We start from the raw sequence: 56,908 nt of genomic DNA on the forward strand, positions 1-56,908 counted from the left end.
GCGTCGCTCGCAGAGCCGCGCTGACGCGTCGCCCCCATCCTTCGACAGCCATGCTCACCGGACTCGAGGCGAGAAGATCTCCTCGAGCGTGCGCGCGACGCCATCCTCCACGTTCGTCCAGCGGGTCACGTGAGTGGCGGCCCGCCTCACCTCGTCGATGCCGTTGCGCATGGCGTAGCTCTGCCCCACGGCCTCAAGCATGTCAAGGTCGTTGGCGCCGTCCCCAAACGCCAGGGCGTCCTTGGGATCGACGCCGACATGGGAGCACAGCAGCCGCACAGCATCCGACTTGCTCACGTCGCCCCGCATGATCTCGCACAGCTCGGGACGCGAGAGCACGGCGTTGAGTTTTGGAAAGCGCGCATGGACGATGTCCTGCGCCTCGGCGATGTCCGCAGGCTCCCCCATGAGCAGGAACTTGTGCACGCCCCGCTCGTCGAATGCCTCACGCAGGCTGCGGCACTCGCGCGCCTGGGCCAGCACGTAGTACTCCTCCTCGGCAACCCGCGGGTCGCTGCGGTCGTTGACGATCCAGGTGTGGAAGCCATACGTGAACACGCACACCTTGGGCAGCCGCTCGTCGAGATAGTCCTTGATGCGCAGGGCCTCGTCCAGGGCAATGGGCTTGCTCAGCAGCTCGGTACCATCCCCATCCAGCACGTAGGCACCCGAGTAGCTCACCGTGGGGCCCGAGAACCCCAGGGCCTCCTGGATGGGGTACAGCCCCTCCGGAGAGCGGGCGGACACCAGGCAGAAGGGCACGCCCCGCTCGGCGAGCAGCCTGAACGCCGGGGCGCTCGATGCCATGGGGTGGTGGTCGGCGTCCACCAGGGTGCCGTCGACGTCGCTGAAGACGATCTTGGGAAGCCCCCTCTCACGCATCATGCCCATGACCGCCCCTCCTTTGCCTCGACGTGTCCGGCGTGGGGGCCTTGCCTGGCCTCCTGACGGGAGCCGTGATGTCCACGCCGATGGACCTCATCATGGCCCTCACGTTTGCCTTGGCACGCTCCACCACCAGATACAGCATGAGTCCCGTGAGCACCGAGACCACCATGACGATGATGCCCACCACGAGCGACCAGGAGGGTCCGCCCTGGTAGGTGTTCCAGTAGGCCAACAGGGCCCCCACCGCTATGAGGGAGTAGGCGATGCGCTTCCACACCTCCATGCGCATGATGGCGCGCGTCTGCAGGTCCGCCTCGGCGATGAGCTCGCTGCGCTTCGCGGACGTGACCTCCCTGTCCGTCGTGTCCGTCTTGTCTGTCATGCGTTCCTCACCCGTCTCGAACGGAGGGGCGGGACCGGATGGTCCGGCCCCGCCCCAACGGTACCACGCGTCCCTCCCAACCTTGCGAGAGGAACCGCGGCTAGTACTGCAGGCCAGGATTGAAGAAGCCGATCAGCACGCCCACGAAGGCGATGACCACCAGGATGAGCATCACGGGGATGACGCCGATCTTCTTCTTGGTCATAAGCCACCAGCAGAGGTACACGAACAGGAAGTTGAGCAGCTTGGGGTAGATGCCCGAGCCGAACACGTTGAGCGAGACGCCCGCCTCGCCCGCGGCATCGAGCGCCGACTGGGTGACGGTGTTGGAGCTGCTCCACAGCACGCTGTCGAGCGAGCCGAGACCAGGGAGCTGCAGGGCCGTGCTGATGGAGATCCAGGTGGCGGCCACGGCACCGATGACCATGGTGCCCACCTCGACGATGGCGCTACGCAGCGCCTGCGACTCGGGACCGACGAGCGCCTGCACGGCGTTGCCGCCCATCTCGTAGCCGCGGTTGTAGGCGAACTTCATGCCAAAGTACATGAGCAGGTTCCAGGCCACGATATAGAACAGCGGGCCAAGGACCGAGCCGCCCTGGGCGAGGCCGAGGGCGATGCCCAGCAGGATGGGGATGAAGGTGCCCACGACGATGGAGTCGCCCAGACCGGCGAGCGGGCCCATCAGGCCGGCACGGATGCCGTTGATGGTCTCGTCGTCCAGGGGCTCGCCATTGGCGCGCGCCTCCTCCAGGCCGGCGGTGAGGCCCACGACGATGGTGCCGATCTGCGGCTCGGTGTTGAAGAACGTGGTGTAGGTCTCGAGGGCCGTGACCTTGTCCTCCTCCTTCTCGTAGAGGTCGTCCACGATGGGCAGCATGGCGGCAAGATAGCCGAACGTCTGCATGTGGGCCTCGGAGAAGCAGGTGAGGTTGCCATACGACCAGTTGCGGAACGACTTGTTGCGCGCCTGGGCGGAAAGTTTCTTAGGCTCAGCCATGATTAGATGTCCTCCTCTTCCTCGTCGTCACCGGCACTTGCCCCAGCGATGGCGGGACGGGCCGCCTTGGCCTCCTCGATCTGGTACTTGATGAGGGCGAAGAACGCCGCGATGATGGCGCAGGCGATCAGGTTGAGGTGCAGGCACGCCGCGAGCGTGAAGCCAAAGGCAAAGGTCAGCCAATCGATGGGCTTGGTGATGACCTGCTTGCACAGGATGGCGACACCGACGGCGGGCAGCAGCGAGCCCACGGTGAAGAGCGTCTTCATGGCGATGCCGTCCATGGGCATGTAGTCCTTCATGAGGCTCACCATGCCCTCACCTGCCAGGCAGATGGCGACGGTGGGAACGAAGGAGAACAGGATGTGGGAGATCCAGGGGAGCACGAAGTCGACGAGCGGAATGGTACGCCTGATCCTGTGCCAGTCGCGCGTCTCCATGGCGCTCCAGCCGACGGACTGCCACACGAGGTTGAGCGTGGCGGTGCCGTAGAAGAGCACGGTGCCGAGGGTGCCCACGGCCGCACCGAGGGCGGCGGCGAGCGACGAGGCCTCGGCCGATGCCGGGTCAAGGTTTTGACCGTGGATGGCCAGGATGGAGAGCGGGATGCCGATGTAGGTGACGGCACGTACGTCAGCCGAGACGGTCCCGCCCGGGGTCACGAGGGCGATGTAGACCACCTGGATGGCCGCGCCGACGACGATGCCCGTTTGGACGTCGCCCATGATGAGGCCGACGACCAGGCCACCGACGAGCGGACGACCGAGCGTGTAGTTACCAATGGTCGTGCCGCCCATGCCCGGAAGCGATGCCAGGCAGGCGAACAGGCCGAGCAGCACAGCTTGGAAGATACTGATGCCCATACCTACGAACCACCTTTCTCATTGTCACTCCCACACGGGACGTGCGGGAACACGCCTGCTTAGCGAAGGTCGAAGCGATCGCGGAACTTGGGCCACTCGCCGATGGAGTTGTCGGTGAGCAGGGAGAAGTCCACCGTGTAGCCCGCCTTGGAGATGTCCTCGAGCGCCTGGGCCTCCTCGGGGGTTATGGACTGGTTGTTACCCAGCTTGACGGCGCCGGGACGGTCGTTGCACGGCCCGATGACGACACGTTTGACGTCGGAGGGCACGAAGCCGAAATCGATGAGGATCTTCCTCATATCAAGCGGGTTCTTGGTGATCAGGAAGTAGCGGGTCTTGCTGGAGAGGACCTTCTCCATGCTCTCCTTGAAGTGCGCGAGCGTCCAGATGAAGGTCTTCTTGTCGGGAGCCGCACCCTTGTAGGCCGCCTTGAGCACCGGGTTGGTCGCCGCAGCGTCATTGACGGCGATGATGCCGTCGCAGGGGTACTCGAGAGCCCAGCGCGTCACCGTCTGGCCGTGGATCATGCGATCGTCCACGCGTACGAAAGAGATCATGTCATTCCTTTCTCCTGTTGCCTATGATGTGCCTGATACGGTGAATGCACCAGACAGCCGTGCCAAGGTGCGCCTAGAGGTCGTCCTCGTCATCATCGAGGTCGAGCACGAACTCGCGGATGGCAGTCCGCCCCTCGTTGATGATGCTCTCCTTGAGGGTGGCGTCGTCCTCGTCCGACTCGAGGGCCGCCGTGATGAGCATGGGTACGTTGGCCCCGCCAAACACCGTGGTGTTGGCGATATGGCCCGTCTCGGTGAGGACGTTCATCGCATTGGTAAGCGGCGAGCCGCCAATGAGGTCGCCAAACAGGAAGATGGTGTCATCCGTATCGATCCTGGAGATGGTCTCCTTGAGCTTTGCCGTATAGGCATCCGCGCCCATCCCATCCTCCATGCCGCAGCCGAGGACGTCATCCCGACTGCCTACCAGCATGCTCACCACGCTCTGAAGGCCTGAGGCAAACGTACCATGACTCACGATCAGAAGATACCGCATGCAAAACCTCCCAAGACGATGTCTGCGGCGATACCGCACGCGCACACCTGCACCATGGGGCAAGCCGATGCTGCGACACGCCAACGCTCGCACAATATGGCTAAATTATGGACGATTTGCTAAGGTTGTGTGTGCACGCCGCTGAGTGAGCCGTGAACGGTCATCACTCGCACCTCAAGGGAACCCTCGGACAGAGACATGAGACGTATGATACCATTGCTTTTTCCACACATCGCTACACCTCTGTCACGGCTCGCACGATCCGTCCGCAGGCACGCCCTGCCACCATACTAGAATCATAGGCAGCGAGCGGATTCGACAGCGGAGGACGAGCATGGCCATCACCCCCGAAGAGATAGCCGAGACCCACTCGATGGTCTCCCAGCGCAACCTTGACCTGCGCACCATCACCATGGGTATCTCACTGTGTGGCTGTGCGGACGAGGATATGGGCCGCATGTGCACGAAGGTGTACGACCGCATCACGCACACGGCGGAGCATCTGGTGGAGGTGGCGGGTACCCTCGAGCGCGAGTACGGCATCCCCATCGCCAACAGGCGCGTTTCCGTGACGCCCATCGCCCAAATTGCAGCCACCTGTTCCGACGAAGACCTCACGCCACTTGCCCATGCCATGGACCGTGCGGCCGAGACCCTGGGCGTCGACTTCATGGGTGGCTTCTCGGCCCTCGTGCAGAAGGGCATGGGCAGTGCCGACCGCCGGCTCATCGACGCCATCCCCGAGGCCGTGGCCTCAACCGACCGCGTGTGCGCCAGCGTCAACGTAGCCAGTCTGCGCGCTGGCATCAACATGGATGCCGTGCTGCTCATGGCCCAGAGGATGATCGATGCCGCCAGGCTCACCACCGACGTCGACTGCTATGGAGCCGCCAAGCTCGTGGTGTTCGCCAACATGGTCGAGGATTCCCCCTTCATGGCGGGTGCCACCCACGGCTCCGGCGAGGCGGATGCCGTCATCAATGTGGGCGTCTCAGGTCCCGGTGTCATGGCCGCAGCGCTCGAGCAGCTGCCGCGGACGGCCAGCCTCATGGAGGTCGCCGAGAGGATCAAGGAGACCGCCTTCAAGATCACCCGCGCGGGCGAGCTCATGAGCCGCGAGGCGGCCCGCCGCCTGGGCGTGGAGAAGGGCATCGTGGACCTCTCGCTGGCACCCACCCCCGCTGCTGGTGACTCCGTGGCCAGGATCCTGGAGATCATCGGCGTGGGCGAGTGCGGCGGTCCCGGCACCACCTGCGCCCTCGCCCTGCTCAACGACTGCGTCAAGAAGGGCGGTGTCATGGCCAGCTCCAGCGTGGGAGGCCTCTCGGGCGCGTTCATCCCCGTCTCGGAGGATGCGGGCATGATCCACGCGGCCGAGGACGGTGCGCTCTCCCTGGAGAAGCTCGAGGCCATGACCTGCGTGTGCTCCGTGGGCCTGGACATGATCGCCGTCCCCGGCGACACCCCCGTAGAGGCCATCGCCGGCATCATCGCCGACGAGATGGCCATCGGCGTCATCAACGCCAAGACCACGGCCGTGCGCCTCATTCCCGCCATCGGCAAGCAGGAGGGCGAAACCCTGGAGTTTGGTGGCCTCTTCGGCTCCGCCCCCGTGATGCCCGTCAACCGATTTGCCGGCAGCGTGCTCGCCCACCGCGGCGGGCACTTCCCCGCTCCGCTCAACTCGCTCAAAAACTAGCGGACAGCTCTTGGGGAGGGCACCGTCACAGCAGCATCACGGGAACCGTCGCTCGGGGCGGAGGTTGGCCCAGAACGCGCAGCTGCGCCAGCGCGAGCGGCGTCGTCCCCCAGGGTGGCAACGCCCCCGCGGAAGCGCCTCTCGCGCACCGCGCCCGAACCGGCACCCCACGCGCCCGCAGCACGCTGGCCACACCCCGCGACAACGCGGCCGCGCCCCTCTGCCCCGGACCCTACGGTATGGCCAGCGCGTCCTGCGCCATGGCATGCGCATGCCATGGCCGGAAAGGGCCCTGGTCTTCCTGGTTACCCTCGTCCTGGCGCTCGGCGTGGGCGCCGGCGTCAGGCGCTGCTTGGCACAACCTACGGACTATGGTCCGGATGTCATAACTCCCACGGACAGCGTGACAGATGGCACGGCCCCAGACGATCAGGGCGCTGCGACCGATGCGGCATCAAACGCCCCCACCTCCCTCACCGCCGAGGCGGATGGCGGCGCCCTCGTGCTCTCTGGGGATGTCGGCAGCCGCACGGTCGACGACCTCTCTGCCGTCGTGCAGGAACTGGACGCCCTGCAGGATGGGGGCATCCAGGCAGGCGTGGCGGTGACGTCACTCGACGGCAGCATCACCCTCACCTACCAACAGGATCAGAGCTTCTATGCGGCCAGCACCATCAAGGCGCCCTATGTCTGTGCCGTGCTCGAGGAGGACCTTCCCGCCGGAACGACAAGCATGGCATCGCTGCGCGATGCCATGAGCTCCATGCTCCTCTACTCGGACAACGACTCCTATAGGCAGCTGCGTGACAGCTATGGCGATGACGTGTTCCTCACCTGGCTGCAACGGCACGACGTCACAGCGGGAACCTATGGCTCGCTGTCGGACTACGCCCGCGACCACTACCCCTTCAGCACGCCCGAACAGCTCACGCAGATGTGGCAGGCCGTCTGGGCCTTCGTGTCAGGCGACGCACAGGGCGCCTCGTACCTGAAGGACCTCCTCGCACGCAGGGAGGAGAGTCCCATCGCCAACGCATTGGGACCCCAGACCGAGACCTACTCCAAGGCGGGCTGGTATCCCGAGACCGACGGCAGCGACGCCGCCCCCGCCTCAAACGACGCGGGCGTCGTGATCCATGGCAGTGCCTCGACGTCCTACGTCATCTCCGTCATGTCCACCGCACCCTCCGAGCTCGATAGGCTCGAAGGGCTCATCTCGGCAATCGATCACCTCATGGACGCAGATGGCGCCTAGACACCGCCATCATCATCGAAGGGGGCATGGGCATGACGGATCAGGCTGACCGCGCGCACTACAAGGGCGGCAGGCGCACCGCTCCTGGACAGACCGGCCACGGGTGTCCCCGTGCCATCGCAGTGGCCCTGATGGCGACCCTCGTCATTGCCTCCACCTGGTGGGGCGTCTCGCACATACCGAGCCAAGGGGGACCAGCCCAGCCTGCCGCACAGGAGACGCAGGTGGATGCCGGCGCCCCGGCTGCCACCGAGGAGGCACCCGAGGGGGAGACGTCCTCCGTACCGGCCGTACCAGAGGAGCCACCCGTGGAGGCCCGAGGCCTGAGGGACGCCATCCAGATGGAGGGAACACCCGACTCGCTGCCCTCGTCCCAGGGGTACGCCAAGCTCACACGGGCCATTGGCGCCCTGGAGGACCAGGGCCACGGCGTGGGCGTCTACCTCTGCGACCTCTCGAGTGGGGCCACCGTCACCTACCGCAAGGACGTGCGTTTCTATCCCGCGAGCTCCTTCAAGGGTCCCTTTGCCGTCGCCCTCCACGAGATGCTCGTGGACACGGGCCAGGTGAGCTCGGGCGACATCGACGACCTCGTAAGCTCCATGATCGTCAACTCCGACAACAACGCCTACACGACCCTGCGCAAGCGTTACGGCATGCAGATGTTTGGCTCGTGGCTCAAGAGCTTTGGCTTTGACCCCTCAGACTACGGCGGACAGCACACCTACCGCGTCTACAACTACCCCTACACCACGCCGGACGAGTTCGCACGCATGTGGGCGCACATGTATGCCTACCTCTCCTCGGAAAGCCCCTCGGCCAGCTACCTCTCATCCCTCTTCGAGCAGCGCAGCGTCTCGGCCATTTCCAACGCCGTGGGCGACAACTACAGAAGCTGGGGCAAGGCCGGCTGGTATCCGCATGCCGAGAGGGATGGGGCGACGGCCGCAACCGTCGATGCCGGCATCGTCTTCTCCGATACGGGTACCTACCTGGTGGTTGCCATGTGCGACGCCCCTGAGGACTTCGACGCCCTCACGCAGGTGTGCTCGGCGCTTGACGCAACGCACGACGCCATGGTGGCATAGCGAGGCGCCCACCCAGGGGGGTTCCCAGCACACGGATCCAGGACGCCTGCGGGGACTCGTGCCGAACCCGTTTTTGCCCAAGCGTTGGGCGCTGATGCGCGTTTGGGCCCCAAGTGCGCGATGGCATACGCCAAAGTCGGTCCTCTGAGAGGCCATATCCCAGGACAAATGACACATTGCAAGGATAAGGGGTGCCATATGGGGGCACGACGAGCCCAAACGGGCGTATGCCATCGCGCACTTGGGGCCCAAACGCGCATCGGGCGCACGAAGTCAGCCTCACCCACGCCGGGTGTCAGCCCAAAAAGCGCACCTCAGGTTCCAGACGCACGCCAAACTGGCGCTCGACCTCGTCCTGCACGTGCTCGATGACCGCATGGACGTCGGCCGCCGTGGCGCCACCATTGTTGACCACGAAACCCGCATGCTTGGTGGACACGCCCGCGCCGCCCACGGTGTAGCCCCTGAGCCCCGCATCGGTGACGAGCTTGCCGACAAAGTGCCCCTTGGGCCGCTTGAAGGTGGAGCCGGCACTGGGGAGCTCGAGCGGCTGCCTCTCCTCGCGACGCTGTGTGAGCTCATCCATCCGCGCACGAATCGCCCCACGCTCCCCCTCACGCAGCTTGAAGGTGGCCGAGAGCGTCACCAGTCCATCCGTGCGGACGCGGCTCGTGCGGTAGCCCAGGGCAAGCTCGTCGGCCACAAGGGTCTGCTGGGTGCCGTCCGACATGAGGCAGCGCACCGACTCCAGCACGTCGGCTATGCAGCCATCGTAGGCCCCCGCGTTCATGAAGCAGGCACCACCCACCGAGCCAGGAATACCGCAGGCAAACTCCAGTCCCGTGAGACCCAGCTCGCAGGCCATCTCGGAGGCCTCGCACAGCTGCACACCCGCCTGACAGGTAAGGCGATCACCGTCGGAGGTGACATTTACCAGCCCCTCCACACACGACACGATCACGCCATGGTACCCCTCATCCGCCACGAGCAGGTCGCTGCCACAGCCCAGCACGAAGTGGGGAACGTCCGCAGCGACGCAGGCAGCGATGACATCCCTGACCTCGTCCGCGTCATCCGGCATCACGAAGAGGTCCGCGGGGCCACCGATCCTGAACGTGGTGTGCTCGCTCATGGGCTCCCGCTCGCGAACGTTCTCCTCGCCCACGATGCTCCGTAGCCTCCAGGTGAGATCCTGCATGACGCTTGACGCAAGCGTGCTCTCGAGCATGCCCTGGTCACTCTCCCTTGTCCGACATAGGCGCAGCCACAGTGACAAGTCGCTACACGGCTGCCAAGTATACCAGCTAGGGTGCTGGGATTCTCAGAGGGACGCACGAGGCGACCAAGACCCCGTTGCCTGTGGCCCATGCCTATGATGCGAGCTCATGCGCGGGTTATATCCAACGGTTATGGCCACATATAGCATTTGGGTAACGCCCCGCGAGGGGAAGCACCCCTATACTCTTCAATCAGCAGCTGTGACACACGCGACTATGGCAGGACGAAGAGCGGGAGGTTTGGCATGGCGGGTCTACACGCGCCCTTCAGGTTTGACTATGTGGGAAGCTTCCTGAGGCCGGAGGCCCTCAAGAGGGCCCGCGCCGACTTCACGGCAGGCTCCATCACGGCCGAGGAACTCACGGCTGTCGAGGACGATGCGATACGCGACCTTGTCGCCAAGCAGAAGGCAGCCGGCTATCACGTGATAACGGACGGCGAGTTCCGGCGCAGCTACTGGCACCTCGACTTCATGTGGGGGCTCGAGGGCATCGAGCACATCGAACTCGACCATGGCTATCGGTTCCATGGCGAGGAGACGACACACGGATCCGCTCGCGTGACGGGCAGAATCGGTGGTGCGGACCATCCGTTCGTCAGGCACTACCAGTTCATGCGCCAGTTCGAGGAGGAGGGGGTCATAGCCAAGCAGACCCTGCCCGCACCGGCCCAGACGCTGGCGGAGCTGTTCCGCGAGGACAACGGGACGCAGACCACGCGAGTCTACCCCGACCTTGACGAGCTGATCCGTGACGTCGCCATCGCGTACCGCATGGTCATCCGCGACCTCTATGACGCGGGATGCCGCACCGTCCAACTTGACGACTGCACCTGGGGCATGATTGTGGACGCCTCGTACTGGAAGCATAGGGAGGGAGCCGGCCTCACCGTGGAGAACGAGGCCGAAAGGTATCTGCGCATCAACAACCTTGCCCTTGAGGGCCTGCCTGACGACCTGACCGTCACCACCCACATCTGCCGCGGAAACTATCACTCCACCTACGCGTGCGAAGGCTCCTATGACGCCGTCGCCCCCTATGTGTTCGCCCGCGAGAACGTTGATGCGCTCTACCTCGAGTACGATGACGAGCGCTCCGGTGGCTTCGAACCCCTGGCCCAGGTGCCGCCTGACAAGAAGGTCGTGCTTGGCCTCATCACCACCAAGAGCCCCGTCCTCGAGGACAGGGACGCCGTCATCCGCCGCATCCACGAGGCAGAGCGCTACGTCCCCCTGGACCGGCTCTACCTGAGCCCACAGTGTGGGTTTGCCTCCTGCGAGATCGGCAACAAGCTCACCGAGGAACAGCAGTGGGCAAAGCTCGCCCTCGTGAGACAGATCGCCCAGGAGGTCTGGGGATAGCCACCGACATGGAAGTGAGACTCCAGTCACGCCATCGTGGTCGCCATGTGCCATCGTGTGATCATGATGGCGCGAGAGGATGACATGACCACGGGATCGACTTCTGCTGTATGCGCGTGACCGATATGGTACGTACCCGTGATGGAGCTGGACAAGAACAGGATCGGCCTGTCCGGAACGGCAGCTGCGACGTCATCAACCTGGGGTGCGCTCCCGAGGATGTCACGGCCCTTCGCCTGAGCCTACCTGTGAGCTGCCCGGCGCCAGCTTCCGATTGGCATCGTAGGCCCCATCCTCGGCACATGCGCTCCTGCGCCATCCCATGTCGACGGTCGATGACGTGGGCGGGCTCCACCAGGAACCCCCATTGGCGTATGCGGCGCTGACTTTTTTGCCGCGCACGTCAATGCATCCGACTAGCAGGGGTATAGTGGGAGACATCAGTTTCAGGGCGGGGTGAGAGTCCCCACTGGCGGTAAGTGGCCGCACGCCGTGAGCCACGAGTCCGCGCACCGCGATGAAAAGAGCGGTTGACCTGGTGAGAGTCCAGGACCAACGGTCATAGTCCGGATGAGAGAAACGGAGGCCATCATGGCACGACTCACCACGCGTCACGACACCCACTCCACCACGAGCCAGTCGCACGGCTGGTCGACCAAGCGCATCGCCGTCACGGCACTGTTCTGCGCGCTCATGGCCATCTCGACGCTCCTCATCGAGATCCCCCTCCTGCCAGCCGTGCCCTGGCTCAAGTACGACCCCTCGGGCGTCTTTGGCCTCGTCGGGGGCTTTGCCTTTGGGCCCGCCACGGGGGCGGTCATCTCCATCATCCCGTACCTCCTGCACATTGCCACCAGCTCAGGCGTCTACGGCACGATCATGGCCATCCTCGCGACGTTCTCGCTCGTCGTGCCCGCATCCCTCATATACAAGCGCGTGCCCACCATGTGGGGAGCCCTGTTGGGCATGCTCGTCGGCGCCATCGTGTGCCTGGCCGCCTGCATCGCGGGCAACCTGATCATCACCCCCCTCTATGCGCACATGACCACCGAGCAGGTCGTGGCCCTCATCGTGCCGGCGCTGCTGCCGTTCAACCTCCTCAAGGTCATCATCAACTGCGCGCTGGCGCTGCTCATCTACAAGCCCGTCTCCAAGGCGTTGGGCAACTAGCCCGCCATCCGCCCCGTGCAAGGACATGCCGTGCAACACCTTGGCCCCATCGCACACCTTGCGCACGTCACCCTCGCCTACGAGGGTGACGTGCGCGCCCTCGATGACGTCTCCCTGGAGGTGCGTGCCGGGGAGCGGCTCTGCGTCCTGGGGGCCAACGGATCGGGAAAGTCCACGCTTGCAGGCGTGCTGGCGGGGCTCATCGCACCCGACGGGGGCTCCGTCGATCTGGTGGGCAGGCGCGTGCTCACGGACGGGGTCCCCGACTATGATGCCTATGTGCAGGCCCGCCGCATGCTGGGCCTGGTGTTCCAGAACCCCGACGACCAGATCGTGACGTCCGTCGTCGACGAGGACGTCGCCTTTGGCCCCGAGAACCTGGGGGTTCCCCCTACCGAGATCGACGTCCGCGTGCGGCGGGAGCTCCATCGCACTGCGATGGAGGCCTATGCCAAGGCTGACCCCACGCGTCTCTCGGGCGGACAGAAGCAACGCGTCGCCATCGCCGGCGCGCTGGCGATGGAGCCGGCCCTGCTCGTGCTGGACGAGCCGGGCGCCCTGCTGGACGTGCGTGGACGCACCTCCATCATGAGGGTCATGGGCAAGCTCAAGGCCCTGGGGACGACCGTGGTACATATCACGCACTTCATGGAGGAGGCCCTCGAGGCGGATCGCGTGATCGTGATGGGCCAGGGACGCATCGTGCTCTCCGGCTCCCCCTCCGAGGTGTTCTCGCACGACGAGGCCATCCGCGCCCTGGGCCTCGAGGAGCCCTGGACCGCACGACTGGCCACGCGCCTCCAGGAGTATGGCACCCGGGTGCGTTGGACGTGCGACGCTCCCTCACTTGAGCGTGACATCGTGGCCACCTGCACGGATGTCAGCGAACCCGCCCCCATGACCCCGCCGGGCCCCGTCGCCCCGCACGGCCCCATCGCCCTTGAGGCGTCTCACGTCTCCTACTCCTACGAGGACGGCGATGCCCGCGCCGACAGGCACGCGGCCCTGGATGACGTCAGCCTCGCCGTCCGCCAGGGCGAGCGCTGCGCCATCATCGGGCAGACGGGTTCGGGCAAGTCGACCCTGCTGCGCCTCCTGTGCGGACTCGAGGTGCCCGACGGTGGCACCGTCAGCGTGGGGGGCGTGGGCACCGCCACCAAGGAGGGGCGTCGCCAGGTGCACCAGCTCGTGGGGTACGTAATGCAGCATCCCGAGCGACAGCTCTTTGCCGAGACCGTCCGCGAGGACGTCTCGTTCGGCCCACGCAACAGGGGTCTTGCGGAGGACGAGGTCGCACGGCGCTGCGAGGGGGCACTGAGGCTCGTGGGACTCGCGGGGCTTGAGGATGCCTCCCCCTTCGAGCTGTCCGGAGGCCAGCGGCGCCTGTGCGCCATCGCCGGCATCCTCGCCATGCGCCCGCGCATCCTGGTGATGGACGAGCCCACGGCCGGCCTCGACCCACGGGGGCGCACGGAGCTCGGTCGCATCCTCGGGAGCCTACACGAGCGGGGCGTGACCATCATCGAGGTCACGCACTCGCGCTTCATTGCCGTGCGCGTGCAGCGCGTCTTCGTGCTCGACCAATCGCATCTGACCATGAGCGGCACGCCACGCCAGGTGTTCTCCTACCCCAACGAGGGGCGGCTCCACGAGGCGGGGCTGGGCCTTCCCACGGCGCTCGAGTGGGCGCGCCGACTGCGAGCCGATGGCGTGCCCTGCACCGAGGCGCCGCTCGCACTCGAGGAGCTCGCGCGATCCCTTGCGCCCCAGGCACGGAAGGGTGACGCCTGATGGCACTGCGCATCTCCATGGGACAGTACCTGCCAGGAGACTCCCCCCTGCATCGCCTGGACCCACGCGTCAAGCTTGGCGGAACCCTTATCCTCGTCCTCAGCGCGTTTGGCATAGCCACGCCCACTCAGCTGCTGCTGGGCCTGGCGGGCATCGTCGCGCTGTTCGCATGCGCGCGCGTGCCGCTGGCAAAGGTGGCCGCCTCCATCAGGCCCGTCGTGGCGATACTGGCGTTCCTTGCCGTTTTCAACCTCTTCTTCGTGCAGGAGGGGGAGCCGCTCTGGCGTTGGGGCGTGCTGGGCATCACCACCGGCAGCGTGCGCGTGGCCGTCATCTACAGCCTGAGGCTCGTCATTGCCACGCTCGCCGCGGCGCTCATGCTGCTCACCACCACGCCCACGCAGATCACGGACGCCTGCGACGCCGCGCTCTCACCCTTGGCCAAGTTGGGGCTCCCCGGCCATGAGCTTGCCATGGTCTTCTCGCTCATGCTGCGCTTCATCCCCACGCTGGCCGACGAGACCCAGGCCATCCTCGATGCGCAGACCATGCGGGGCGCGCCCATCGGGGAGGGTCCCCCCCTTCGGCGCGCACAATCCCTGATCCCGGTGCTCATCGCCCTGCTTGCGAGCTCCGCGCATCACGCCGACGGCCTTGCGCGCGCCCTGGATGCACGCAGCTATGTGGGCGGGGCCACCAGAAGCCACTGGCACCCCATGCGCATGCGCCCCAGGGACTGGCTGGCGCTGGCGCTGCTCGCGGCCTATGTCGTGGCGCTCGTGGCAGCGGGGCTACTCGCCGTCACCCTTTAACGTGTGCGTTTCCGTCATCCTTGCTGACGTTTCCACAGATGGCGACTGGCTCACCCAACGGAAACGTACACGCTGGCGACACCCTCACCGTAGCTTCCGGTGGCTGATTAATTATGGGTACACGCGGCACAGGTGACCTGGGCGGTCGTATCATGGGCGTGTACGCGCAATCGCCGCTCACCGGAGGGCACGCCATGGTCTCACGCGTCTACGTAGAGAAGAAGCCGGGTTTTGACGTCGAGTCGCAACAGCTGGCACACGAGCTGCGTCACACCCTTGGCATCAGGGGGCTCGAGGGACTGCGCATCATCAATCGCTATGACGTCGAGGGCATCACCAGGGAGCTGTTCGAGCGGTGCGTGCCAACCGTCTTCAGCGAACCACAGTCCGACGTGGCCACCACGCGTCGCCCCGCCGCGGGCGCGGGCGCCAGGGTCTTTGCCGTCGAGTTCCTTCCCGGCCAGTTTGACCAGCGCGCGGACTCCGCCAGCGAGTGCATCCAGCTCATCAGCCAAGGCGAGCGCCCCGCCGTCGCCTCCGCAAGGCTCTACTACCTCACGGGCGACCTCTCCACACAGGACGTCGAGGCCATCAAGCGCTACGTCATCAACCCCGTGGAGGCGCGCGAGGCATCGCTCGCCACGCGCAGGACGCTCAGGGTGGCCTACCCCACGCCCGAGGCGGTGGAGACCATCACGGGCTTCCGCACGCTCACCAAGAGGCAGCTCAAGGCCTTCATCGGCGAGCACGGGCTGGCCATGGACCTCGCGGACGTCACCTTCTGCCAGCGCTACTTCAAGGATGAGCAACGCGACCCGACGATCACCGAGATCAGGATGATTGACACCTACTGGTCGGACCATTGCCGCCACACCACCTTCGGTACCCAGCTTGAGCACGTGCGCATCGACGATTCCCTGGTCGGAGGGGCCTTCGAGCGCTACCTCGCCGTACGCCATGAGCTGGGGCGCGATCAGAGGCCCGTCTGCCTCATGGACATGGGAACCATAGGCGCCAAATACCTCAAGAGGAAGGGCACTCTCAGGAGACTGGACGAGTCCGAGGAGATCAACGCCTGCACCGTCAAGTGCAGGGTGGACGTCAACGGACACGACGAGGACTGGCTCTTCCTCTTCAAGAACGAGACGCACAACCACCCCACCGAGATCGAGCCCTTCGGTGGTGCGGCCACCTGCATCGGCGGCGCCATCCGCGACCCGCTCAGTGGCCGCAGCTATGTGTACCAGGCCATGCGCGTGACCGGCGCGGCAGACCCCACGGTGCCCGTCTCCCAGACGCTCCCCGGCAAGCTCCCCCAGCGCAAGCTCGTGCGCACGGCCGCGATGGGCTACTCAAGCTACGGCAACCAGGTCGGCCTGGCCACGGGTCAGGTGAGCGAGCTCTATCACCCCGGCTACGTGGCCAAGCGCATGGAGATCGGCGCCGTCGTGGGCGCCACGCCCGCCCGCCACGTGCGCCGCGAGCGTCCCGCTCCCGGCGACAGGATCATCCTTTTGGGTGGCCGCACCGGCCGCGACGGCATCGGCGGGGCCACCGGCTCCTCCAAGGCCCACAACGTGGAGTCCCTCGCGAAGGACGGGGCCGAGGTGCAGAAGGGCAACGCCCCCACCGAGCGCAAGCTCCAGCGGCTGTTCCGTCGCGAGGATGCCTGCAGGCTCATCAAGCGCTGCAACGACTTCGGCGCCGGCGGCGTGAGCGTGGCCATCGGCGAGCTGGCCGACGGCCTTTCCATCGACCTCGACAGGGTCCCCAAGAAGTACGAGGGGCTGGATGGCACCGAGCTGGCCATCAGCGAGTCGCAGGAGCGCATGGCCGTGGCGCTCGACCCCACAGACGTGGACGAGTTCATGCGCTATGCGCATGAGGAGAACCTCGAGGCCACCGTGGTCGCCGAGGTCACCGCAGAGCCGCGCCTGCGCATGTCGTGGGGCGGAGCCACCATCTGCGACGTGAGCCGTGAGTTCCTCTCCTCCAACGGAGCGTCCAAGCACCAGGACGTCCATGTGCTCGCGCAGGGCACCTACGAGCCCACATGGCGGGGTGACACCATCGCCCAGAGGATGCGCTCCGTCGTGAGCGACCTCAACGTGGCCTCCAACAAGGGCCTCGCCGAACGCTTCGACTCCACCATCGGCGCGGCGACCGTGCTCATGCCCTTCGGTGGGAGGTACCAGCTCACGCCTCCCATGGCCATGGTCGCCAAGCTCCCCGTCCCCGGCGAGACCACCACGGTCTCCGGCATGGCCTGGGGCTTCAACCCCTACCTCATGAGCGAGAACCAATTCACGGGCGCCTACCTCTCCGTCGTGGAGTCCGTGGCCAAGCTGGCCGCTGCCGGCATCGACCGCAGGTCCATGTACCTCACGTTCCAAGAGTACTTCGAGCGGCTGCGTGACGTCCCCGAACGCTGGGGCAAGCCCACGGCCGCCGTCCTGGGTGCACTCATGGCCCAGCTCGACCTGGGCATCGGTTCCATCGGTGGCAAGGATTCCATGTCCGGCTCCTTCGAGGACCTCGACGTCCCACCCACGCTCGTCTCCATCGCCACGGGCCTGGGCGCACTCGACCGCATCGCCTCGCCCGAGTTCAAGTGCACGGACAGCAAGCTCTGGCTCATCCGGCCCGCATACCAGGCGGATGGCATCACGCCCGAGCCTGCGAGCTTCCTCAAGGTGCTCGACTTCATCCAAGAGCACCTTGGCTATGGCGTGCTGCGCGCCATCTCCACGCCGGGCTATGGCTGCCTCGCCGAGCAGCTCTTCAAGAGTGCCGTGGGCAACCGCATCGGCTTTGGCCTGGCAAACGACGTCGATTCCTCCATCCTCTTCAGGCTCGCCTATGGCAGCTTCGTCATCGAGGTGGACGAGGGGACCTTCATCCCCGTCGACCGCCCTGGCGTCATCGCCACCTTCCTGGGTGGGACCTCCGCCGAGTACCGGATGTGGGCTGGACGCGAGGTCATCGACCTCACCGAGCTCCAGGAGGCGTGGGAGTCCGGCATCGAGTCGGTCTTCCCCTACCGTGGGCGGGGCGAGGACGTCGAGCCCGTGAGCTTCGATGCCCTGGGACGGGGCGTCGCGCGCAGGGCGCCCGCCGTCAGGACGGCCAGGCCGCGCGTGGTCATTCCCGTGTTCCCCGGCAACAACTGCGAGTACGATTCCGCGGCGGCCTTCGAGCGTGTGGGAGCCGAGGTCACGACCTTCATCGTCAACAACCTCACGCCCGCTGCGGTGGTCGAGAGCACCAAGGCCTTCGTGGGGGAGGTTCAGAAGAGCCAGATCATCATGATTCCCGGCGGCTTCTCCGGTGGTGACGAGCCTGATGGCTCCGCCAAGTTCATCACGGCCTTCTTCCGCGCGCCCGCCGTCACCGAGGCCGTGCGCGACCTGCTCCAGGCACGTGATGGCCTCATGCTGGGCATCTGCAATGGCTTTCAGGCTCTGGTCAAGCTGGGCCTCGTGCCCTATGGCGACATCGTGGACATGACGGACGAGTGCGCCACGCTCACGTTCAACACCATCGGCCGGCACCAGAGCCGACTCGTGAGCACGCGCATCGCCTCCACCCTCTCGCCCTGGCTCTCACGGTGCGAGGTGGGCGACGTGCACTCCATCGCCATCAGCCACGGCGAGGGACGCCTCATGGCGCCCCGGACGCTGCTCGACGAGCTCGTGGCCAATGGCCAGGTTGCCACGCAGTACGTGGACGACGCCGGTCGACCCTCCCAGGACCTCGCCGTCAACCCCAATGGGTCGCTGCGTGCCATCGAGGGCATCACCAGCCCCGACGGACGCGTGCTGGGCAAGATGGGCCACACCGAGCGCTCAACTGCAGGAACCTTCAAGAACGTGTCGGGCAACCACTTCCAGCCCCTCTTCGAGGGCGGCGTGGCCTATTTCGCATAGGGCCTGCACCTCGCTCGAGGAGGGCATATGCTACGCTCGTTCGGTACCACGCGAGCAGGGAGGCATCGTGGCAAAGAAAACGACGGCGAGCACGCCACGCGAGAAGGTCGACTTCAAGGGACAGCTCTTCCTCACCCTCCTCATGTTCCTCGGCATCTTTGGCATCGCCTTCATCCTGCGCTCGCTCCTGCACATGAACGACGTCTACACCGGCATCTTCACGGCCATCATCCTGGCCATCATCGTGTTCTACCTCTTCCGCAAGGCACAGGAGGATCGCTGGCGGCGCGAGAACAATGACGCCGAGAGGACGGTGAACCCCATCATCAAGCGCTATGCCGCGTCGCATGATGCACGCGAGCTGGTACGGTCCTACACCACGTGGAACAGGGGCGCCCACGACCCCGACCTGCGCCTCCAGTTCTCTCAGCTCGTAGTGGAGGCACTCATCCGGGACGGCCACACGAAGGATGCCCGTACGGTCCTTGCCACCATGGAGGAGATTGCCACCACCACGGGCAACGCCAAGAACTTCGCCGGCTACAAGGCGGACGTCCTGTCACGCATCGGTGCGTAGGGCGGCGGCATGCGTCCCGGTGCCGGATGGCCCAATGGGTACACTCACCTCAAGGGAACAAGCCGAGGGGACGGCGGACCTATGCAGAGCACGCTCATCAAGGACACCACGCGCGAGGAGCGCAGGCAGATCGTGCGGCAGGGACTCTCGTGCGGGGATGACACCGGCTGCGACCAGTGCAGCGGCTGCAGCATGGGCATCGGCTCCCTCGAAGCCATGTACCAGCCCTACATCGACGGCAAGCTCGAGCTCGCAGAGGTCAACATGCTGCATGCGGCGCACAGCTACACGCACGGCTGACCGTCGCGACCCGAGCGCACCGCACAATCCACCGGACCACCCCGCAGCATGCGCAGGCCGCAGCCGATGGCACCGAGCACGACCCGGGTGTCCTCGCAGGCAGCCTTGGAACTGCCCAGCAGGTTTATCACAAGCGTGCGGCCCGCGAGGTCAGCCGTCCCACGCGAGAGGCAGCCGTGCGCGTGATGGCCATCGATGCGGCACGCATGGCCTCTGGTATGCCAGGGGCCAGACGCTCGCACACAGCCAGCGTCGCCTCGGGTGTCACATCAGGGGGAGAGAACCCCGTACCGCCCGTCAATCAGCACGAGGACCACATCATCCGTGACCTCAACACGCAGGACGTCCTCGATCGGCGCGGGCCCGTCAGGCACCATGCGGAAGTCGATGACCACATATCCTGCACCCTCAAGCACCTGACACGACGCGGGGCAGATGACACGACCGCACATCTCCTCGGTGGCCTCGTCCACCACGGTCAGCTGGGAGGAGACGGCATCGGTTCGATAGATGATGCCACAATCCGCCAGACCCTCGGACACCTGGGTGGCACCCTCCTTGACATTGGAGCCGTAGGCGATGCGGCCCCCGCGCAAGGACCGTCTCATCGAGGCCGAGGTGCGCGAGGATCCTCTGCGTGTACTGGCCTACGGGCACATTGGCGTCGCCCATGGCAAGCACGAGCCCCCGCCTGCAACCGGGCGGCCATGCCCGCGAACCCCCCTATGTCTCTGGGGTTCCCCGCGCCCACGCTCAGGGCAACGCAGTCGCGCCTATCCACACTGAAAGCGTGTGTCATCATGAATGCCCCTCACCCAGTCGTGTCCATCCCTCGAACTCCACTCAAAACGCGCTTACGACATGGCGTCTCGCGCACTTGAGACGCGCGGGGCCCCCCTCCGCTACGCAGTGGCCGTTGGGGCCTGGGAGCTGTGGGAGTGCCCGTCCCCAGGCCTGAGCCCCGCGCGACAGCGAATCATCTGCGCGGCAATCGACACGGCGATCTCCCCTGGCGTGACGGCAAGAATGTCCTCTCCGATGGGCAGCCTCACATCGTCCGCCCATGCGCGCTCCACGCCACGCCGCACCAGGGCGTCCCGGACAAGGGCCGCCTTGCGACGACTCCCAATGCAGCCCACGTAGGCGGGTCGCGCATGCGCCAACTGTTCCAGGACGTCTATGTCCGCGACATGCCCGTGGGTCATCACCACGGCATAGTCGTTGCGGGCAATGTCCACCTTCTCTGCGATGTGGTGGAAGTCGCCGCACACGACGCCCCGCGCTTGGGGGAAGAGCTCGGGGACGGCCATGTCAGCGCGGTCATCAAAGATGACGACACTGAAGCCGACGCTCGCCAGCACCGGACAGAGCTTCTGGCCAATGTGCCCGCCGCCGAAGACATAGGCGGTGGGATCGACGGTCAACGGCTCACGATAGGCCCGAGTCGCCTCGTCCCATGTGGGCGTCGTCGGGAGCGCCACACCGCCCATGGCCCCCTGCCCGCCGTACGTCCCCAGCGTCATGCGCGGTGCCGTAGCGTCTCCCCACTCCTCGCTCAGAAGCAGGGATCTTCCCCGGGACAGGCCGTCATGCATGCGCGACAGCACGTCGCCGTCCACGGATGGGTCAAGCATGCGCATGCCCACCAACGCATCGCCCCCACAGGCCGTGCCCGTCTTGGCGTGCGTGAACCACTCGAGCGAGCCGTGCTCCCTGCCTGCCAGCATGCCGACGCAGCGTTCCTGGACGACCCGCTCGACAGGGCCGCCACCTATCGTGCCCAGCCACACGCCATCGGGGAGCAGTGCCATTCGGGCGCCAGCGGGGCGCGGGCTTGACCCCCTCGTTGCCAGCACGCTCGCAAGCACGACCGGACGTCCCTGCCCGAGCTCATCCACCAGCCGCCCCACAAAGTACGTGTCGCGCATCGTCCCATGTGAATCCTCCCTCACAAAGCCCACTCCCTCCATGTCATAGGCACCCATGCCTGCCGCCGCGCCATACGTTCCTCCCATGGCCCTGCACGACATCGGTACCCGATCCCAAACCTCGATGGAGGGACCGCCCGTCCGCAAGGCCATCCGCCCTCCCGTGCCACACTACCCCCTGAGCCGTCCCGAGAAGTGCAGAAGCGCCTCCAGCACGCCACCGCCGATGGCACGCGCCTTGTCGGAACAGGAGTGACAGTGATCCGGCCTGCAACGCGGGTCGATGTCACCCACCTTCATGCCACAGGTGACGGGCACGCCCTCCTGCAGGAGCCCCCGCAGCACCCCACCAATCGTCGCGGGCAGCGGCGCTCCCGCCACCGAGGCAATGACATCCCCCCTGCGCACGACATCGCCAATGTGGGCGACGGGCTTGAGGGTGCCATCCACGGGAGCCCGGAGCACACGCTCGACCGTATACCCGCCTATGTCGCCTGGCACACCCGAGTTGGGGATGGGCGACCCGTCGTAGATGACGCGACCAAGGTGATGGCCACGTTTGGTCTCGACGGCGGCATGGCAGTCCGCATCGGGGCCCTCACCCGCAAGGAAGCCGGGACCCACCCCAATGACAATGGGCGCCATCTCCTTGCTGGTCCCCAGGTTGCGCTTGGCAATGATGGCATCCACCACGACGTCGGGCGCAAGGCGGGCGATGCTCTCCCCCTCGGGGTCGACGAGCACGGCGACGATGCCCTGGGCGGCAATCGTGCGCGCCTCCTCGACGCATATGCAGAGCCTGCCGCAAACGTCCTCCACATGCGTCTCGCCCAGTCGGATGGCCTCGCAGAAGCTCACCGTGCGACGCACGGCCGTGGGAAGGGCCATATCGAGCATGATGACGTCACATTCCGCCCTCTGCAGCCGTAGTGCTATGCCCGAGGCAAGGTCCCCCGCTCCCCTGATGACAGCCAGCATGTCGAATCCCTCCCCACCAATCGAACGCATTCTTGCTACAGTCTTCATGCAGTCTCGTATGGCGCCGTACCGGCGTCATATTTTCTGAAACATAACGACGGACACGCGTGCACTATACAAGACTTTTAGTAAGGCTACCTAATGAAATTACATGAAATGCTGCAAGTGGTGCCTGGCATTACGTCTGTGGTCGGTAGCGGTGGCAAGACTGCGCTCTTGGACGCCCTCGCACGCGAGCTGCCGGGGACGGTCATCCTTGCCACATCAACTCACATCCTGCCCTTTGCGGGCATGCCGCTTCTTACGCACCCCTCCGAGCGCGACGTCCGCGACGCCCTCAAGCGCTCCCGGTGCGCCTGTGTGGGGACGCCCACGGAGTCCGGCAGGCTCACCGCACCATGTCTGGACTTTGGCACGCTTGCGCGCTGTGCAACCTACGTGCTCGTGGAGGCGGACGGGTCGCACAGGCTGCCCCTCAAGGCGCATGCGGACTGGGAGCCCGTCTGCCCACCCGATACGGGACGCACGGTTCTCGTCGTCGGCATCTCGGGGCTCGGACGTCCCCTTGACGAGGTCGTGCATCGCCACGAGCTGCTGTGCGGACGCCTCGCGGTTCCGCAGGATGCCATCGCCACCCCGGCGCTCGTCGCCCAAGGCATCGCCTGGGAGCTGGAGCATGGCATCATGCGGCCAGACGTCCTGTTGCTCAACCAGTGCGACACGCCGCGGGACCACGCGCTGGCGTCCCAGCTTGCACGCGAGCTCACAGCGCTCCTGAAAGACAGGAGCATGCCCGTATGTACGACCTGCCTCCCTGCCAGAGGCGCCAGACGTGACAGGGGACGCCAAACGCCCCCTATCTCTTGACGTAGGTACCGGGCACGGAGCCCGTGGGCTCGCCATCCCGGGCAACGAGTACGCCGTTCACATACACTAGGTGAGCCCTACCCCTGCACCTGACGCCCTCATAGGGCGTGTGGTCCACGTTCTGGTGTTGGGTCTTCGCACCGATGACCCACTCCTGACACGGATCCCATACGCAGACATCGGCATCGGAGCCCACGGCAAGGATGCCCTTCCGCGGAAACATGCCGAACACGCGCGCCTGGTTCTCGGACAGGAGCCTCAGGAGCTCGCGAGGGCCAAGCTCGTCCGCAAAGCTCGTGGCGATAAGCCCAGGGCGATGCTCCACGCCAGGGATGCCGTTGGGGATCCTGCGAAAGTCATCCCTGCCACGATCCTTCTGCCCGCACAGGTTAAAGGAGCAGTGGTCGGTGGATATGGTGTCAATCTCGCCCGCAGCTATGGCTGCGCGCAGCGTCGCACGATCCGCTGGCTTGCGCAGTGGGGGACTCATGACGTACTTGGCCCCACCAAAGTCCGGCTCCAGATAGCGCGTCTCATCCAGCAGCAGGTACTGCGGACAGGTCTCCACGTAGATGTTCCTTTGGCCCCGCCGCCTTGCTGACCGGATGACCTCAAGCCCCAGCCTCGTGGAGAGGTGCACCACGTTCACACGGGCATCTCCCGCAAGGTGGGCCAGCATGAGCAGGCGTCCGATGGCCTCGGCCTCACAGACATCCGGCCTGCTCATGGGATGTCCTTCGGGGCCATGGACGCCCGCATCGAACACGCGTCTCTGCAGGGCATCCACCAGCGTCCCGTTCTCGCAATGCACGCAGAGCGTAGCGCCCAGAGGGGCGAGTCCCTCAAGCACCTCGAGCGTCTGGGCGTCATCCAGGCGCAGGTGATCGTAGGCAAGGTACGTCTTGAAGGAGCTCACGCCCGCCTCGCGGATGCCGGGAAGGTCGTCTTTGGTCCGTTCGTTCCAGTCTGCAACGGCCATGTGGAAGGCATAGTTGGTCGTACAGGTGCCATCGGCGCGCCTGTGCCACTCCTCCAGCGCCTGGGGCATGGTCATGCCCTTGTCCTGCGTGGCATAGTCCACGATGGTGGTAGTGCCACCGCAGGCGGCGGCGCGCGTACCCGTCTCAAAGCTGTCGGCCGTCCAGTCCATGCCCGTCCAGGCCTGCATGTGGGTGTGCGCATCGATGAGGCCGGGGAACACCCAGCAGCCGCTCACATCCTGGCAGCTCATGCCCGCGAGCGCCCCCTCGGGCACACCACCGGGAGCGACGGCGGCAATCCTGTCACCCTCCAGGATGAGGTCACCCATGGCCAGCCCATCCGGCAGCACAAGGGTGCCTCCGCGTATCACGGTCCGTGCACCTGTCCCCATGTCACTCATCCCCTTGAAGTCGACTGCCCGTGCCCGAGCCACAAGCTGCATCCCCTCCGCACACGGCATCAACGCGCGCAAGGCCCTCTGGTGTGTCTATGTCCCATAGCTCCTCGGGGCTCGCCGCCTCAACGGTGCGCACCAGATGGCAGAGGACGGGGTTCTCTCTCAGGAGCGCAAGGCCCCCGCAGTCCCCCGAAAGTGCGGAGAGGGCGGGAGACAGCCACCCAGGAAAGAGCACGGGACTTCCCGCCTCCCCCTGCCAGGACAGGCGGATGATGGCATCGGGATGGTGGGCATGCTCGTCAAGCATGCGGGCAACGCTCTGGCGCGCAAGCAGTGGTTGGTCGCCCACCACAAAGAGGTAGCCCGTCCGCCTCCCCAGTGCCCGCATGCCCTCGCGCACCGTGTCGCTCTGGAACGCGCCCCCGTGTATGACGCACCACGCGCCGCGGCCTCCGCACAGAGCGACGACCGCTCGCGAACGCGTGACCACGACCGTCTCGAGACGCGCATCGGCAAGGGCATCGAGCGTATGCTCGAGCATGGGCTTGCCTCCGAGCGGTTCCAGGAGCTTCTGCCTGCCAAAGCGTCGGGCCTGTCCCGAGGCCATGACCACGCAGCCCAGGCGTGGCGTCTCGTCCAAGCCCGCAAAGGCGATGCCCTTAAGACGTGCCCCCTCGGCAGCGACGGCATCGCTCCACAGATGGTAACGGGCAAGAAGGGCCTCCCCCGCCTCCGTGAGCGTCGAGCTGCCCCCCGCCTCGCCTCCCGTTCGGCGCACGAGCAGGGGCGTGGCCGCGCCCGCCTCCGCACGCCTGAGGATGTGCAGTGCCTTGGTATAGCTCATACCCAGGAACCGGGCTGCGGCGGCAAGGCTGCCCTCAGTGTGCACGGCAGCAAGAAGCCGGTAGGGGCCGGGCCCAAAGGCACGGTTCCCTTGCGAATCCATGAGGTATGCGACCGTTCGCGGCGTCACGGCACCTCTCTCTCCCGCGGAGCCTCAGACCACGGCCCCGCACGGCCTATCCGTGCACCCTCGTCCCGGTCTTTCCCGCCATGCCGTCTGCGGCACGGCTCAACTCGGTTATGAGGGCAGACCTCCCGGCGCCGGAGCACGCGAACTCGAGTGCCGCCTGCACCTTGGGGAGCATGGAGCCGGGAGCAAACTCCCCGTCATCAATATAGCGCCGAGCCTCCTCGGGTCCCAGCTCGTCAAGCCACTGCTCATCGGGCATGCCAAAGTGAATCGCAACCTTCTCCACCGCCGTGAGGATGACGAGCGCCTGGGCATCCATCTGCTCGGCAAGGCGCGCCGCCACAAAATCCTTGTCGATGACCGCGGCGGCACCCTTGAGGTGATGTCCCTCCGTGCGATACACGGGAACGCCTCCTCCACCACAGGCAATGGCCACATGATCGGCCGCAACCAACGAGCGGATGGTATCAAGCTCCACGATGGAGCGTGGAAGGGGTGATGCCACCACACGGCGATATCCACGCCCCGCATCCTCCGTCACGTGGTAGCCACGCTCCTCCACCATACGCTCGGCCTCCTCCTCTGTCATGAAGGGGCCAATGGGCTTTGTGGGGTTTTGGAAGGCGGGGTCATCGCGATCGACCTCAACCTGACTCAGCACCGTCGTCACGCCATGGTCGATGCCACGGTCCTCGAACTCCTCGCGGATGGCATTCTGCAGATCATAGCCTATGTATCCTTGGCTCATGGCAACGCACACAGAGAGCGGGCACGGAATGTAGCGCTTGGGGTCAAAACGCGTGAGCTGCGTCATGGCCTCCTGGATCATGCCCACCTGCGGACCGTTGCCATGCACGACGACGACCTCATTGCCCGCCTGCACAAGGTCGGCGATGGCCTTGGCGGTGCCCCGCACCGCCTCCATCTGCTCGGGAAGATTGTCGCCCAGGGCGTTGCCGCCCAAGGCGACCACGACTCTTCGTCCCATGATGCCTACGCCCTCGCCCAACGGCTGCGGCCGCGCTGCTCGAGCTCCTTGAGCATGGCAACGGGGTCCTTTGCCTTCTGCAGGAAGATCATTGCTGCCACGGCGTACGGCTTGTAGCTGGCCTCCTTGTACAGGCCATCGCGGTGGACGTCAAAGACCTCGCTCACAACCTCGCCATGCTCGCAGGAGACGCCCTCGATGTCGGCCGGCAGCGGGTGCATGTAGATGGTGTCCATGCCCTTTGCGGTCTTGGACATGAGCTCGGACGTGCAGTGCCAATCCATGTGCGTGGCGTTCTGGGCGAGAAGCTCCTTCTCCAGGACGTCGATGCCCTCGGAGTCACCGGCAGCATAGAGCTTGGTGCGCTTCTCCATGGCCGCGTAGGGAGCCCAGCTCTTGGGAACCACGATGTCGGCGCCCTCGAAGGCCTCCTCCATGGAGTGGGCCTGGGTGAACGTGGCACCAGACTCCTTGGCGTAGGCGCCAGCCTGCTTGACCAGCTCGGGCATGAGGTCGTAGCCCTCGGGGTGTGCCAGGGTGACGTTCATGCCAAAGCGGGTGAGCAGCATGATGAGCGACTGCGGGCAGGAGAGGGGCTTGCCGTATGAGGGGCTATAGGCCCAGGTGACGGCAACCTTCTTGTCCTTGAGGTTGTCGAGCCCACCAAACTCGTTGATGAGATAGAGCAGGTCGGCCGAGGACTGCGTGGGGTGGTCGGAGTCGGACTGCAGCGAGACGAGCGTGGGACGGTGATCGAGGATGCCGTCGGCGTAGGACTGCGCCACGGACTCGGAGACCTCCTTCATGTACGCGTCGCCCTCGCCGATGAACTTGTCGTCGCGGATGCCGATGACATCGGCCATGAAGCTGATCATCGTGGCGGTCTCGCGCACGGTCTCACCGTGAGCGATCTGCGACTTGGACTCGTCGAGGTCCTGGAGCTGAAGGCCCAGCATGTTGGTGCCCGAGGCAAACGAGAAGCGCGTGCGCGTGGAGTTGTCGCGGAAGTTGGAGACCGCAAGGCCCGAGTCGAAGATGCGCGTGGAGACGTTGCGCTCGCGCAGGTTGCGCAGGGCATCGGCGACCAGGTAGAGCGCACGAAGCTCGTTGGTGGTCTTGTCCCAGGTGTGCAGGAAGTCATTGTTGTACATCTTGGAATGGTCGAGCTCCTCGAGCTGGCCGAGGTAGTTCCGGAACGTGGAGTCCATTCGTTTCCCCTTCTTTGGATGCGAGCGAGGTGGCCTTCCCAGTGACCGCACGGTCTGTGTTTCTGAGGTGCCTGCTTACTTGATGTCGTTGCCCGTCAGGGTGCCGCGATACTCGGTGGCGTCATCGGTGGCCTGGCTGGGGTCGTAGAGGTTCACGGCCGCAACGTAGAGGGCTGCGCAGGTGGAGAGGTCCTGCCTGTAGGTGACCTCGTTGGGGGCGTGGGCCTGGGACTCGGCGCCGGGGCCAAAGCCCACGCACGGGATGCCATAGCGGCCCTGGATGGACACGCAGTTCGTGGAGAAGGTCCACTTGTCGCACAGGGGCCTGCCCTCGCGCTTGTCCATGGACTTGGGGCAGCCGATGCGCTTGTCGCCAAAGAGGGCCTCGTGCGCGTCGACGAGCGCCTTGACGTGGGGCGCACTCTCCTTGTTGATCCACGTGGGGAAGTAGGCCTCGGTCTCGTAGACCTCGCCGGTCCAGCTGGGACGGTCGTACATGTACATGGAGACCTTCACGTCCTCGCCGTACTTCTTGACGGCAGGCAGGTTGCGAACCTCCTCGAGGCAGGACTCGTAGGTCTCGCCAGCGGTCATGCGACGGTCGATGGAGATGGCACAGGAGTCGGCCACGGCGCAGCGCGAGGGGCTGGTGTAGAAGATCTGGGAGACGGTGCAGGTGCCGCGGCCCAGGAAGCGCGCGTCCTCGTAGTGGTCGGGGTTGTACTTGGGGCCGAGCATCTTGGCGAGGCCCCTGATGGAGGTGGACTCGTCTGCGCCGTTGTTGTTGAGGGCGCGGACGTCGTTCACGATGTCGGCCATCTTGTAGATGGCGTTGTCGCCGCGCTCGGGGGCAGACCCATGGCAGGAGACGCCCTTCACGTCCACGCGAATCTCCATGCGGCCACGGTGACCACGGTAGATGCCACCGTCGGTGGGCTCGGTGGAGATGACGAACTCGGGCTTGATGCCGTCCTTGTTGTAGATGTACTGCCAGCACATGCCGTCGCAGTCCTCCTCCTGGACGGTGCCCACGACCATGATCTTGTAGCCCTCGGGGATGAGGTCCATGTCCTTCATCATCTTTGCCGCGTACGTGGCAGCTGCGACGCCGCCCTCCTGGTCGGAGCCGCCACGGCCACCGATGAGCTGGTCGTCCTCGAAGCCCTCATAGGGGTCGAAGTCCCAGTTGTCACGGTTGCCGATGCCCACGGTGTCGATGTGGCCGTCGATGGCGATGATCTTGTCGCCCGTGCCCATGAAGCCCATCACGTTGCCAAGGCCATCGACCTTGACCTCATCGAAGCCGAGCTTCTCCATCTCGGCCTTGATGCAGGCCACGACGTCGCCCTCCTCGCAGGACTCGCTGGGGTGGGAGATCATGGTGCGCAGGAACGCGGTCATGTCCGCGTTGTAGGCACGAGCCGCTTCCTTGATCTTGTCGTAGTCGAGTTCCTTCATTGGGTCCTCCTCAAGACGTCCCATACTAAAAGTATTAATACAAACTTTTTGTTTGGTATATGCATCATGCGCCTTACGCAGGGCAGATTCAAGCGTTACAGGAGAACTCCCTGGCATTGCCCTGAGCGGCTCGCCTTGCGCCCCGAACGGCAGGTCCCTAACGGCAGGGCGGCATGTAGGGTCCGGCAGCGCCCGCCTTGGGCCTTGCAAGGGGCACGCCACACAGACCGCATGGGGATCTACTTCGCACCCAGCTCCTCCTCTTCCCTGACATCTGCACCACGCTCACCGTTGGGGTCTGGCAGTACGAGGTTGAGAGTGATGGCCACGAGCGTGGTGACGACGATGGCAGATCCGCCAAAGATGCTCGTGACCCAAGGGGGCATGTCGGCACCTCCTAGCGACCCCTTGACCATGGAGATGCCCATGCCCAGAGCGACGGACAGGCCAGCAATGCTCGCACGACGGTCGGTAAGCCCACCCTTCGTGAGAATCCTGATGCCCGTCATGGTGATGGTGCCAAAGACGGAGATCGTTGCGCCGCCAATGACGCACATGGGGATAGTGTCCAGCAGGGCGGCGAACTTGGGAATGAGGCCACATGCGATGAGGATGCCCGCCGCGCAGGCGAAGACGCGCCTGTTGACGACCTTGGTCACCGTGGCGATGCCGACGTTCTGGGCGAACGTGGCCGTGGGCAGACCACCAAACAGGGCGCCTATCGTTGAGGCAATGCCCTCACAGAGGATGCCGCCGCGAATCTCCCCCAGCCTTGCCTCGCGACCAAGCGCACCGTTGGCAACGGCAGAGAAGTCGCCGATCATCTCGACGGCGGCAATGATGAACACTGCGCCGAGGGAGACCAGGGCATCCGGCTGAAACTCGATGCCAAAGGGAAGGACCTTGGGCAGCGCTACCCAGGAGGCGTCTCCTAGGCCACCAAAGTTCACCATGCCGAGGGCAAACGACAGCGCATAGCCTACGAGCATGCCAAACAGCAGGGAGCCAAGCCTGAGCACACCCTTGCCAAAATTGCCGAAGATGATGCAGCACACCAGCGTGACCAGGGCGACAACCCAGTTTTGGGCGCTACCGAAGTCGGGGCTGCCCGTTCCTCCTGCCATGTAGCCAACAGCCACGGAGTAGAGCGACAGCCCGATGCAAAAGACCACCGTGCCCGTGACCACGGGTGGGAAGAGACGCTTGATCTGTCTGAGGAACACGCCAAACAGTATGGCCACAAAGCCACCCATAAACTGGGCCCCAATGATGGCGGCAATGCCATACGTGCCACCAATGGTGTTAAGCACAGGAACGAACGCGAAGGAGGCTCCCGTAATGACAGGCAGTCCCGAGCCAATGCGGCCAAAGACGGGATGCGCCTGCAGCAGCGTCACGATGCCCGAAAACAGCATGGCGGACTGAATGAGCAGCGTACGTTCATCCGCCGGCAGGCTGCACGCGGAGCCAACGATGATGGCCGGTGTAATGATGCCCACAATGGCGGCGATAACATGCTGCAACGCGAGGGGGACGAAGAGCCTCGCCGGTGGCTTGCCATCTTGCCAAAACAGCTGACCGGTAGCATCGTCGGCCACCTTCCGCATCTTCTTTTCACTCATGCCGATCCTCTCTCGTGTGTTGGGGGCAGTTGCCAGGCGCAGCCACCAGTAAGTGGCTCGCGTCCTCGGAGGGAGCGGGCTGTAAAGGCTCCCTGCAGCCCAGCCCGTCGTGCCCCCTCCCAGACCTACTCACTTGCGTAGGCCCCGTCCCACACAACCTCGCGGTAGCGGACAGGGTCGGTGTCGCCCTCCGTGGAGAACAGCAGCACCTGGGACCTGAGGCCCAACCCGAGCTCCTCACGCAGCTCGACGTAGGCATCATCCTGCATGATGGTGGCGATCATACCCATGCCCACGGCACCAGACTCGCCCGACGTGATGGCAGGATCCCCTTTGACGGGCGCGGCAAGCATGCGCATACCCTTGGCAGACGACCAGTCTGGGCAGGAGAGAAACGCGGAGACGTGGTTACGCAGAATGTCCCAACTGATCGTGTTGGGCTCGCCGCAGGCAAGGCCGGCCATGATGGTGCTGAGGTCTCCTCCCACGGTGCGTGGCTTGCCATCGGCGGCCCGTGCACCCTGATAGAGGCAGTCTGCCGCACTTGCCTCCATGGTCACGAATGTGGGAGGGTCATCCGGGAAGAGGTTCGTGAAGTAGCCGACGACGGAGCCCGCGAGCGACCCCACGCCCGCCTGCACGAACACGTGGGTGGGACGATTGACCCCAAGCTGCCTCAGCTGTTCGGCCGCCTCACTGGACATGGTGCCATACCCCTGCATGATCCAAGACGGAATCCTCTCGTATCCGTCCCAGGCGGTGTCCTGCACGACGACACCATGCTCCGTCTCGCCCGCCTCCTGTGCGACGAGGCGCACGCAGTCGTCGTAGTTGAGCTCCTCGATTGTAACCTCGGCGCCCTCCTTGGCGATGTTGTCGAAACGTGCCCTTGTCGATCCTCTGGGCATGCGCACCACTGCCCTCTGACCCAGCCTATGCGCCGCCCATGCCACCCCACGGCCATGGTTGCCATCCGTTGCCGTAAAGAAGGTGGCACGACCAAAGTCCTGTGCCAGCTGGCCGGACGTCAGGTAGCCGAAGTCACATTCGCCTATGTCCCTGCCCGTCTCGTCAGCGATGTAGCGTGCCATAGCAAACGAGCCACCCAGCACCTTAAAGGCATTGAGGCCAAAGCGGTAGCTCTCGTCCTTCACATAGAGCCCACCCAATCCCAGGTGCTCCGCCATGCCCGTCAATCTCGCCAGAGGCGTCTCTGAGTACTGCGGGAAGCTCCTGTGGAAGCGCTGAGCCTCTCTTACGCTGCCCAAGTCCATGATGGCAAGTCTCGTGTCCCCACTGCCGGGCATCCTGTTCATGGCCCATTCCATGCGTGGTCTCATGTCTACATCCTTTCCTGCCAGGCACTTGTGGCCTTGCGATTGGTGCCTACAGAGCACTCTGCCTTGCATCCCCTGAAGCGGGGCATAATCCGTTCGTACAGGCACACGCATGAGACGGTCGCACGTTGCCTGCATATGCCTGCCACCACGCCATCTATGACACCGCCCTGCGGGACCTCTTTGCGTAGGGCGTATCGCGCAGGGGCAGCTCGGTGCGCAGCCGGCCATCAAGGCGCCTGTAGGCGTTCTGTAGTGCGCCGGCAGTGGGAATCGAGGAGATCTCTCCAATGCCCTTGCCACCGTATGCCACAGGCAGCAGGTGCTCCCCCTCCACATAGATGGCATGGATGTTGGGGATCTGCGTGGCCCGAAGCAGTCCCAACGTGCCAAAGCGCACCTTGGGGACACAGTCCTTGAGCACGAAGTCCTCCGTGAGCGCATAGCCCATGCTCATGAGCACGCCGCCCTCGATCTGGCCTTGGATGGCGGTGGGGTTTACCACCTTGCCGGAGTCATGCGCCGCATACACGTCGCTCACCTTGCCATCCTCATCGAGCACGGCAACCGTGGTGGCATAGGCATAGCAGATGTGGCTCTTGGGATTGGGCTTGTCGGCCCCCAGCCTATCCGTGGGCTCAAAGTACTCGTAGAAGAACTCACGGCCCTCGAGGGCGGCAAGGTCCTCCACAGGACGCATGGGATGGTGCCCCCTGCCGGCAATGAGCTCATCGGGGTCGGCCGACACGGGTGTACCATCCTCAAGCGTCGCCCTGATGCCATTCCCCTTCGCACGCAGGGGCGTCACGGGAAGTGTCCCGTCCCGCTCGTAGGCAAGCATGGCGTCACGCAGCAGGAAGGCTGCCCCACGCACGGACTCCCCCGTAATGACGGTCTGTCGCGAGCCCGAGGTCGTCCCCGAGTCTGGAGCATACTCCGTGGAGCACTCGCCATTCTCAATGAGGGATCTGGGCAGTCCCACGGCCTCCGCGACGTCCTGCAGGAAGATGGTGTTGCAGCCTTGTCCGACGTCGGACGTGGCCGAATAGATCACCACATGGCCGTGTTCGACCCGAAGCGTACAGCGTCCGGCGTCGGGCAGGCCAACGCCCACGCCCGCGTTCTTCATGGCGCAGGAGATACCGCACCTGTCAGCGTTCCGCTCATAGGCGTCCTTCACCGCCATGAGGGTCTCCTTGAGGGCCGTCGACTCATCGGCAAGCTGACCGTTGGGCAGGGCGTCACCCGGCTCGATCGCATTGCGATAACGCATCTCCCAGGTGCTGATGCCCACCTCGTCCGCAAGCAGGTCCATGAGGCACTCGAGGGCAAACTCGCTCTGACATACGCCAAAGCCCCTGAACGCACCGGCAGGCGGGTTGTTGGTATAGTAGCCAAAGCCCCTGATGTCCGTGTTCTGATACTTGTAGGGGCCTACGGCATGGGTGCAGGCGCGCTCCAACACGGGGCCGCACAGCGAGGCATAGGCACCGGTATCAAAGTTGATTTCGCAATCTAGGCCAGTGAGAATGCCATCCTCGTCGCAGCCAAGCGTAAATGTGGCCTCCATGGCATGGCGCTTGGGGTGGAAGTTGATGGATTCCTGACGGCTCAGCTTACACTTGATGGTGCAGCCAAAGCGCAGGGCCGCTAGGGCGGCCACGTGCTGCACCGTGACGTCCTCCTTACCTCCGAAGCCGCCGCCCACCAGCGCGGTCTCGACCACCACACGCTCTGGGGTGTCATCCCAGCCCAACATGTGGGCAACCTCCTTGCGCGTGTCGTAGGCCCCCTGGTCGGAGCTGATGATTTTGACGCCGTCCTCGTAGGGGAAGGCTATGGCGCACTCGGGCTCCAGGAAGGCGTGCTCCGTGAAGGGCGTCTTGAACGATTTGGTCACGACGTGAGCGGAGTGTGCCAGCGCCACCTTCGCATCCCCGCGTGTCACATGACGACTCTGACACACGTTATCGTGCAATTGCACGATCTTGCCAAAGGCAAGGAAGCTGTCGTGGATGAGCGGTGCCCCCTGAGCCTTGGCCTCTGCGATGCCTCGCACGGGCTCGAGGGGCTCATACGCTACCTTCACAAGCCTCTTAGCCCGCTCAAGCGTCCCCTCATCCTTGGCGACCACGAGACAGATGGCGTCGCCCACACAGCGCGTGATGTCTCCCTCGGCAATGAAGACGTCCCAGTCCTGGATAAGGTGCCCCACCTGGTTGACGGGAACGTCCTTGGCCGTGAGCACGCCCACGACGCCGGGAAGCTCCTCGGCCTCACTCACATCGACGGACAGGACACGAGCGCGAGGATATGTGGATCGAACGGCCGAGGCGTGACACATGTCCGGAAAGTCGAGCTCGTTGTAATCATCAGGATACTTGCCCGTGCCCAACACCTTGCAGCGCACATCCGCCCGAAAGGCCCGCTTGCCCACACCATAGTCGTCACCACGCTCGAGGGACCCGTCAATGGCCTCCTCGCCACGCAGGATCCTAGCGGCCAGCAAGATGCCCTCGATGATCTTCTTGTAACCGGTGCAGCGACAGATGTTTCCCTTGATGGCCTGCTTGACCTCGTCCTCGGTGGGGCTGGGGTTCCTGCGCAAGAGGGCCGACCCGCTCATGACCATTCCCGGGGTGCAGAACCCGCACTGTACGGCACCCACCGTGCCGAAGGCATAGACAAAGGCCTCCCGCTCGTCGTGCGTGAGCCCCTCGACGGTAAGGACTTCGCATCCCTGAAGCTGCTTGGTGGAGATGACGCAGCCCCTCTTGGCGACGCCATCTATGGCAACGGTACAGGTTCCACACGCCCCCTCGCTGCACCCGTCCTTCACGGATGTCAGGTGCAGGTCATCACGCAGGAAGCGCAGGAGTCGCTTGTTCTTTTGAGTCGACACCTTCGTGCCGTTGACGGTGAACGTGTAAGTCTCTGCCATGTTCCCATCCTCTTCTCTCGGTGTCACAGCCACCATGCGGCCGCCCTTCCCATGTCTGCGGGAGGCTCGCACGGCATGCATCAGCTAAGTAGGTACGAATAGGTGTTCCGCACTGCGACGATGGTCTTACGGACCGACTCGGGCAGGCCGCATGAGAGGTCGTCCACATCGAAGGTGCCCTCATCGGCATCCACTCGCACGAGCATACCGCCCTCGGCAGGCAGGAAGCCCTCGTTGGTGGAGTCGTCGAAGTCCTCGCGGCTCCAGAAGAGCGTGAGCTTGTCCTTGTACGGGCGACCCTCGGAGTACGGGCAGAACACGGCGCAGTTGCCGCACTCGTTGCACATGCCATCCACGTGGACAATCTGGCGCTCGCGCATGCCGGGTACGCGGACGGCCACATTGGCACGGTTGGGGCAGACCTCGCAGCAGATCTCGCACACGGTTGCGCAGCCAAGGCAGCGCGTGTGGGCAAGCGACTGGACGTCGGCCTCGAGGCTGCCACGCGACACAAGCGACGACTCGTAGCTGGGGCCAACGTTGGACTCCCCCATGCCATCAAAGGAGGCGCCGGAGATGGCACGCGTGACGGTCATGGCATCGGCGATGGCCTTGACCACGGTAGCGGGGCCGCGGCGCGCATCGCCTACGGCAAAGACGTGCGGCACGCTGGTCTCGAGGGAGTCGCTCACCACGGGGCGGCCCTTCCCGTCAAGATCGCAGCCCGTTGCCAGGTAAAGCCCCTGCTCGATACGCTCGCCAACGGCGGTGATGACCGCGGTGGCGGGCACGCTCACGGTCTCGCCCGTAGGCTCGGGGGCGCGACGACCAGAGGCGTCCGGCGCGCCAAGGCGCATGACCTCGCAGGTCAGCACGCCGTTGGCAAGGTCGCCGGGCGAGAGGAGCTCCATGAGCTCCACGCCGTCCTCGAGTGCCATGACGAGCTCTTCCTCGTCGGCGGGCATGTAGCGGCGGGTACGGCGATAGACCAGGCGCAGGTGCTCGACGCCGGGCACGCGCTTGGCGGCACGCGCCACGTCCATGGCCGTGTTGCCACCGCCAATGACCACGACGTCGGTGCCAAGCCGGCATTGCGCAGGATCGTCCCTGAAGTCACGGAGGAAGTCGATGGCGTCGAGCGCCTCGCCGCTGCGGAGCGCCGGACGGCCTGACGCCCAAGCTCCAATGGCCACCACGACATCGCTAAACCCCTGGTCGAGAAGGTCGCGCGCGTTGGTGACCCCGACACCCGTCTTGAACGTGGCGCCATAGGCCGAGCAGAGCTCCACGTCGTGGTCGATGGCCTCGTCAGAGATGCGGAAGCCCGGGATCACATGGCGCACGATGCCACCGAGCTCACCGGTGCGCTCGAACACGGTGACGTCGGCGCCCGCGCGAGAGAGGAACGATGCCGCGGCAAGGCCGGCGGGACCGGCGCCCACAACGGCAACCTTGCGATTGTCCACGGTGCCACGCGGGGAGAGCGTGGGAAGCACCTCGGCCAGGCCCTTCTCGGCAGCCAGGAGCTTGAACTCGCGGATGTGCACGTGCTCCTCGTAGTAGTTGCGCATGCAGGAGTCGCCGCAGGTATGCGGGCAGATGGTGCCCGTCGTGAAGGGCAGGGCGTTGCGCTCGAGGATGATGCGGAGGGCGTCGGCATAGCGGCCCTCCCCACAGGCGCGCAGGTAGCCCGGGATGTCCTGCTCGATGGGGCAATCCTCGCGGCAGGGTGCCGTGAAGCAGTCGATGAGCGGCAGGTCGTGGCCCACGTGGCGCTCGGGCATGGGCTTGACGGGCTTACGGTAGCGGGGGTTGGTGAGGGCGTCGTCCACGATGGTGGAAACCTTGGCGAGGTCAACGCGCGAGAACGGGGCGTCATCGATGCCGGAGAGAGACTCGTCAACCTGGACCAGGCGCTGGTAGCCACCCGGCTTGAGCAGCGTTGTCGCCATGGTGACCGGCCAGATGCCGGCGTCGACGAGCGCGCGGACGTTCAGCGCGTCCGCGCCGCCGGAGAAGGAGATGCGCAGGTGGCCCTCGAACTCGTCGGCGATGCGCTTGGCAAGCGAGATGGTGAGCGGGTAGAGCGAGCGGCCGGACATGTACATCTCGTCGCTGGGAAGCTCAAAGCAGGTGACGTCAACGGGGAAGGTGTTGGTGAGCTTGACGCCAAACTCCACGCCGCACTCGGCTGCCAGGGCGATAAGGCGCCGGAGCATGGGTACGGCATCTGCCCATTGCAGATCCTCGTTGAAGTGGTGCTCGTCGAAGACGATGTAATCGAAGCCCAGCGAGTCCAGGGTCTTGCGGGCATACTCGTAGCCCAGAAGCGTGGGGTTGCACTTGATGTAGGTGTTCAGGCCCTTCTCGGCGATGAGGTGCGTCGCGATGCGCTCGATCTCTGCGGGCGGGCAACCGTGAAGCGTGGACTCGGTAACCGAGCGGGACACATGCGGCGAGATGGAGTCGACAAAGGCGGCGTCAACGTTCTGGAAGCGATCGAGGTTGGCCTTGGCCCAGGCAATGGCCTCCTGGAAGACGGGGGTGTCTGAGGCATCCTTCATGCTGTCGATGTAGGTGTCGACCTTCTCGCCCTTGATGCCCTCAAGGTCGTAGCCAACCGACATGTTGAAGACAAAGCCATCCGGGTCGCCCAAGTCGAACTCGCGCGCGAGGAGCTTGCAGGCAACCCAGGCCTTGACGTACTCATCAAAGGCATCGGGTACGGTGAGCTCGGTGGACCACTCGCAGTTGTAGCCCTCATCGGCTGCGAGGATGCAGGGCTTGTTCACGCAGGCGGAAAGTTCGGCACCATCCATCTTCTGGACGGTCTTGAGCTCGAAGAAGCGGGCACCGGTAACGTAGGAGGCGATGATGTTCTGGGCAAGCTGGGTGTTGGGGCCCGCCGCCGGCCCAACGGGCGACTCGACCCTCTCGCCAAAGATGGGACGGGCATGACCGCCGAGCTTGGCAAGGCGAGACTCGCCAAAGACGGTTCCCTGGGCCTTCTTCTCGGTTAGGATCCAGTCCATGAGCTGGTCGAACGGAATGGGGCGCATGATGTCGCTCATTGCGATTCCTCTCCAGAAACGCATTTCCGTGGGGACGTGAGGCGCGCGCGGCGCCACGGGATCCGCGCACGTCATGGCAGTGGCGCCCGAAGGATGCCACTGCCGGAAAGACACCTAGTACTCGCAGCCGTTAAGCTCTCCCCAGAGCCTCTTTGCCTGGTCGAGCACGAAGGCGTCGATCCTTTCCTTGTCAATGTCTGTGAACGTATGGTCGCGGTAGACCACGCGGCCATTCGCGATGGTAGTACGGCAGTCGTGTCCCTCGACGCCAAAGAGGATGTGGCCATCGATGTTCTCCGCACCGATGGGCGTAGGCGCGGGGTAGTCGAACACGGCAACGTCCGCCGCGGCACCGGGCGTAAGCACGCCCAGGGGCTTGCCCTGCGGCTTGGTTGCAAAGTACACGTTCGCGACCTCGGCATTGTTCTTGAAGAGCATGGTCATGGCCTCACCCCAGGCCACGTTGGGCAGCGCGGAGTTGAGGCGCTGCAGCGGCACGAAGGCCTTGAGGGACTGAAGCATGTCGTGGGTGTAGGCATCGGTTCCCATGGTCACGGTGATGCCGCGCTTGAAGAACTCGAGCACCGGCGCGGTGCCCACGGCGTTGTTGGCATTGGACTGCGGGTTGTTGACGATCTTGGTATGGGTCTCGGCACATACGTCCATGTCGGCCGGGGTGATGTGGATGCAGTGGCCGAGCATGGTCTTCTCGCCCAGGATGCCATGGTCAAGGAGACGGTGGATCGAGGTGCAGCCGTGCCTCTGGGCGGAGTCATAGACGTCATCCATGCCCTCGCACACGTGGATGTGGAAGCCGGTGAGGCCGTTGTTGGCCTCTGCCATACGGTCGAGCGTCTCGTCCGACAGTGTGAAGAGGGCGTGCCCGCCGAACATGGCGGCAATCATGTCAGAGTCCTGGTTGGCAGCCCAGCGGGCAAAGTCGGCGTTCTCTTGGATGGACTCGGCGAGCTTCTCCTTGCCATCACGGTCTGAGACCTCGTAGCACAGGCAGGCACGCATGCCCATCTCCTGCGCGACGTCCTTGATGGCAAAGAGGGACCCGGGGATCTGGCAGAAGCTCGCGTGGTGGTCAAAGATGGTGGTCACGCCATTGCGGAACGACTCCATCATGGTCACGTATGCGCAGGCGCGCGTGCCCTCAAGTGTGAGGTGGCGATCGATGTTCCACCACTGCTGCTCGAGGTTCTCGAGGAAGTTGGTGGGATTGCACCCTCTGATGGCGAGGCCGCGCGCCAGTCCGGAATAGATATGGGTGTGGCAGTTGATGAGACCGGGCATGATGAGGCCGCCATGGGCGTCAATGAACGCGGCCGTGGGATAGGCGGCGTCCATCTCCGCACGCGTGCCAACGGCCACGATCTTGTCGCGGTCGATGACAACGGCACCGTCCTCGACGAAGGGCTTCTCGGGATCCCTGGTTACGACCCGACCGTTTCCAACAAGTAGCATAGGGCCTCTCCTCCTTGCCACATGCCGCAGATCAGCTACGGCCCAACCTGTGTTCGCCGCGGCCCTCTCATGCCGTGACGGCCGGGCGTTACGCGAACGCGACTGCACCACATGGGCACCCGACTACCCAGTTGCAAATGAAGCGCAGGTACAGGGCATTCCCCCCATGACCTCTCCCTGTGAATCACCCATCTGGCGATTCCTCGCACATCTTGTAATAGAACCTGACAAACATTTTGCTTCAAAATTGCGTCTACCGCATCGCGGTCTGTAAAACATCGGCGTACGGTCGATTGCCGGTGTGGGCGGTAACGTTATATTTTTCGATGTACAACGTGGGCTCAAAGCGTCCATCGCAAGACACGTTGCTTGGCTGAATCCAATTTCTAACTGGATTTGTTCTCGGCAATACGATGACGGCATTGGCACCGTCAAGCGGCGGTGCCAATGCCGCCCATCCTATCACGTGCGTCTTCCTCTTAGGTCTTTGTCAGATAATGGCTCGCCCTTACATTTCGTTAGGATTTAGGTGCTAGTATGTGCTAGATGCTGACCTCCCCGTCCGTGCGTGACCGTACCTCACGGCTTGGTTCGACACGCCGAAAGGGTGCGCGGCCGATGGACGAGACTCGTCATGGAGGGATCAAGGACATATGAAGAAGTCAGAGGTCGAGTTCCTCTCTCGCCTTGCAAGGGGCATCGCTGCGCAGTTTGGAAGCAACTGCGAGGTTGTCGTCCACGACCTTGAGGCCAAAGACCCTGACAGCACCATCGTGGCAATAGAGAACGGCCAGGTCTCGGGCAGAAAGCTCGGCGACGGCCCATCGAACGTGGTCCTCAAGGCCCTGAGCTCCGACCCCGATAGGCTCCAGGATCGCTTTGCCTACCACACACGTACCGAGGACGGACGCGAACTGCGGTCGAGCACGGTGTTCTTTCGCGATGAGACCGGCAAGCCGGTGGCCATCTTCGCCATCAACTATGACTCCACGCCCATCATGGCGCTCCAGAACATGCTCAAGGACTTCACCTCGCTTGCCAGTACTGCCTCGGACGAGCCAGACGTAATCCCCCACAACGTGAACGACCTTCTCGATGAGCTCATCGACCAGAGCGTGCGCGTGGTGGGCAAGCCCGTGGCACTCATGACCAGAGATGACAAGGTCAAGGCAATAGGCTTTCTCAACGATTCCGGCGCTTTTCTCATCACCAAGGCCGGGCAGAAGGTCTGCAACTGCTTTGGCATCTCAAAGTACACGCTGTACAGCTACATGGACGAGGCCAAGTCACACGAGAAGGAGTAGACGCATGCGTGCGCAGCGCCGCACCGATGACGAGGCGACGGAGCTCACAGCACGGCTCATGGGTATGGAGAGCACGGATCCCGGAGCCCTTGAGGGCACCGTCGAGCAGTTTGTTCGCTCATGACTGAAGGGGCGTCGCAAGCAGGCGGTCAGCCTTGCCGGTACCGTACGCATCGAGGAGCTCGAGGCGCCACCTGATCGCCGTCGCGTTCGAGCGGTGGTCCCCGCCGCCGGGCCTAGCGATGTCGCATCTGCGCCAGCGGACCTCACGCTTCTCTGTCACATGGACACCGTCCGCGTTGGTGCAGGCTGGCGCGATGGCACGCCGGCCCTCTCGCCCACCCTGCGCGACGGCGAGCTCGTTGGCCGTGGCTCGTGCGACATGAAGGGTGGCCTGGCCTGCACACTGTTAGCGTTCTCGGACGCGCTTGCCGAGGTGGACACGCAACCAACGCTGTAAGGGGATGCCGGGCAAAAGATGCGCAGGCGGCGCAGCCAAGAAAAGCCAGGCCGCCTGCGTCCTAGTGCCCTTCTGCCGCGCAGTCCGCCTGCCCACCGCGCAGCATCTCGATCCCGTGCGCGATGGGCCCGATGACTGCGGAAACGTTCTCGATTGCGGCCTTGGGGCTCCCCGGCAGGTTCACCACAAGCGTGCGGTCCAGGATGCCAGCCACCTCGCGCGAGAGGCAGGCATGCGGCGTGATGGCCATCGAGGCAGCACGCATGGCCTCGGGGATCCCTGGCGCCATGCGCGTGCACACGGCCGCGGTCGCCTCGGGCGTCACGTCGCGTGGCGAGAGGCCCGTGCCACCCGTGGTGAGGACGAGCGCCGCGTCCCGCTCTGCCGCCGCCCTGATAGCCGCCTCTATCTGTGGCTGCTCATCGGGCACCACGCGCGTTGCCACCACGCGGTAGCCCCTCTCGCCGAGAAGCGCTACGAGCGCCGGCCCAGAGGCGTCCTCGCGCTCTTTGCGCGAGCAGCGGTCGCTCACAGTAATCACAACTGCCGTGTAGGCCTCACTTGCTGTAGCCTGCTGCTTGTCTGTCTCGCCATGGCTCATGGCTCCTACTTTCCAAACGGGCACACGGGGAAGGTGCAGGGCTCGCAGCGCAGGCACAGGCCGCCCTCGCCCAGTTGCACAACGTCGCGACGACGCACTTCCACACCGGCCGCAATGCGAGGCAGCACCAGGTCAAAGACCGTAGCAGCACTGTACATGACGCAGCCTGGCAGACCCACCACGGGCACCGCGCGCGGCTCGCCAGCAGCATCGCTCTCGTCAAAGTAGCCCACGAGAAGCATCGCGCCCGGCAGGACCGGCGCGCCATAGGTCACGATGCGCGCACCCGCACGCTTGATGGCGCCGGGGGTGTTGTCATCCGGGTCAACGCTCATGCCACCCGTGCACACAACCATGTCGACCCCGGTCTCTCGCGCCTCGCCTATGGCCGCCACCAGCGCGTCCACATCGTCGCCGGGCGTGGCGTGCCAGGTCGTCTTGATGCCGTAGCGTGCGAGCTTGGCCTCCACCACAGGGGTGAAGCGGTCCTCGATAAGGCCCTTGGCCACCTCGGATCCCGTGGCGATAATGGCCGCCGTCCCCAGGCGCCACGGCTCCACGCGCATGAGCGGGCCCATCTTCTCGATGTCTGCCGCGCGCTCTGCCACCTCGACCACAGACTCCCTCACGACCAGCGGGACCACGCGTGTGCCAGCAAGGTCGTCGCCTGCGGATACGGCAAAGCCGCCCTTGCGCGTGGCGATCATGACCTCCTCGCAGCCGTTTACGGCCACAAGCCGCTCCGAGTCGGCGAGGTAGACACCGTCGTGCGCGGCCTTGATGCCGATCTTGCCCTCGCGAGGCTCGCCCGACGCCACGCAGCCCGGGCCCAGGCAGAGCGCGGCCAGACGGCGGGCGGCGTCGTCCTCGTGGAGCATGCCGGATCCGGCCTCCCACACGTAGAGGTGCTCCTTGCCCATGGAGAGCAGCACCGGCACATCCTCGGCCGTGACCACGTGGCCCTTCTTGAAGCGAGGTCCCTTGTAGCGCGGCGAGCCCCTGCCGTCACCGGGCAGAATCTGGGTCATGTCGTGGCACAGCACGTGCCCGATGGCGTCCTCGGTCTTAACAAGCCTCATGCCAGCTCGCCCTCTCCCATCACGCGAACCTCGTCACCGGCGCGCACGGCTCCACCGCGCGTCACCACGCAGAAGACGCCGTCGGTGGGCATCACGCACATGCCCGTAAGGCGCCGTATCTCGCAATCGTTGTGGCAGGCCTTGCCGATCTGCGTCACCACCATGCGGGCGGGGCCCACGGCAAGCGTGGTGCCCACGGGCAGGCTCTTGACGTCGATCCCCTGCGTGAGCACGTTCTCGGCAAAGTCCCCCGGCGCAAGCTCGATGCCCTTGGCGCGCATGAGGTCCACGGACTCGTTGGCGAGAAGGCTCACCTGGCGGTGCCAGCCGCCAGCGTGAGCGTCGCCCTCGATACCCTTGCCCACCTTGAGCTCGATAGCGTCAACGGCCTGCTTGCGCGTGCCCTTCTTCTCGGATATGCAGGTGGCAACCACGGTGCCGTGTAGCAGAGACGCCGTGTCAGCCTCCGTTGCTGCCGCGGGATCGTCGCCCGCGGCCCGCACGAAGTGCCCGGATTTGCCGCCGTCCTTCTCAAGCAGGCGCACCCCGGTGATGACCATGTCGCGCTGGTGCGCCTTGCACATGTCGTAGATCGTGAGACCCGTGACCGAGGCGGCCGTGAGCGCCTCCATCTCGACGCCCGTCTCGCCACAGCAGCGCGTGGTTGCCGTGAAGGCGATGCCGCCCTTCTCGTATGAGAACGACACGTCGACGCCCGTGAGCTGGATGGGGTGGCACATGGGCACCAGCTCCCAGCAGCGCTTTGCGGCCATGATGCCCGCCACCTGTGCCACGGCGAGCACGTCACCCTTGCTGATGCCGCCTGTGCGCACCAGCTCCAGCGTATCGGGCCGCATGAGGACCCTGCCCGCTGCGCGGGCGACCCTCTGCGTCTTTGGCTTGGCGGACACGTCCACCATGCGGGCGCGTCCCTCCCCGTCGAAGTGCGTGAGCCCCATGGCTCAGCCCCCTATCTCGTTCATGGGTCGTGCGGAGTCGCTCGCACGACCGTCGTCCATCCTGTGCCCCCGCGGCTTTGACGCGATGCCGCCTCGCATGGCCTCCACCAGCTCCTGGCCGGTAAGCCCGCGAAGATCGACCTCGACCGAGGAGTGAAGGCACGGCTTCAGGCGACCGTCCGCCGTCACGCGGATGCGGTCGCAGCTCGAGCAGAACCTGTGCGTCACGGATCGTATGAGCCCAACGTTACCACGCCAGCCGGGGGCATGGTACAGCTCCGAGACGCCCTCCTTGCCAACGGAGGCAAGCTCGGGCACGGCATCTAGTACCGCATCGGCAGAGACGAAGCATCCCTTGGGCCACCGGGCGCACGCTCCCATGCGCATGAGCTCGATGAAGCGCACTGTAAGGTCGTGGTCGCACGCGAGAAGCGCCATGGTACGAAGCTCGTCGTCGTTCACGCCGCCCACGAGCACGCAGTTGACTTTGGTGTTCGAGAAGCCCGCTTCATGCGCAGCCTCGAGCCCCGCAAGCGCGTCCACAAGCGAGTCCCGCCGCGTGATGCGCGCGTAGCGCTCGGCATTGAGCGTGTCGAGGCTTACGTTGAGACGGGTGAGCCTCGCAGCTCGCAGGTCTTTCGCCACGGGTGCAAGCAGCGTGGCGTTGGTGGTCATGTCCACCTCTTCGATGCCAGGAACAGCGGCGACCATGCCCACGAGGTCCACGATGCCGCGCCTCACCAGGGGCTCGCCGCCCGTGAGACGCACCTTTTGCACACCCAGGGACGCCGCTGCGGCAACAATGCCGCGCATCTCCTCGAACGAGAGGATGTCGGCGCGCGACAGCATGGGCACGCCATGCTCGGGCATGCAGTAGATGCAGCGGCAGTTGCAGCGGTCCGTTACGGAGAGGCGCAGGTAGCGTATGTCACGGCCAAAGTCGTCATGCATGAGGCGCGTCCTCCGTGGCGACCTTGGCGTTGCCAGCCTCCTGCGAAGCGGCTCCAAAGACGAGCGGCATGACCTTCTCGGGAGCAATGCCAAGCGTGACCTGGGTCGGGTTTCCCAGACTGGCCCACATGTCCTTGTCGCACTCATAGCGCAGCAGCGCGCCCGCAGGGGTCCTTGCCATCACGATGGTTGAGAACGTGGAGTCAATCACACGGTCCACCTCGCAGGGGATTGCGTTTGGTCCGGGGTGCAGGCCCGGCATGGTGGTGAAGTAGTGCGCACGGATTCCCACGTGGGAGACGTCTCCGGAACAGGGTAGTGACGTGGCAAGCGTGACGCCCCAGTCATCGCAGGCAAGCGCGCCGGCCTCGCCCGCCACGCGCGCACGGCTCACGTTCTTGCAGCCGCTGATCAGGGCCGCCGCCACGCTGGCGGGGGCACCGAAGAGCGAGTGCACGCTCACCTTGGCGTCAGAGCGGCCGTGGTCAAGCACGCAGACCGTATCGCACATGCGATAGACCTCGTCGCGGTTGTGCGAGACGTACACCGCACCGCCCGGGAATCCGCGTAGGACATCTGCCAGCTCAAGCTCAAGCTGCCAGCGCAGATAGCCGTCAAGTGCCGAGAAGGGCTCGTCCAAGAGGACGAGCTCTGGGTCGCTCGCAAGGATGCGTGCCATGGCGCAGCGCTGCTGCTGCCCGCCAGAGAGCTCGCGCGGGCGGTGGCGCTCGAGGCCATCCAGGCGCATGGCCGCCATCTCGCGCCTCGCGCGGACAAGACGCTCCTCCCTCGTGGCGCCAAAGGCACCGGAGAGCACGTTCTGCTCGACCGTCATGGTTGGGAAGAGGGCATAGCTCTGGAAGAGGTAGCCCACGTGGCGCCTCTGCGGTGGAAGGTCTACCTTTGCCTCGCTGTCAAAGAGCGTGCGTCCACCCAGCACGATGCGGCCGGCGTCTGGCCGCTCGATGCCCGCAATGCACCTGAGCGTCATGGACTTGCCACAGCCCGATGGCCCCAGAAGGGCCATGATCTCTTCCGGCCGCTCCAGGGAGAACGAGACGCCCAGCGTAAAGCCACGCAGACGCTTCTCGATGTCGACTTCCAAGACCGTCATGATGCCGCCCCCGCTCGCGCCGCGACCGAGCGCTGATGACCCTCAAAGAGGTTGAGGGCGAGCAGCACCACGGCGCTTATCGCAAGGTTCACAAGGACCCACTGGAAGGCCTGCGCGTCATCTCCCGTGCGCCACAGCTGGTAGACCGTCGTGGAGATGGTGGCCGTGGACCCCGGCGTGTAGCCGGCAATCATGGAGGTGGCGCCATACTCGCCCAGCGCGCGGGCGAAGGCCAGAACGGAGCCAGCGATGATCCCCTGCCTGCAGCAGGGCATCTTCACGCGCCAGAACACCCAGGCATTCGACTTGCCCAGCGTGCGCGCAGCGTTGGCGAGGCTCTGGTCAAAGCTCTCGAAGGCGCCACGCGCCGTGCGGTACATGAGCGGGAAGCTCACGACCACAGTGGCGAAGATGGCCGAGTACCACGTCATGGTGAGCTTGATGCCAAGGGTGGAGAGCACCCAGGCGCCCACGGGACGCCTGGGACCGAGAAGCATCAGCAGCATGTATCCCACGACGGTGGGCGGCAGCACCAGGGGAAGGGTGAGGACGACGTCGAGCACGCCCTTCACCACGCGGTGAGCATGGGCCACCACATCTGCGAGCCACACGCCGAGGAGAAACACCACCACCGTCGAGGTGGCGGCAATCCTCAGCGAGTTAAGGAGTGGGTACCAGTCCATGGCAAGGCTATGCCTCGGCAAGCGGCGTGAAGCCGACCTTCTCGAAGCAATCGCTTGCGTCCTTCGTCTTGAGGAAGTCGAGGAAGGACTTGGCAAGGTCGGGCTCGGGCGCTGCCTTCGTGGCTGCTGCGGGATAGACCACGCGGCCGCACATCTCCTCGGTGGCCTCGTCGACCATCGTGAGGCTGGCGGAGGTGGCATCGGTCTTGTAGATGACGCCACAGTCGACGGTGGCCTCAAAGATCTGCGAGCTGACCTCCTTCACATTGCTGCCGTAGGTGATGCAGCCGGCGTTGGCAAGCTCCGTCTCGTCGAGGTTGTAGTATGCAAGGATCCTCTGGGTGTACTGGCCCACGGGGACGTCTGAGTTGCCCATGCAGAGAAGGACATCGTGTGCCTGGAGCTTGGATGCCATGTCATCGAAGTTCTGGACGGCCTTGGGGTTGCCGTCGGGCACGCAGAGCGTGACCTTGTTCTCGAGGATGTCGAAGCGGGTGGCGTGGTCGATGCAGTCGAGGCCCTCGTCGTTGCCGGATGCGGCCTGGGCATCGAGCTGGTTCATCTGCTTCTGGCCCGCAGAGATGAAGGCGTCGCAGTCTGCACCCTCCTGGATCTGCTTCTTGAGGGTGCCCGAGGAATCAAAGTCGAAGCTGATGTCCACGCCATCGTTGGCGGTCTTGAAGAGGCCGCCGGCCTCGGTGAGCGACTCGGTGAGCGATGCGGCCGCAAAGACGGTGAGCGTCCTTGCCTCTGCCGCAGACGTCGTATCCGTTGTGGCCGAGCTGGTCGACTGAGCGGACTGCGACTGCGTGCCTCCGCATGCCGCCAGCCCGAGGCCTGCCGCGACGACTGCCACCGACACAAACGAACGCCTGGTAACGCTTGTTCCTGCCATGATGCCTTCCCTTCCCTCGGTGTAGTGCCTGCCTGGGGTGCATCTCTGAGGCGATGCCTTCTTGCGTGCCGCCCATGTGGTGCCTGTGGACTTCACCGCCAAGAACGCGAGGCCTTGCTAACGCCGGAGAATGATCGCCCCGCGTCAGCAGCCTGCCCACGAACGGCGTTCTTGCTTACAAACTATAACGCCGTTCAAACAAAAAGTTTGGGAAAGGTGGCAGACGGAGAAGTTGCGGCGCAGGCGGTGGGGCCATAGCAGGGCGGGGTGAACGACAGTTCCTGAAGCCACCTTGGCAAACCCCACGATGCGAACACATCGGCAACGTATACTGTCTTCCTGGCTTACTTACTGCGAGGTACCTTGGCAAGAGACTCGAGAGGAAAACCCATGAGCGAAGCAAGAGACCCCCAGAACACCTGCGTGCTCGTCACCGGCGGCGCCGGCTTCATCGGCAGCCACACCGTGGTCGAACTTTTGCAGGACGGCTACAAGGTAGTCATCGTTGACAATCTCTCCAATGCCTCCGAGAAGGTCCTCGACCGCATCAGGACCATCGTGGGCGACGCGGCGGCCACCAACCTCACCTTCTACCGCACCGACGTCAGTGACCGCGGGGCCATGAGCGCCGTCTTCGACGAGAACCACATCGACCGCGTCATTCACTTCGCCGGCTTCAAGGCCGTGGGCGAGAGCGTCGAGAAGCCCATCGAGTACTACCGCAACAACCTGGGCACCACCCTCACCCTGGTGGACGTGATGCGCGACCACGGATGCAAGGACATCATCTTCTCCAGCTCCGCCACCGTCTACGGCGTGCCCGACAGCCTGCCGCTCACCGAGGAGAGCCCCAAGAAGCCCGCTACCAACCCCTATGGCTGGACCAAGTGGATGATCGAGCAGATCCTCTGCGACCTCCATACGGCCGACCCAACCTGGAACGTCGTGCTGCTGCGCTACTTCAACCCCATCGGCGCGCATCCCTCCGGGCTCATGGGCGAGGACCCCAAGGGCATCCCCAACAACCTGCTGCCCTACGTGGCGCAGGTTGCCGTGGGCAAGCGCGAGTACGTCCGCGTGTACGGCGACGACTACGACACGCCGGATGGCACGGGCGTGCGCGACTACATCCATGTATGCGACCTGGGCAGCGGCCACGCCGCCGCCCTCAAGTGGATGCGCGGCCGCACGGGCGTGGAGACCTTCAACCTGGGTACCGGCAGGGGCACCAGCGTGCTGGAGATCGTGAGGGCCTTCTCCCGTGCCTGCGGCAGGGAGCTGCCCTACCGGATCGAGCCGCGCCGCGCCGGTGACGTGGATGCCAACTACGCCGACTGCTCCAAGGCGAAGCGCGAGATGGGCTGGGAGGCCCGCTACGCCATAGACGACATGTGCCGTGACGGCTGGATGTGGCAGTCACAGAACCCCAACGGCTACGAGGGCTAGGCATCGATGGCTGGTCAGGACGGCACGGCTGGTACCTTCTTGGCGTACCTCGCCGAGAGACGCCCCGTCATGGAGGCGTACCTCGTCGAGCATGCGGCAGCGCCGCTGCCCGACGAGACGTTCGCCGCGGGCGAGCTCGGCCGCTACCTCTATGCCCCGCTCGCCCGCTTCACGGCGTCCGGCGGAAAGCGCACGCGGCCCGCCCTCGTGCTGCTCGGCTGCGAGGCGGTGGGTGGCGAGACGGCCAGGGCGCTCCCAAGTGCGGCGGCCATCGAGCTCTTCCAATCCGCCGCCCTCATCCACGACGACATCGCCGACGAGGGGGAGCTGCGTCGCGGCGAGCCCTGCGTCCATGTGCGTGAGGGCGTGGGCGTGGCGATCAACATCGGTGACCTCGGCATCGTGCGCACCTTCGCGGGCGTGCTCGAGGACGGGGGGCTGGATGGCGCGACCAAGCTGCGTGTGCTCGACGAGCTCGCGCAGATGGAGCAGCGCACCGTGGAGGGGCAGGCGCTCGACCTCGGCTGGGCGCGCGACGGCCGCTGGGACATCACGACCGACGACTACCTCACGATGGCCGCGCACAAGACGGCCTTCTACTCCGCGGCGTCCCCACTCTCCATCGGGGCCCTCTGCGGCGGGGGCACGAACGAGCAGGTGGAGGCGCTGGGCTCCTTTGGCATGGATGCGGGCCTGGCATTCCAGCTCCAGGACGACCTGCTCAACCTCGTGGGCGACGGTGAGGCGCAGGGCAAGGACTTCCGCAGTGACATCACCGAGGGCAAGCGCACCATGATCGTCACCTGGGCCCTCGAGCACCTGGAGGACGACAGGAAAGACGAGCTCGTCTCGATTCTCTCGGCTCACGCCACGGACGCTGCGACGCTGGCCCGTGCGGTGGAGCTCATGCGCGCGGTCGGCGCCATCGATGCCGTGGACTCCTATGCCCGTGGCCTTGCGAGCCACGCAAAGGGCGCGTTGGACGGCATCGAGCTTGCAGGCACCACCCGCCTGATACTTGCGTCCATGGCGGACTTCTTCGTGGAGCGTGCCACATGAGCGCAACTCGCACTCGGCGATCGTCCCCCCGTCCTACCAGCGGGCTCTTTCGGGTAGAGTGATGTCGTGTCTCGAGAGGGGAGTTACCATGGAACGTCTCATCGAACGTCGCGGCGCCCTGGCTCTTCTCGGTCTGCCCGTCGCGCTGTCCCTGGGGTCATCCCTCGCAAGCTGCGGCTTGCACCTGCCCCCCTCGCTCACGGCGACGGACCTCACGGCAGCTGTGGAGGGTTCCGCACCCCCGCGCTCGCCCATCGGCGACATACTCACGGATACGGACGCCGTGCGCGCCGCCTACGGCTTCACGACCCACCTGCTGCAGGGCCGTTGCGAGACAGAGCCAGAGGGGAGCGTGCTCGTCTCTCCCCTTTCGGCGCTCTTCGCCCTCGCGCTGGCCGAGAACGGTGCCGCCGGCGAGACCCTCTCCCAGATGGAGGAGGCGACCGGTATGGACGTGCAAGGCCTCACGTCCTATCTTGGGGCCTACCTCAAAAGGATTGGCGGAGAGTCCCTCCATGACACGCGGGAGACGGGCGACCCGCTCGCGCTCAAGAGCGCCAACTCGATCTGGCTGCGCGACTCGGGCGGCCTCAGCGTATGCGACAGCTACCTCTCGACCTGCAAGGGCAGCCTTGCCGCGCAGGTCTTCTCCGCGCCGTTCGACGAGACGACGAGGGCCGACATCAACTCCTGGACCAGCTCGAAGACGGATGGCATGATCAAGGAGGTCGTGGGTGAGATTCCCGATGGGGCCCAGCTGTACCTCATCAACGCCCTCGCCCTCGACAGCGCCTGGTCCGACCCCTACGGGGACGACGACGTCCAGGACGACACCTTCACGACCGAGGACGGCACGGAGCAGAGCGTGCGAATGATGCGCTCGCACGAGGTCTGCTACCTCGAGGGCGACTCCGCCGAGGGCTTCGTGAAGCCCTATGAGAACCACGACCTGGCGTTCGTGGCGCTGCTGCCCAAGACAGACGTCGGAATCGGCGGGCTCGTGGGCTCCCTCGATGGCGAGTCCCTGCGCGAGCTCATCGCCCATGCCGTGCCGGGCGTCGAGGTCGACGCGGGACTGCCGAAGTTCACGGTACGCCACCAGGCCCTCCTCAACGACCAGCTGAAATCGATGGGCATGCTGGACGCCTTCGATGCCAGCCTCGCGGACTTCTCGCCCCTGGGAGCGACACCGGCTGGCAACCTCGCCATCGACAGCGTCATCCAGAAGACCTTCATCGACGTGAACGAGCGGGGTACGAAGGCCGCGGCGGCGACCTCGATAGGGATGAGTTCCACAGCCGCAGCCCCCTTTGAGCCAGAAGTCAGGGAGGTCGTGCTGGACCGCCCCTTCGCCTACCTGATCATCGACCACCAGACCACGACGCCACTCTTCGCGGGAGTCGTCACGAGCGTGGCGTAGGGCGAGCCGGCCCAGCGGTGCGCCGGTCCGCGGCTCGTCGCCTCTCGATGCCGCCGCGGACGGTGACGTCAACCATGGGAGGATGGCGCGCCCGACCATGCGGACGAGGGTGGGCCGAATGCCCTGGCCCCTCGCACCGCACGCCCCGCTTGCGTATACTTTTCTGGAGGCACCACCAATGGTGGCGACGCACCTGAGGCACGACAGGAGAGGCACGATATGGATTCCATTAGGGAAGGCGCGACGGGCACCGCGGTCGAGGACATTCAGGATCGCCTCACGTCCCTTGGCTACGAGATCGACGAAGGGGAGCGCGCCCAGGGCACCTTTGGCCCCTCCACCGCCAAGGCCGTCGCCAAGTTTCGCCTCGACCACGACCTGAGCCTCTCCGACGAGATGGACTCCGCCAGCTGGATGGCCCTCGTCGATGAGTGCTACCAGCTGGGAGACCGCACGCTGTACCTGCGTCTCCCCAACTTCCATGGCAACGACGTCAAGCAGCTCCAGGAGCGCCTCAACATCCTGGGCTTCTCGTGCGGCCAGCCCGATGGCTACTATGGCGTGCATACCGAGGCTGCCGTGAAGCAGTTCCAGGAGAGTCAGGGCGCCCTGTCCGACGGCATGGCCTTCCAGGACACCTTTGCCGACATCGAGCGCCTGCACCACGTGTGGGCCGGCAAGCCCGCCGTCGGCCCACACCCCACAGGGGGCATGGGATTCGCCCGTGCCGCCGACGTGCTCGACCGCACCAAGGTTGCCATCACGGCAGAGGATCCCATCTCGCGCAACGTTGCCGGGCGCATCTGGAACCTCGCCTCGGCCACCAGTGACAAGAGCAAGCTCGAGCTCGTGGATCGGGAGGAGGAGGCCGCCGGTGACAGCCGTGCCGTGCTCGTGCTGGCCGCCTCCCCCCTGCCCAAGCACAGCACGCAGGCGAACCTCTCCATCGACGACGTCGACACGCTGCCGCAGCGCCTGCGCACCACCTGCGAGGGCGCGCGCGAGGGCGTGCCCGTCGTGCGCCTGGAGCTGCCCTGTGGCCCCAACTACAACGGGACCTTCACCACGGGGGACGCACAGACCTTTGCCGTGATGCTGCTCGACGCCATCTGCTCGGCCTTTGCCGTGTGATGGGCAGCAAGTGAATTCTAACGGCACAAATAGCCTGACGCTCTCCCACATGGCTCTTGTCAACGACGAGATGGCGCACCCTGACGGGAATGTGGTCTTCCGCCTCTTGGTTCTTTTGGTTGGGGGGCATCGTAGAGCCCTTAGATATTCGGATGTCCATGCACATATCACATGATGGACGCTTAATTTTTTTGAAAAGTGCTATTTAACTGGGAGCTCTATCTTCCACCACGTAAAAAATAAAGTGATGGCCCAATTGATTCTAAAAAATAAACGCTTCTAAAAAATTTAATGGACATCTTCCTAAGAATATGTTACTAATATAGTAGCCTATAGGGGCACGTAACGACAACCGCGTTATAAGGAGTAAGAATGGCTAGTACTATTTCTCGTATCCTCGATATGCTTGACAATAACAGGGGTCAGATTTATTCGGCATTCATGATGACATGGAATCACTAGGGAAACGCATGTCAATCTTCAATCATCTTGACGAGTTCGCGACGGCACTATCGGAAGAGGAGTTCTCGCCAGCACTGCCCGAGCGCCTAGCCGTCACAAAACAGCTATTAGCTTCTGAGTCCCCATCTCTGCGCTCAGTGGCAGCTCCGAGATATGTGACGGATCTAGGCGTGAGGCGTTCAAGTGACGCTGAACGCTTTTACGACATACACTGCAATCTTGCCAAGATTACGCCCCTGTCCAAAGAGCAGCTGTACACATACCTTTCGGCAATCCCTACCGAACACCTTCATTTTCATCTAGAGCGTGCATATTGATGTTTGGTGCCTATGGTGCCTGCGCCGACTATATAACGCAGGCACAAGAGGAGCTATTGGCACAGGGCTCTTACACGACTCTCCTCTATTGCGGAGAAATACTGGCAGCAGTTAGCAATACGAATGCGTTGTGTTTTTTTGATAGGGCTTCTGCGATGGCGTCATCGCAGTCGGACGCTTACGAAGCCCAACACCGCGCCGCTGCTTTTGAGACGAAGCGACTGGGAACGACGCAGGATAGTCACCATCGGCTCATATGTGCCAAAAGGAAGTATCTGAATGGCGATAATAATGACCTTGATCTTGCCCTACTGCTAAACCTTGATGCTCTCAATCTCTGGGACGATGGCATAGATACCTCAGTGATTTTAGAATCCTTGCGCATTGCCGCAGAGAAGGCCAAGGCTGTCTTCACCTCCTCTTGTGAGACGCAGTACACAATTTCCGTCGCGCTACGCTACTACAATCAGATTTGCATCAATATCGCTCAAGTATTCGCACGGGATAAGAAGTATGACCGAGCAGTTAAGACTCTCACCCAGTGTCTCGACAATTGCTGTGCCGCGGCATCAGAGTATATGCCGGAAATCCTCGGTGAACTCTCCTACTTTGAATATCTTAACCAGGATTACCTACTGTCTATACAGTATGCCAATTTGGCATTCATGGCATTCAGGCAAATTGGCGGGATAGTCGCGATGGAACGCACGAGACAGGTGGCGGTCGGATCGCTTATGCGACTCGGCCATGCTCGGCATGCGGCTAAAATTGCGTCAGACATTGACACCGACCCACTTGGACTTTCATGGAAACCAGAGCTGATTTCCTAAACACCTCACTACCACTTGAGCTGCATCGCCTAGCCCGCGTGCTAGGCAAGGAGAGGTTCCCCGCACTTAAGGACGTCTCACTACGCATTAATCCAGGCACCATCCATGCTCTACTCGGTCCCAACGGGGCCGGTAAGACCACGACTATCAAGGTCTGCGCCGGACTGCTGTTTCCCAGTTCCGGAACGGCCCTAGTAGGTGGTGTTGACGTCGCGCAGCGCCCCGAGGAGGCCCGTAGACGGAGCGGGCTCGTGTTTGGGGGGGAGCTGGGCTTCTACCCACGCGCAACTGCCCGTGACAACCTATTGTATCTTGCGGACATCGCTGGTGTTCCCACACGCGAGCGCGACAAGCGGGTCAATGAGGCGCTGGAGCGCGTAGGATTGTCCAATAGGGCAAATGCCAAAGTGGAAGCACTCTCACATGGCATGGTCCAGCGATTGCATCTCGCGCGAGCCATCTGCCCCAAGCCACCTCTCCTGCTCCTCGATGAGCCCACCTCGGGACTCGACCCAGAGGTCTCCCTCAGAATACGTACCCTCATCCGCACACTGGCAGACGAGGGTACGGGCATCCTCCTTACGAGCCACCTCATGGGCGAGGTCGAAGAACTCGCTGATGTCATTTCTCTCATTGGGGATGGGCGTGTGACGTTCACGGGTTCCGCCTCAGATATCGCCCGCAAAGCCCACATCTCAGCTGTTACCACAGCAACCTTCAGCGCACGGGAATGGGAGCGGTTGGGAGACGTTGAGGGAGCACTCAATGGACGCGCCTCTGCCGTCTGGAAGGCCCATGCAAGCTCTTGGATCCTTACGTTGCTGTGGCACACGCTCGAGAGATCCTACACGCAGATGCAGGCTTACTTTGCCTCCGTCTGCGCCGAACGTGGGGTCACGCCGCCCGATGATACCCTCACCAGGGCTCCGAGCCTGGAGGAGTCGTACCTCTCGCTGGCCGATGGATTGGCACGGCAATGAGGTGGTTGCGCGTGTGCTGGTTCAACCTGAGGCAGTTTTGTGCAGTGAGCCACTTCGCACAGACCATGGTCCTTGTAACAACGACTACCACACTCGTGCAGTGGCTCGGCATACGTGTTTGGGGCGGAAACGCCACTGTCGCTTGTATGCGGGCAGCAATGATTGGCATGTGGACCACATCAGTCTTCTCAGCCGGCCTCTTGGGCTTCGAACGCCATAAGGGCACCCTCGTCCACCTGGTATCAGACAGTCGCCACACCCTCGCCACACTTGCCCTGGTGGTGCTCTCAGCTGCCACCTTTGGTCTCGTCTCTTTTCCAGCCGCCTGGATTGCTTGGGCGCTTCTCTCCCATATAGTCGTGCCGCTTCCGAATGTTGGACTCGTGTTGCTGTTCTGGCTCGCATGCTCATCGGTGTCACTCGTAATTGCAAGCCTGTTTGTCCTCACACCCAATGCCATCGCCTACGAGGGGCTGCTCCTAGCTCCCGTCATGCTCGTTTCAGGCCTCCTATGGCCGCTCGCCGACATGCCTGCGCGCATGGCCGACGTCCTGCGCCTCGCCATTCCTCTCGCGGCGCCGGTCGAGGCCCTTCTCAGCACTGCCACTGAGGTGCCCATCCCTCTATCAGTCCTCTTGGGACTCATATCCAGCCTAAGCTGGATTGTGCTCGCCTGGGTCCTTGGGCGACTCGCCCTTAGACGTGCGCTCGTATCGGGCACCCTCGAGGTGATGTAGGCATGGGTGGCCCCAAGGAAGCCTCACGCGTCTCACCGTGCTCACGAATCGTAACTGCGGTACGGGTATCATGGTCGGCCTCGGTATCGTTCGCCTCATTCGGTACCACCCTCACGGCACTCGTGGCACTTCCCCTCTTTGACGTCCTCTTCGCCACCGGCATGGGCAGAGCCCTCGCAAGCGATGACATCCTACGCGCGGCCTTCTCCTCCGCAGTGGCCTCAGTGGCCCTTGGCGTCGCTGGTGGCGTTGTGAATGCCGTCGTCGCAGCACATGGTCGGGGTGTCCTAGCGCTTGTGCTCACCGCACGGCGATTCGACCCCATCTTCTGGATCGCCGTGGGCGTGGCGCCAATCGCGACGTCACTTATCACTGGCCTCGTGACCATAGGTGGCATAGCCCTCTTCACGGGTACCATCGGATCGACCATGGCGGCCGACGCCGCGGTGCTGGGCCTTGTCGCGCTTGTGATCGGCTGGCTCTTGGGACTGTTCGCAGCCGGCATCTCCATCATGGCAACGAATCCCTACCTGGGCGCTACGATACTCAGTGCAACGTTTCCCGTACTGATTGGCGTCATCGTCCCCACGAGCCTCTATCCTGAGTGGTTGGTGGCCCCGTCTCTCGTAACACCACTCGCGCGCTCCCTCTCCTGCCTTGGTTATGGGATACCCGCTGGCACGATGATTGTAGATCTTGCGCTAGCAGGGGCATGGGCCTTCGTGGGGCTTGCCTGGACGCGCATGGCTGTGGCGCGCATGCGGAGAGGGTATGGGCACCTGCTACCCTGAGCGCGACAAACCATTGTGGAACTTATCG

The 56,908-nt window shown here is 64.4% G+C and carries 51 protein-coding genes and 1 riboswitch; of the genes, 21 read left to right on the plus strand and 30 right to left on the minus strand.

The features are described 5' to 3' along the window. Positions 1-54: 54 nt before the first annotated feature. The 6 genes from HMPREF1316_RS04295 to HMPREF1316_RS04320 all read right to left on the minus strand — a co-directional run bounded on the left by HMPREF1316_RS04295 (position 55) and on the right by HMPREF1316_RS04320 (position 4,186). Positions 55-891 (minus strand): Cof-type HAD-IIB family hydrolase, encoded by an 837-nt coding sequence (locus HMPREF1316_RS04295; RefSeq protein ID WP_021725731.1) that lies wholly within the window; start codon positions 889-891, stop codon positions 55-57. After that, positions 875-1,270 carry a DUF202 domain-containing protein gene (locus HMPREF1316_RS04300; protein WP_021725715.1) on the minus strand — a complete coding sequence of 132 codons (396 nt, stop codon included), beginning with the start codon at positions 1,268-1,270 and terminating at the stop codon, positions 875-877. Before HMPREF1316_RS04300 ends, HMPREF1316_RS04295 begins: the two co-directional genes overlap by 17 nt. A gap of 100 nt (positions 1,271-1,370) precedes the next feature. After that, positions 1,371-2,270 carry a PTS system mannose/fructose/sorbose family transporter subunit IID gene (locus HMPREF1316_RS04305; protein WP_021725711.1) on the minus strand — a complete coding sequence of 300 codons (900 nt, stop codon included), beginning with the start codon at positions 2,268-2,270 and terminating at the stop codon, positions 1,371-1,373. 2 nt (positions 2,271-2,272) lie between these two features. Continuing rightward, complete coding sequence (locus tag HMPREF1316_RS04310) at positions 2,273-3,133, minus strand: PTS mannose/fructose/sorbose/N-acetylgalactosamine transporter subunit IIC (RefSeq protein ID WP_021725719.1); 861 nt, start codon at positions 3,131-3,133, stop codon at positions 2,273-2,275. A 59-nt stretch (positions 3,134-3,192) separates the two neighbouring features. Further along, positions 3,193-3,690 (minus strand): PTS system mannose/fructose/N-acetylgalactosamine-transporter subunit IIB, encoded by a 498-nt coding sequence (locus tag HMPREF1316_RS04315; protein WP_021725710.1) that lies wholly within the window; start codon positions 3,688-3,690, stop codon positions 3,193-3,195. 73 nt (positions 3,691-3,763) lie between these two features. Next, positions 3,764-4,186, minus strand: coding sequence for a PTS sugar transporter subunit IIA (locus tag HMPREF1316_RS04320; RefSeq protein WP_021725720.1), 423 nt, complete (start codon positions 4,184-4,186; stop codon positions 3,764-3,766). A gap of 334 nt (positions 4,187-4,520) precedes the next feature. On the opposite strand from HMPREF1316_RS04320, the gene HMPREF1316_RS04325 reads away from it, so the two are divergent. The 3 genes from HMPREF1316_RS04325 to HMPREF1316_RS04335 all read left to right on the plus strand — a co-directional run bounded on the left by HMPREF1316_RS04325 (position 4,521) and on the right by HMPREF1316_RS04335 (position 8,228). Beyond that, a complete protein-coding gene (locus tag HMPREF1316_RS04325) occupies positions 4,521-5,885 on the plus strand; it encodes a PFL family protein (RefSeq protein WP_021725723.1) in 1,365 nt (454 codons plus the stop codon). A gap of 265 nt (positions 5,886-6,150) precedes the next feature. Continuing rightward, entirely contained in the window at positions 6,151-7,140 is a 990-nt protein-coding gene (locus HMPREF1316_RS04330) for a serine hydrolase (RefSeq protein ID WP_084620843.1), read from the plus strand. Positions 7,141-7,172: 32 nt separating this feature from the next. Beyond that, the gene (locus tag HMPREF1316_RS04335) at positions 7,173-8,228 is read left to right on the plus strand and encodes a serine hydrolase (RefSeq protein WP_021725728.1); all 1,056 of its coding nucleotides are present in this window, start codon (positions 7,173-7,175) and stop codon (positions 8,226-8,228) included. 295 nt (positions 8,229-8,523) lie between these two features. Here HMPREF1316_RS04335 and murB read toward each other — a convergent pair whose 3' ends face one another. Then, positions 8,524-9,456, minus strand: coding sequence for a UDP-N-acetylmuramate dehydrogenase (gene murB, locus HMPREF1316_RS04340; RefSeq protein WP_021725714.1), 933 nt, complete (start codon positions 9,454-9,456; stop codon positions 8,524-8,526). Between the two features lie 294 nt (positions 9,457-9,750). Here murB and HMPREF1316_RS04345 point away from each other — a divergent pair, with 294 nt between their 5' ends. The 7 genes from HMPREF1316_RS04345 (at position 9,751) to HMPREF1316_RS04375 (ending at position 19,442) form a co-directional block, all read left to right on the plus strand. Then, complete coding sequence (locus HMPREF1316_RS04345) at positions 9,751-10,866, plus strand: 5-methyltetrahydropteroyltriglutamate--homocysteine S-methyltransferase (protein WP_021725727.1); 1,116 nt, start codon at positions 9,751-9,753, stop codon at positions 10,864-10,866. Between the two features lie 438 nt (positions 10,867-11,304). Next, positions 11,305-11,452, plus strand: a riboswitch (FMN riboswitch). Positions 11,453-11,457: 5 nt separating this feature from the next. Next, positions 11,458-12,036: an ECF transporter S component gene (locus tag HMPREF1316_RS04350; protein ID WP_021725713.1), complete on the plus strand. Its 579-nt coding sequence runs from the start codon at positions 11,458-11,460 to the stop codon at positions 12,034-12,036. A gap of 30 nt (positions 12,037-12,066) precedes the next feature. Further along, the gene (locus tag HMPREF1316_RS04355) at positions 12,067-13,827 is read left to right on the plus strand and encodes an ABC transporter ATP-binding protein (RefSeq protein ID WP_021725725.1); all 1,761 of its coding nucleotides are present in this window, start codon (positions 12,067-12,069) and stop codon (positions 13,825-13,827) included. Beyond that, positions 13,827-14,639 (plus strand): energy-coupling factor transporter transmembrane component T family protein, encoded by an 813-nt coding sequence (locus HMPREF1316_RS04360; RefSeq protein ID WP_021725750.1) that lies wholly within the window; start codon positions 13,827-13,829, stop codon positions 14,637-14,639. Before HMPREF1316_RS04355 ends, HMPREF1316_RS04360 begins: the two co-directional genes overlap by 1 nt. Positions 14,640-14,833: 194 nt before the next feature. Continuing rightward, positions 14,834-18,565, plus strand: coding sequence for a phosphoribosylformylglycinamidine synthase (locus HMPREF1316_RS04365; RefSeq protein WP_021725712.1), 3,732 nt, complete (start codon positions 14,834-14,836; stop codon positions 18,563-18,565). 67 nt (positions 18,566-18,632) lie between these two features. Continuing rightward, positions 18,633-19,142 carry a hypothetical protein gene (locus tag HMPREF1316_RS04370; RefSeq protein ID WP_021725753.1) on the plus strand — a complete coding sequence of 170 codons (510 nt, stop codon included), beginning with the start codon at positions 18,633-18,635 and terminating at the stop codon, positions 19,140-19,142. Between the two features lie 81 nt (positions 19,143-19,223). Beyond that, on the plus strand, positions 19,224-19,442 hold the full coding sequence (locus HMPREF1316_RS04375; RefSeq protein ID WP_021725708.1) for a hypothetical protein: 219 nt from the start codon (positions 19,224-19,226) through the stop codon (positions 19,440-19,442). Here the strand turns inward: HMPREF1316_RS04375 and HMPREF1316_RS14670 are convergent. The 5 genes from HMPREF1316_RS14670 to yqeB form a co-directional block, all read right to left on the minus strand. Next, positions 19,427-19,573 (minus strand): hypothetical protein, encoded by a 147-nt coding sequence (locus tag HMPREF1316_RS14670; RefSeq protein WP_232204434.1) that lies wholly within the window; start codon positions 19,571-19,573, stop codon positions 19,427-19,429. The two genes, HMPREF1316_RS04375 and HMPREF1316_RS14670, sit on opposite strands and share 16 nt — an antisense overlap. Beyond that, complete coding sequence (locus HMPREF1316_RS14675) at positions 19,570-19,710, minus strand: molybdopterin-binding domain-containing protein (RefSeq protein WP_332248161.1); 141 nt, start codon at positions 19,708-19,710, stop codon at positions 19,570-19,572. The genes HMPREF1316_RS14670 and HMPREF1316_RS14675 overlap by 4 nt, the downstream gene beginning before the upstream one ends. Position 19,711: 1 nt before the next feature. Then, positions 19,712-20,050 carry a type 2 periplasmic-binding domain-containing protein gene (locus tag HMPREF1316_RS14375; protein WP_198009582.1) on the minus strand — a complete coding sequence of 113 codons (339 nt, stop codon included), beginning with the start codon at positions 20,048-20,050 and terminating at the stop codon, positions 19,712-19,714. Between the two features lie 294 nt (positions 20,051-20,344). Then, positions 20,345-21,457: an XdhC family protein gene (locus tag HMPREF1316_RS04390; protein ID WP_232204438.1), complete on the minus strand. Its 1,113-nt coding sequence runs from the start codon at positions 21,455-21,457 to the stop codon at positions 20,345-20,347. A gap of 84 nt (positions 21,458-21,541) precedes the next feature. Continuing rightward, positions 21,542-22,348: a selenium-dependent molybdenum cofactor biosynthesis protein YqeB gene (yqeB, locus tag HMPREF1316_RS04395; RefSeq protein WP_040651383.1), complete on the minus strand. Its 807-nt coding sequence runs from the start codon at positions 22,346-22,348 to the stop codon at positions 21,542-21,544. Positions 22,349-22,516: 168 nt separating this feature from the next. Here yqeB and yqeC point away from each other — a divergent pair, with 168 nt between their 5' ends. Next, the gene (gene yqeC / locus HMPREF1316_RS04400; RefSeq protein ID WP_232204439.1) at positions 22,517-23,215 is read left to right on the plus strand and encodes a selenium cofactor biosynthesis protein YqeC; all 699 of its coding nucleotides are present in this window, start codon (positions 22,517-22,519) and stop codon (positions 23,213-23,215) included. Here the strand turns inward: yqeC and hydA are convergent. The 10 genes from hydA to ssnA form a co-directional block, all read right to left on the minus strand. Then, the gene (gene hydA / locus HMPREF1316_RS04405) at positions 23,205-24,587 is read right to left on the minus strand and encodes a dihydropyrimidinase (RefSeq protein ID WP_021725755.1); all 1,383 of its coding nucleotides are present in this window, start codon (positions 24,585-24,587) and stop codon (positions 23,205-23,207) included. The two genes, yqeC and hydA, sit on opposite strands and share 11 nt — an antisense overlap. A 1-nt stretch (position 24,588) precedes the next feature. Further along, positions 24,589-25,539, minus strand: a complete 951-nt coding sequence (locus tag HMPREF1316_RS13145; protein WP_198009583.1) for an NTP transferase domain-containing protein — start codon at positions 25,537-25,539, stop codon at positions 24,589-24,591. Between the two features lie 73 nt (positions 25,540-25,612). Next, complete coding sequence (gene arcC / locus HMPREF1316_RS04415; protein WP_040651400.1) at positions 25,613-26,554, minus strand: carbamate kinase; 942 nt, start codon at positions 26,552-26,554, stop codon at positions 25,613-25,615. Between the two features lie 5 nt (positions 26,555-26,559). Next, positions 26,560-27,762 (minus strand): knotted carbamoyltransferase YgeW, encoded by a 1,203-nt coding sequence (gene ygeW / locus HMPREF1316_RS04420; RefSeq protein ID WP_021725735.1) that lies wholly within the window; start codon positions 27,760-27,762, stop codon positions 26,560-26,562. Between the two features lie 75 nt (positions 27,763-27,837). Continuing rightward, complete coding sequence (locus tag HMPREF1316_RS04425) at positions 27,838-29,220, minus strand: YgeY family selenium metabolism-linked hydrolase (RefSeq protein ID WP_021725754.1); 1,383 nt, start codon at positions 29,218-29,220, stop codon at positions 27,838-27,840. Positions 29,221-29,459: 239 nt separating this feature from the next. Then, positions 29,460-30,842 carry a uracil-xanthine permease family protein gene (locus HMPREF1316_RS04430; protein ID WP_021725729.1) on the minus strand — a complete coding sequence of 461 codons (1,383 nt, stop codon included), beginning with the start codon at positions 30,840-30,842 and terminating at the stop codon, positions 29,460-29,462. Positions 30,843-30,967: 125 nt separating this feature from the next. Next, positions 30,968-32,182 carry a diaminopropionate ammonia-lyase gene (gene dpaL / locus HMPREF1316_RS04435; RefSeq protein ID WP_021725733.1) on the minus strand — a complete coding sequence of 405 codons (1,215 nt, stop codon included), beginning with the start codon at positions 32,180-32,182 and terminating at the stop codon, positions 30,968-30,970. Positions 32,183-32,336: 154 nt separating this feature from the next. Further along, positions 32,337-35,120 carry a selenium-dependent xanthine dehydrogenase gene (gene xdh, locus HMPREF1316_RS04440; RefSeq protein ID WP_040651386.1) on the minus strand — a complete coding sequence of 928 codons (2,784 nt, stop codon included), beginning with the start codon at positions 35,118-35,120 and terminating at the stop codon, positions 32,337-32,339. Between the two features lie 80 nt (positions 35,121-35,200). Beyond that, positions 35,201-38,191, minus strand: a complete 2,991-nt coding sequence (ygfK, locus tag HMPREF1316_RS04445) for a putative selenate reductase subunit YgfK (protein ID WP_021725738.1) — start codon at positions 38,189-38,191, stop codon at positions 35,201-35,203. A gap of 114 nt (positions 38,192-38,305) precedes the next feature. After that, entirely contained in the window at positions 38,306-39,661 is a 1,356-nt protein-coding gene (ssnA, locus tag HMPREF1316_RS04450; RefSeq protein ID WP_021725746.1) for a putative aminohydrolase SsnA, read from the minus strand. Between the two features lie 653 nt (positions 39,662-40,314). Here ssnA and HMPREF1316_RS04455 point away from each other — a divergent pair. After that, positions 40,315-40,965: a helix-turn-helix transcriptional regulator gene (locus HMPREF1316_RS04455; protein WP_021725744.1), complete on the plus strand. Its 651-nt coding sequence runs from the start codon at positions 40,315-40,317 to the stop codon at positions 40,963-40,965. Between the two features lie 118 nt (positions 40,966-41,083). Here the strand turns inward: HMPREF1316_RS04455 and HMPREF1316_RS14025 are convergent, their stop codons facing one another. Next, positions 41,084-41,248 (minus strand): hypothetical protein, encoded by a 165-nt coding sequence (locus HMPREF1316_RS14025; RefSeq protein ID WP_156900999.1) that lies wholly within the window; start codon positions 41,246-41,248, stop codon positions 41,084-41,086. Between HMPREF1316_RS14025 and HMPREF1316_RS13635 the strand changes: the two genes are divergently transcribed. After that, positions 41,249-41,425: a M20/M25/M40 family metallo-hydrolase gene (locus HMPREF1316_RS13635; protein WP_021725739.1), complete on the plus strand. Its 177-nt coding sequence runs from the start codon at positions 41,249-41,251 to the stop codon at positions 41,423-41,425. Positions 41,426-41,486: 61 nt separating this feature from the next. Here the strand turns inward: HMPREF1316_RS13635 and HMPREF1316_RS04460 are convergent, their stop codons facing one another. From HMPREF1316_RS04460 to modA, 7 genes are read right to left on the minus strand one after another with little or no spacing between them, the layout of a single operon-like run. After that, a complete protein-coding gene (locus tag HMPREF1316_RS04460; RefSeq protein ID WP_021725709.1) occupies positions 41,487-42,026 on the minus strand; it encodes a MogA/MoaB family molybdenum cofactor biosynthesis protein in 540 nt (179 codons plus the stop codon). A gap of 5 nt (positions 42,027-42,031) precedes the next feature. After that, positions 42,032-43,105, minus strand: a complete 1,074-nt coding sequence (locus HMPREF1316_RS04465; RefSeq protein WP_021725740.1) for a molybdopterin-binding protein — start codon at positions 43,103-43,105, stop codon at positions 42,032-42,034. After that, positions 43,102-44,064: a cyclic pyranopterin monophosphate synthase MoaC gene (gene moaC / locus HMPREF1316_RS15020; protein WP_021725722.1), complete on the minus strand. Its 963-nt coding sequence runs from the start codon at positions 44,062-44,064 to the stop codon at positions 43,102-43,104. Before moaC ends, HMPREF1316_RS04465 begins: the two co-directional genes overlap by 4 nt. 3 nt (positions 44,065-44,067) lie before the next feature. Next, entirely contained in the window at positions 44,068-45,015 is a 948-nt protein-coding gene (moaA, locus tag HMPREF1316_RS04475) for a GTP 3',8-cyclase MoaA (RefSeq protein WP_021725721.1), read from the minus strand. After that, positions 45,008-46,129 (minus strand): sulfate/molybdate ABC transporter ATP-binding protein, encoded by a 1,122-nt coding sequence (locus HMPREF1316_RS04480; RefSeq protein ID WP_021725741.1) that lies wholly within the window; start codon positions 46,127-46,129, stop codon positions 45,008-45,010. The genes moaA and HMPREF1316_RS04480 overlap by 8 nt, the downstream gene beginning before the upstream one ends. Next, complete coding sequence (modB, locus tag HMPREF1316_RS04485) at positions 46,126-46,833, minus strand: molybdate ABC transporter permease subunit (RefSeq protein WP_232204440.1); 708 nt, start codon at positions 46,831-46,833, stop codon at positions 46,126-46,128. The genes HMPREF1316_RS04480 and modB overlap by 4 nt, the downstream gene beginning before the upstream one ends. Continuing rightward, positions 46,820-47,707 carry a molybdate ABC transporter substrate-binding protein gene (modA, locus tag HMPREF1316_RS04490; RefSeq protein ID WP_040651390.1) on the minus strand — a complete coding sequence of 296 codons (888 nt, stop codon included), beginning with the start codon at positions 47,705-47,707 and terminating at the stop codon, positions 46,820-46,822. The genes modB and modA overlap by 14 nt, the downstream gene beginning before the upstream one ends. 390 nt (positions 47,708-48,097) lie before the next feature. Between modA and galE the strand changes: the two genes are divergently transcribed. From galE to HMPREF1316_RS04530, 8 genes are all read left to right on the plus strand, one after another. Further along, positions 48,098-49,153: a UDP-glucose 4-epimerase GalE gene (galE, locus tag HMPREF1316_RS04495; RefSeq protein WP_021725737.1), complete on the plus strand. Its 1,056-nt coding sequence runs from the start codon at positions 48,098-48,100 to the stop codon at positions 49,151-49,153. A gap of 6 nt (positions 49,154-49,159) precedes the next feature. Next, the gene (locus HMPREF1316_RS04500) at positions 49,160-50,212 is read left to right on the plus strand and encodes a polyprenyl synthetase family protein (protein ID WP_021725716.1); all 1,053 of its coding nucleotides are present in this window, start codon (positions 49,160-49,162) and stop codon (positions 50,210-50,212) included. A gap of 88 nt (positions 50,213-50,300) precedes the next feature. Beyond that, entirely contained in the window at positions 50,301-51,632 is a 1,332-nt protein-coding gene (locus tag HMPREF1316_RS04505) for a serpin family protein (protein WP_021725745.1), read from the plus strand. A gap of 219 nt (positions 51,633-51,851) precedes the next feature. Continuing rightward, complete coding sequence (locus HMPREF1316_RS04510; protein ID WP_021725736.1) at positions 51,852-52,763, plus strand: peptidoglycan-binding domain-containing protein; 912 nt, start codon at positions 51,852-51,854, stop codon at positions 52,761-52,763. A 778-nt stretch (positions 52,764-53,541) separates the two neighbouring features. Continuing rightward, on the plus strand, positions 53,542-54,372 hold the full coding sequence (locus tag HMPREF1316_RS04515; RefSeq protein WP_021725717.1) for a hypothetical protein: 831 nt from the start codon (positions 53,542-53,544) through the stop codon (positions 54,370-54,372). Then, positions 54,348-55,352 (plus strand): ABC transporter ATP-binding protein, encoded by a 1,005-nt coding sequence (locus HMPREF1316_RS04520; RefSeq protein WP_021725726.1) that lies wholly within the window; start codon positions 54,348-54,350, stop codon positions 55,350-55,352. Before HMPREF1316_RS04515 ends, HMPREF1316_RS04520 begins: the two co-directional genes overlap by 25 nt. Next, positions 55,349-56,089 carry an ABC transporter permease gene (locus HMPREF1316_RS04525; protein WP_021725706.1) on the plus strand — a complete coding sequence of 247 codons (741 nt, stop codon included), beginning with the start codon at positions 55,349-55,351 and terminating at the stop codon, positions 56,087-56,089. Before HMPREF1316_RS04520 ends, HMPREF1316_RS04525 begins: the two co-directional genes overlap by 4 nt. Before the next feature lie 122 nt (positions 56,090-56,211). Then, entirely contained in the window at positions 56,212-56,880 is a 669-nt protein-coding gene (locus tag HMPREF1316_RS04530) for a hypothetical protein (RefSeq protein ID WP_156901000.1), read from the plus strand. Positions 56,881-56,908: the final 28 nt, after the last annotated feature.

It is taken from the genome of Olsenella profusa F0195 (genome assembly GCF_000468755.1).
GTDB classification, from domain to species: Bacteria; Actinomycetota; Coriobacteriia; order Coriobacteriales; family Atopobiaceae; genus Olsenella_F; species Olsenella_F profusa.

Coding starts and splice junctions, on each gene's coding strand:
- HMPREF1316_RS04330 (WP_084620843.1), top strand. CDS start 6,151: ATGCGCATGCCATGGCCGGAAAGGGCCCTGGTCTTCCTGGTTACCCTC.
- yqeB (WP_040651383.1), bottom strand. CDS start 22,348: ATGCTGGCTGTCATCAGGGGAGCGGGGGACCTTGCCTCGGGCATAGCA.
- xdh (WP_040651386.1), bottom strand. CDS start 35,120: ATGGCAGAGACTTACACGTTCACCGTCAACGGCACGAAGGTGTCGACT.
- HMPREF1316_RS04300 (WP_021725715.1), bottom strand. CDS start 1,270: ATGACAGACAAGACGGACACGACGGACAGGGAGGTCACGTCCGCGAAG.
- HMPREF1316_RS04350 (WP_021725713.1), top strand. CDS start 11,458: ATGGCACGACTCACCACGCGTCACGACACCCACTCCACCACGAGCCAG.
- HMPREF1316_RS13635 (WP_021725739.1), top strand. CDS start 41,249: ATGGACACCGTCCGCGTTGGTGCAGGCTGGCGCGATGGCACGCCGGCC.
- HMPREF1316_RS04295 (WP_021725731.1), bottom strand. CDS start 891: ATGGGCATGATGCGTGAGAGGGGGCTTCCCAAGATCGTCTTCAGCGAC.
- moaA (WP_021725721.1), bottom strand. CDS start 45,015: ATGCATGACGACTTTGGCCGTGACATACGCTACCTGCGCCTCTCCGTA.
- HMPREF1316_RS04325 (WP_021725723.1), top strand. CDS start 4,521: ATGGCCATCACCCCCGAAGAGATAGCCGAGACCCACTCGATGGTCTCC.
- HMPREF1316_RS04310 (WP_021725719.1), bottom strand. CDS start 3,133: ATGGGCATCAGTATCTTCCAAGCTGTGCTGCTCGGCCTGTTCGCCTGC.
- ssnA (WP_021725746.1), bottom strand. CDS start 39,661: ATGCTACTTGTTGGAAACGGTCGGGTCGTAACCAGGGATCCCGAGAAG.
- HMPREF1316_RS04315 (WP_021725710.1), bottom strand. CDS start 3,690: ATGATCTCTTTCGTACGCGTGGACGATCGCATGATCCACGGCCAGACG.
- HMPREF1316_RS04455 (WP_021725744.1), top strand. CDS start 40,315: ATGAAGAAGTCAGAGGTCGAGTTCCTCTCTCGCCTTGCAAGGGGCATC.
- HMPREF1316_RS04305 (WP_021725711.1), bottom strand. CDS start 2,270: ATGGCTGAGCCTAAGAAACTTTCCGCCCAGGCGCGCAACAAGTCGTTC.
- HMPREF1316_RS04500 (WP_021725716.1), top strand. CDS start 49,160: ATGGCTGGTCAGGACGGCACGGCTGGTACCTTCTTGGCGTACCTCGCC.
- HMPREF1316_RS04520 (WP_021725726.1), top strand. CDS start 54,348: ATGGAAACCAGAGCTGATTTCCTAAACACCTCACTACCACTTGAGCTG.
- modA (WP_040651390.1), bottom strand. CDS start 47,707: ATGGCAGGAACAAGCGTTACCAGGCGTTCGTTTGTGTCGGTGGCAGTC.
- HMPREF1316_RS04335 (WP_021725728.1), top strand. CDS start 7,173: ATGACGGATCAGGCTGACCGCGCGCACTACAAGGGCGGCAGGCGCACC.
- HMPREF1316_RS04365 (WP_021725712.1), top strand. CDS start 14,834: ATGGTCTCACGCGTCTACGTAGAGAAGAAGCCGGGTTTTGACGTCGAG.
- HMPREF1316_RS04390 (WP_232204438.1), bottom strand. CDS start 21,457: ATGGGAGGAACGTATGGCGCGGCGGCAGGCATGGGTGCCTATGACATG.
- ygfK (WP_021725738.1), bottom strand. CDS start 38,191: ATGAGCGACATCATGCGCCCCATTCCGTTCGACCAGCTCATGGACTGG.
- HMPREF1316_RS13145 (WP_198009583.1), bottom strand. CDS start 25,539: ATGGATTCGCAAGGGAACCGTGCCTTTGGGCCCGGCCCCTACCGGCTT.
- moaC (WP_021725722.1), bottom strand. CDS start 44,064: ATGGGGCTCACGCACTTCGACGGGGAGGGACGCGCCCGCATGGTGGAC.
- HMPREF1316_RS04525 (WP_021725706.1), top strand. CDS start 55,349: ATGAGGTGGTTGCGCGTGTGCTGGTTCAACCTGAGGCAGTTTTGTGCA.
- HMPREF1316_RS04320 (WP_021725720.1), bottom strand. CDS start 4,186: ATGCGGTATCTTCTGATCGTGAGTCATGGTACGTTTGCCTCAGGCCTT.
- HMPREF1316_RS04375 (WP_021725708.1), top strand. CDS start 19,224: ATGCAGAGCACGCTCATCAAGGACACCACGCGCGAGGAGCGCAGGCAG.
- HMPREF1316_RS04360 (WP_021725750.1), top strand. CDS start 13,827: ATGGCACTGCGCATCTCCATGGGACAGTACCTGCCAGGAGACTCCCCC.
- HMPREF1316_RS04345 (WP_021725727.1), top strand. CDS start 9,751: ATGGCGGGTCTACACGCGCCCTTCAGGTTTGACTATGTGGGAAGCTTC.
- HMPREF1316_RS04465 (WP_021725740.1), bottom strand. CDS start 43,105: ATGAGGCTTGTTAAGACCGAGGACGCCATCGGGCACGTGCTGTGCCAC.
- galE (WP_021725737.1), top strand. CDS start 48,098: ATGAGCGAAGCAAGAGACCCCCAGAACACCTGCGTGCTCGTCACCGGC.
- HMPREF1316_RS04505 (WP_021725745.1), top strand. CDS start 50,301: ATGGAACGTCTCATCGAACGTCGCGGCGCCCTGGCTCTTCTCGGTCTG.
- HMPREF1316_RS04460 (WP_021725709.1), bottom strand. CDS start 42,026: ATGAGCCATGGCGAGACAGACAAGCAGCAGGCTACAGCAAGTGAGGCC.
- HMPREF1316_RS04480 (WP_021725741.1), bottom strand. CDS start 46,129: ATGACGGTCTTGGAAGTCGACATCGAGAAGCGTCTGCGTGGCTTTACG.
- hydA (WP_021725755.1), bottom strand. CDS start 24,587: ATGGGGACAGGTGCACGGACCGTGATACGCGGAGGCACCCTTGTGCTG.
- dpaL (WP_021725733.1), bottom strand. CDS start 32,182: ATGAGACCACGCATGGAATGGGCCATGAACAGGATGCCCGGCAGTGGG.
- HMPREF1316_RS04425 (WP_021725754.1), bottom strand. CDS start 29,220: ATGAAGGAACTCGACTACGACAAGATCAAGGAAGCGGCTCGTGCCTAC.
- HMPREF1316_RS04430 (WP_021725729.1), bottom strand. CDS start 30,842: ATGAGTGAAAAGAAGATGCGGAAGGTGGCCGACGATGCTACCGGTCAG.
- arcC (WP_040651400.1), bottom strand. CDS start 26,554: ATGGGACGAAGAGTCGTGGTCGCCTTGGGCGGCAACGCCCTGGGCGAC.
- murB (WP_021725714.1), bottom strand. CDS start 9,456: ATGCTCGAGAGCACGCTTGCGTCAAGCGTCATGCAGGATCTCACCTGG.
- HMPREF1316_RS04510 (WP_021725736.1), top strand. CDS start 51,852: ATGGATTCCATTAGGGAAGGCGCGACGGGCACCGCGGTCGAGGACATT.
- ygeW (WP_021725735.1), bottom strand. CDS start 27,762: ATGGACTCCACGTTCCGGAACTACCTCGGCCAGCTCGAGGAGCTCGAC.
- HMPREF1316_RS14375 (WP_198009582.1), bottom strand. CDS start 20,050: ATGAGACGGTCCTTGCGCGGGGGCCGCATCGCCTACGGCTCCAATGTC.
- HMPREF1316_RS04515 (WP_021725717.1), top strand. CDS start 53,542: ATGTTTGGTGCCTATGGTGCCTGCGCCGACTATATAACGCAGGCACAA.